At 70.9% G+C, this 55,773-nt stretch carries 54 protein-coding genes and 1 tRNA gene (2 of these 55 only partly in view); 27 read left to right on the top strand and 28 right to left on the bottom strand.

What is annotated here, in order from left to right; genetic code table 11:
• On the top strand, positions 1-638 hold the 3' portion of the coding sequence (locus tag K3N28_RS13610) for a peptidylprolyl isomerase (protein ID WP_228093080.1). The gene continues 307 nt to the left of window position 1, outside the view; 638 of the gene's 945 nt are visible here — the last part of the coding sequence; the start codon falls outside the window, past its left edge; its stop codon occupies positions 636-638.
• Here K3N28_RS13610 and K3N28_RS13605 read toward each other — a convergent pair.
• The 6 genes from K3N28_RS13605 to K3N28_RS13580 all read right to left on the bottom strand — a co-directional run bounded on the left by K3N28_RS13605 (position 635) and on the right by K3N28_RS13580 (position 4,951).
• A complete protein-coding gene (locus tag K3N28_RS13605) occupies positions 635-1,324 on the bottom strand; it encodes a 1-acyl-sn-glycerol-3-phosphate acyltransferase (RefSeq protein ID WP_228093079.1) in 690 nt (229 codons plus the stop codon). The two genes, K3N28_RS13610 and K3N28_RS13605, sit on opposite strands and share 4 nt — an antisense overlap.
• Before the next feature lie 157 nt (positions 1,325-1,481).
• A complete protein-coding gene (locus K3N28_RS13600; RefSeq protein ID WP_255640275.1) occupies positions 1,482-2,096 on the bottom strand; it encodes a bacterial proteasome activator family protein in 615 nt (204 codons plus the stop codon).
• A 148-nt stretch (positions 2,097-2,244) separates the two neighbouring features.
• Positions 2,245-2,327 (bottom strand) — tRNA-Leu (locus K3N28_RS13595).
• Positions 2,328-2,414: 87 nt separating this feature from the next.
• A complete protein-coding gene (locus K3N28_RS13590) occupies positions 2,415-3,392 on the bottom strand; it encodes an asparaginase (RefSeq protein ID WP_228093078.1) in 978 nt (325 codons plus the stop codon).
• Between the two features lie 21 nt (positions 3,393-3,413).
• Entirely contained in the window at positions 3,414-4,514 is a 1,101-nt protein-coding gene (locus K3N28_RS13585; protein ID WP_228093077.1) for a folate-binding protein YgfZ, read from the bottom strand.
• On the bottom strand, positions 4,511-4,951 hold the full coding sequence (locus tag K3N28_RS13580; RefSeq protein WP_228093076.1) for a Fur family transcriptional regulator: 441 nt from the start codon (positions 4,949-4,951) through the stop codon (positions 4,511-4,513). The genes K3N28_RS13585 and K3N28_RS13580 overlap by 4 nt, the downstream gene beginning before the upstream one ends.
• Positions 4,952-5,080: 129 nt before the next feature.
• Here K3N28_RS13580 and K3N28_RS13575 point away from each other — a divergent pair, with 129 nt between their 5' ends.
• Positions 5,081-5,935, top strand: a complete 855-nt coding sequence (locus tag K3N28_RS13575; protein ID WP_228093075.1) for an aminotransferase class IV — start codon at positions 5,081-5,083, stop codon at positions 5,933-5,935.
• Between the two features lie 353 nt (positions 5,936-6,288).
• Here the strand turns inward: K3N28_RS13575 and K3N28_RS13570 are convergent, their stop codons facing one another.
• Together K3N28_RS13570 and K3N28_RS13565 are read right to left on the bottom strand one after the other, a co-directional pair.
• Entirely contained in the window at positions 6,289-7,650 is a 1,362-nt protein-coding gene (locus K3N28_RS13570; protein WP_228093074.1) for an FAD-binding oxidoreductase, read from the bottom strand.
• Positions 7,651-7,705: 55 nt separating this feature from the next.
• Positions 7,706-8,677, bottom strand: a complete 972-nt coding sequence (locus tag K3N28_RS13565; protein ID WP_228093073.1) for a hypothetical protein — start codon at positions 8,675-8,677, stop codon at positions 7,706-7,708.
• 536 nt (positions 8,678-9,213) lie between these two features.
• Here K3N28_RS13565 and K3N28_RS13560 point away from each other — a divergent pair.
• A complete protein-coding gene (locus K3N28_RS13560; RefSeq protein WP_228093072.1) occupies positions 9,214-9,588 on the top strand; it encodes a hypothetical protein in 375 nt (124 codons plus the stop codon).
• Here the strand turns inward: K3N28_RS13560 and K3N28_RS13555 are convergent.
• Positions 9,566-10,516, bottom strand: a complete 951-nt coding sequence (locus tag K3N28_RS13555; RefSeq protein ID WP_228093071.1) for a hypothetical protein — start codon at positions 10,514-10,516, stop codon at positions 9,566-9,568. The genes K3N28_RS13560 and K3N28_RS13555 overlap by 23 nt on opposite strands.
• 252 nt (positions 10,517-10,768) lie before the next feature.
• On the opposite strand from K3N28_RS13555, the gene K3N28_RS13550 reads away from it, so the two are divergent.
• Positions 10,769-12,685, top strand: coding sequence for a hypothetical protein (locus K3N28_RS13550; protein WP_228093070.1), 1,917 nt, complete (start codon positions 10,769-10,771; stop codon positions 12,683-12,685).
• Positions 12,686-12,710: 25 nt separating this feature from the next.
• Here K3N28_RS13550 and K3N28_RS13545 read toward each other — a convergent pair whose 3' ends face one another.
• A complete protein-coding gene (locus K3N28_RS13545; RefSeq protein ID WP_228093069.1) occupies positions 12,711-13,076 on the bottom strand; it encodes a hypothetical protein in 366 nt (121 codons plus the stop codon).
• Positions 13,077-13,263: 187 nt separating this feature from the next.
• On the opposite strand from K3N28_RS13545, the gene K3N28_RS13540 reads away from it, so the two are divergent.
• Together K3N28_RS13540 and K3N28_RS13535 are read left to right on the top strand one after the other, a co-directional pair.
• Positions 13,264-14,490: an arginine deiminase gene (locus K3N28_RS13540; RefSeq protein WP_228093068.1), complete on the top strand. Its 1,227-nt coding sequence runs from the start codon at positions 13,264-13,266 to the stop codon at positions 14,488-14,490.
• A 41-nt stretch (positions 14,491-14,531) separates the two neighbouring features.
• Positions 14,532-15,065 (top strand): hypothetical protein, encoded by a 534-nt coding sequence (locus tag K3N28_RS13535; protein WP_228093067.1) that lies wholly within the window; start codon positions 14,532-14,534, stop codon positions 15,063-15,065.
• Positions 15,066-15,113: 48 nt separating this feature from the next.
• On the opposite strand, the gene purD is transcribed toward K3N28_RS13535, so the two are convergent.
• Positions 15,114-16,334 (bottom strand): phosphoribosylamine--glycine ligase, encoded by a 1,221-nt coding sequence (gene purD, locus K3N28_RS13530; protein WP_228093066.1) that lies wholly within the window; start codon positions 16,332-16,334, stop codon positions 15,114-15,116.
• Positions 16,335-16,735: 401 nt separating this feature from the next.
• On the opposite strand from purD, the gene purB reads away from it, so the two are divergent.
• From purB to purL, 4 genes are all read left to right on the top strand, one after another.
• On the top strand, positions 16,736-18,154 hold the full coding sequence (purB, locus tag K3N28_RS13525; RefSeq protein ID WP_228093065.1) for an adenylosuccinate lyase: 1,419 nt from the start codon (positions 16,736-16,738) through the stop codon (positions 18,152-18,154).
• 104 nt (positions 18,155-18,258) lie between these two features.
• On the top strand, positions 18,259-18,516 hold the full coding sequence (gene purS, locus K3N28_RS13520) for a phosphoribosylformylglycinamidine synthase subunit PurS (RefSeq protein ID WP_228093064.1): 258 nt from the start codon (positions 18,259-18,261) through the stop codon (positions 18,514-18,516).
• Positions 18,513-19,196: a phosphoribosylformylglycinamidine synthase subunit PurQ gene (gene purQ / locus K3N28_RS13515; RefSeq protein ID WP_228093063.1), complete on the top strand. Its 684-nt coding sequence runs from the start codon at positions 18,513-18,515 to the stop codon at positions 19,194-19,196. Before purS ends, purQ begins: the two co-directional genes overlap by 4 nt.
• Entirely contained in the window at positions 19,193-21,469 is a 2,277-nt protein-coding gene (gene purL, locus K3N28_RS13510; RefSeq protein WP_228093062.1) for a phosphoribosylformylglycinamidine synthase subunit PurL, read from the top strand. The genes purQ and purL overlap by 4 nt, the downstream gene beginning before the upstream one ends.
• A gap of 110 nt (positions 21,470-21,579) precedes the next feature.
• Here purL and K3N28_RS13505 read toward each other — a convergent pair whose 3' ends face one another.
• A complete protein-coding gene (locus K3N28_RS13505; protein ID WP_374209778.1) occupies positions 21,580-21,936 on the bottom strand; it encodes a sterol carrier family protein in 357 nt (118 codons plus the stop codon).
• A gap of 279 nt (positions 21,937-22,215) precedes the next feature.
• Here K3N28_RS13505 and K3N28_RS13500 point away from each other — a divergent pair, with 279 nt between their 5' ends.
• The 3 genes from K3N28_RS13500 to purM all read left to right on the top strand — a co-directional run bounded on the left by K3N28_RS13500 (position 22,216) and on the right by purM (position 27,337).
• Positions 22,216-24,375, top strand: coding sequence for a carboxypeptidase-like regulatory domain-containing protein (locus K3N28_RS13500; protein WP_228093060.1), 2,160 nt, complete (start codon positions 22,216-22,218; stop codon positions 24,373-24,375).
• 347 nt (positions 24,376-24,722) lie between these two features.
• Complete coding sequence (purF, locus tag K3N28_RS13495; RefSeq protein WP_228093059.1) at positions 24,723-26,249, top strand: amidophosphoribosyltransferase; 1,527 nt, start codon at positions 24,723-24,725, stop codon at positions 26,247-26,249.
• On the top strand, positions 26,201-27,337 hold the full coding sequence (gene purM, locus K3N28_RS13490; RefSeq protein ID WP_374209777.1) for a phosphoribosylformylglycinamidine cyclo-ligase: 1,137 nt from the start codon (positions 26,201-26,203) through the stop codon (positions 27,335-27,337). The genes purF and purM overlap by 49 nt, the downstream gene beginning before the upstream one ends.
• Here purM and K3N28_RS13485 read toward each other — a convergent pair.
• Positions 27,303-28,325 (bottom strand): phosphatase PAP2 family protein, encoded by a 1,023-nt coding sequence (locus K3N28_RS13485; RefSeq protein ID WP_228093057.1) that lies wholly within the window; start codon positions 28,323-28,325, stop codon positions 27,303-27,305. The two genes, purM and K3N28_RS13485, sit on opposite strands and share 35 nt — an antisense overlap.
• Before the next feature lie 338 nt (positions 28,326-28,663).
• Between K3N28_RS13485 and K3N28_RS13480 the strand changes: the two genes are divergently transcribed.
• Together K3N28_RS13480 and K3N28_RS13475 are read left to right on the top strand one after the other, a co-directional pair.
• Positions 28,664-29,248, top strand: coding sequence for a TIGR03086 family metal-binding protein (locus tag K3N28_RS13480; RefSeq protein WP_228093056.1), 585 nt, complete (start codon positions 28,664-28,666; stop codon positions 29,246-29,248).
• 228 nt (positions 29,249-29,476) lie between these two features.
• Positions 29,477-30,379 carry an aminoglycoside phosphotransferase family protein gene (locus K3N28_RS13475; protein WP_228093055.1) on the top strand — a complete coding sequence of 301 codons (903 nt, stop codon included), beginning with the start codon at positions 29,477-29,479 and terminating at the stop codon, positions 30,377-30,379.
• A 460-nt stretch (positions 30,380-30,839) separates the two neighbouring features.
• Here the strand turns inward: K3N28_RS13475 and K3N28_RS13470 are convergent, their stop codons facing one another.
• The 3 genes from K3N28_RS13470 to K3N28_RS13460 all read right to left on the bottom strand — a co-directional run bounded on the left by K3N28_RS13470 (position 30,840) and on the right by K3N28_RS13460 (position 34,199).
• Positions 30,840-32,477, bottom strand: coding sequence for an alpha/beta hydrolase (locus K3N28_RS13470; protein ID WP_228093054.1), 1,638 nt, complete (start codon positions 32,475-32,477; stop codon positions 30,840-30,842).
• 9 nt (positions 32,478-32,486) lie between these two features.
• Positions 32,487-32,876: a hypothetical protein gene (locus K3N28_RS13465; RefSeq protein ID WP_228093053.1), complete on the bottom strand. Its 390-nt coding sequence runs from the start codon at positions 32,874-32,876 to the stop codon at positions 32,487-32,489.
• 198 nt (positions 32,877-33,074) lie between these two features.
• Positions 33,075-34,199 carry an alkene reductase gene (locus K3N28_RS13460; protein ID WP_228093052.1) on the bottom strand — a complete coding sequence of 375 codons (1,125 nt, stop codon included), beginning with the start codon at positions 34,197-34,199 and terminating at the stop codon, positions 33,075-33,077.
• Between the two features lie 56 nt (positions 34,200-34,255).
• On the opposite strand from K3N28_RS13460, the gene K3N28_RS13455 reads away from it, so the two are divergent.
• The 3 genes from K3N28_RS13455 (at position 34,256) to K3N28_RS13445 (ending at position 36,977) form a co-directional block, all read left to right on the top strand.
• Positions 34,256-34,651 carry a MerR family transcriptional regulator gene (locus K3N28_RS13455; protein WP_228093051.1) on the top strand — a complete coding sequence of 132 codons (396 nt, stop codon included), beginning with the start codon at positions 34,256-34,258 and terminating at the stop codon, positions 34,649-34,651.
• Positions 34,652-34,948: 297 nt separating this feature from the next.
• A complete protein-coding gene (locus K3N28_RS13450) occupies positions 34,949-35,551 on the top strand; it encodes a TetR/AcrR family transcriptional regulator (RefSeq protein WP_228093050.1) in 603 nt (200 codons plus the stop codon).
• Between the two features lie 199 nt (positions 35,552-35,750).
• Positions 35,751-36,977: an MFS transporter gene (locus tag K3N28_RS13445; protein WP_255640276.1), complete on the top strand. Its 1,227-nt coding sequence runs from the start codon at positions 35,751-35,753 to the stop codon at positions 36,975-36,977.
• A gap of 180 nt (positions 36,978-37,157) precedes the next feature.
• On the opposite strand, the gene K3N28_RS13440 is transcribed toward K3N28_RS13445, so the two are convergent.
• Both K3N28_RS13440 and K3N28_RS13435 read right to left on the bottom strand, forming a co-directional pair.
• Positions 37,158-37,868, bottom strand: a complete 711-nt coding sequence (locus K3N28_RS13440) for a maleylpyruvate isomerase family mycothiol-dependent enzyme (RefSeq protein ID WP_228093048.1) — start codon at positions 37,866-37,868, stop codon at positions 37,158-37,160.
• Positions 37,869-38,132: 264 nt separating this feature from the next.
• Positions 38,133-38,519: a hypothetical protein gene (locus K3N28_RS13435; protein WP_228093047.1), complete on the bottom strand. Its 387-nt coding sequence runs from the start codon at positions 38,517-38,519 to the stop codon at positions 38,133-38,135.
• Positions 38,520-38,758: 239 nt separating this feature from the next.
• Here K3N28_RS13435 and K3N28_RS13430 point away from each other — a divergent pair, with 239 nt between their 5' ends.
• On the top strand, positions 38,759-39,595 hold the full coding sequence (locus tag K3N28_RS13430; protein ID WP_228093046.1) for an MBL fold metallo-hydrolase: 837 nt from the start codon (positions 38,759-38,761) through the stop codon (positions 39,593-39,595).
• Positions 39,596-39,745: 150 nt separating this feature from the next.
• Here the strand turns inward: K3N28_RS13430 and K3N28_RS13425 are convergent, their stop codons facing one another.
• The 3 genes from K3N28_RS13425 to K3N28_RS13415 form a co-directional block, all read right to left on the bottom strand.
• Entirely contained in the window at positions 39,746-41,026 is a 1,281-nt protein-coding gene (locus K3N28_RS13425) for a PQQ-like beta-propeller repeat protein (protein WP_228093045.1), read from the bottom strand.
• A gap of 182 nt (positions 41,027-41,208) precedes the next feature.
• On the bottom strand, positions 41,209-41,454 hold the full coding sequence (locus K3N28_RS13420) for a DUF397 domain-containing protein (RefSeq protein ID WP_228093044.1): 246 nt from the start codon (positions 41,452-41,454) through the stop codon (positions 41,209-41,211).
• Positions 41,429-42,262, bottom strand: coding sequence for a Scr1 family TA system antitoxin-like transcriptional regulator (locus K3N28_RS13415; RefSeq protein ID WP_228093043.1), 834 nt, complete (start codon positions 42,260-42,262; stop codon positions 41,429-41,431). The genes K3N28_RS13420 and K3N28_RS13415 overlap by 26 nt, the downstream gene beginning before the upstream one ends.
• 357 nt (positions 42,263-42,619) lie before the next feature.
• Here K3N28_RS13415 and K3N28_RS13410 point away from each other — a divergent pair, with 357 nt between their 5' ends.
• Positions 42,620-42,952, top strand: coding sequence for a hypothetical protein (locus K3N28_RS13410; RefSeq protein WP_228093042.1), 333 nt, complete (start codon positions 42,620-42,622; stop codon positions 42,950-42,952).
• 77 nt (positions 42,953-43,029) lie between these two features.
• Entirely contained in the window at positions 43,030-44,199 is a 1,170-nt protein-coding gene (locus tag K3N28_RS13405) for a serine hydrolase (RefSeq protein ID WP_228093041.1), read from the top strand.
• 177 nt (positions 44,200-44,376) lie between these two features.
• Here the strand turns inward: K3N28_RS13405 and K3N28_RS13400 are convergent, their stop codons facing one another.
• Positions 44,377-44,778: an STAS domain-containing protein gene (locus K3N28_RS13400; RefSeq protein WP_228093040.1), complete on the bottom strand. Its 402-nt coding sequence runs from the start codon at positions 44,776-44,778 to the stop codon at positions 44,377-44,379.
• 741 nt (positions 44,779-45,519) lie between these two features.
• Here K3N28_RS13400 and K3N28_RS13395 point away from each other — a divergent pair.
• Positions 45,520-46,311 carry a SigB/SigF/SigG family RNA polymerase sigma factor gene (locus K3N28_RS13395; protein WP_228093039.1) on the top strand — a complete coding sequence of 264 codons (792 nt, stop codon included), beginning with the start codon at positions 45,520-45,522 and terminating at the stop codon, positions 46,309-46,311.
• Positions 46,312-46,394: 83 nt separating this feature from the next.
• Positions 46,395-47,381 carry a sensor histidine kinase gene (locus K3N28_RS13390; protein ID WP_228093038.1) on the top strand — a complete coding sequence of 329 codons (987 nt, stop codon included), beginning with the start codon at positions 46,395-46,397 and terminating at the stop codon, positions 47,379-47,381.
• 251 nt (positions 47,382-47,632) lie between these two features.
• On the opposite strand, the gene K3N28_RS13385 is transcribed toward K3N28_RS13390, so the two are convergent.
• Positions 47,633-48,001, bottom strand: coding sequence for a MerR family transcriptional regulator (locus tag K3N28_RS13385; RefSeq protein ID WP_228093037.1), 369 nt, complete (start codon positions 47,999-48,001; stop codon positions 47,633-47,635).
• Positions 48,002-48,123: 122 nt separating this feature from the next.
• Here K3N28_RS13385 and K3N28_RS13380 point away from each other — a divergent pair, with 122 nt between their 5' ends.
• Positions 48,124-48,834 carry an SDR family oxidoreductase gene (locus tag K3N28_RS13380; RefSeq protein ID WP_228093036.1) on the top strand — a complete coding sequence of 237 codons (711 nt, stop codon included), beginning with the start codon at positions 48,124-48,126 and terminating at the stop codon, positions 48,832-48,834.
• Positions 48,835-48,858: 24 nt separating this feature from the next.
• On the opposite strand, the gene K3N28_RS13375 is transcribed toward K3N28_RS13380, so the two are convergent.
• The 5 genes from K3N28_RS13375 to K3N28_RS13355 all read right to left on the bottom strand — a co-directional run bounded on the left by K3N28_RS13375 (position 48,859) and on the right by K3N28_RS13355 (position 53,608).
• On the bottom strand, positions 48,859-49,599 hold the full coding sequence (locus tag K3N28_RS13375) for an SDR family NAD(P)-dependent oxidoreductase (protein WP_228093035.1): 741 nt from the start codon (positions 49,597-49,599) through the stop codon (positions 48,859-48,861).
• On the bottom strand, positions 49,599-50,873 hold the full coding sequence (locus K3N28_RS13370; RefSeq protein ID WP_228093034.1) for an enolase C-terminal domain-like protein: 1,275 nt from the start codon (positions 50,871-50,873) through the stop codon (positions 49,599-49,601). Before K3N28_RS13370 ends, K3N28_RS13375 begins: the two co-directional genes overlap by 1 nt.
• A 70-nt stretch (positions 50,874-50,943) precedes the next feature.
• A complete protein-coding gene (locus K3N28_RS13365; protein WP_228093033.1) occupies positions 50,944-51,774 on the bottom strand; it encodes a fumarylacetoacetate hydrolase family protein in 831 nt (276 codons plus the stop codon).
• Positions 51,771-52,622, bottom strand: a complete 852-nt coding sequence (locus K3N28_RS13360) for an amidohydrolase (protein ID WP_228093032.1) — start codon at positions 52,620-52,622, stop codon at positions 51,771-51,773. The genes K3N28_RS13365 and K3N28_RS13360 overlap by 4 nt, the downstream gene beginning before the upstream one ends.
• Positions 52,619-53,608 carry an aldo/keto reductase gene (locus K3N28_RS13355; protein WP_228093031.1) on the bottom strand — a complete coding sequence of 330 codons (990 nt, stop codon included), beginning with the start codon at positions 53,606-53,608 and terminating at the stop codon, positions 52,619-52,621. Before K3N28_RS13355 ends, K3N28_RS13360 begins: the two co-directional genes overlap by 4 nt.
• Before the next feature lie 82 nt (positions 53,609-53,690).
• Here K3N28_RS13355 and K3N28_RS13350 point away from each other — a divergent pair, with 82 nt between their 5' ends.
• The 3 genes from K3N28_RS13350 to K3N28_RS13340 all read left to right on the top strand — a co-directional run.
• On the top strand, positions 53,691-54,563 hold the full coding sequence (locus K3N28_RS13350) for a GntR family transcriptional regulator (protein WP_228093030.1): 873 nt from the start codon (positions 53,691-53,693) through the stop codon (positions 54,561-54,563).
• Positions 54,564-54,888: 325 nt separating this feature from the next.
• The gene (locus tag K3N28_RS13345; RefSeq protein ID WP_374209762.1) at positions 54,889-55,653 is read left to right on the top strand and encodes a (Fe-S)-binding protein; all 765 of its coding nucleotides are present in this window, start codon (positions 54,889-54,891) and stop codon (positions 55,651-55,653) included.
• Positions 55,650-55,773, top strand: partial view of a lactate utilization protein B gene (locus tag K3N28_RS13340; RefSeq protein WP_228093028.1) — the start only. The gene runs 1,319 nt beyond the window's last position; 124 of the gene's 1,443 nt are visible here — the first part of the coding sequence; it begins with the start codon at positions 55,650-55,652; its stop codon lies beyond the right edge, outside the window. Before K3N28_RS13345 ends, K3N28_RS13340 begins: the two co-directional genes overlap by 4 nt.

Raw genomic sequence — 55,773 nt, 5'->3', positions numbered from 1 at the left:
CCTCGATCGCGACCAACTACGGCGAGATCGCCGTGATGCTGTGGGGCGACCTGGCCCCGTGCGGCGTCGAGGCCTTCACGTACCTGGCGCAGGCGGGCTTCTACACCTCGCACGAATGCGACCGGCTCACCACGCAGGCGATCGACCCGACCGCGATCCTGCGCTGCGGCAGCCCCGGCTTCGAACCGGAGTCGGACGACACCTACGGGCCCGGCTGGCGCTTCCAGACCGAGACCGGCATGGCCGGGAACGACGTCGCGGACGTGCTCGCCCTCGTCACCGACGAGCAGGGCCGGGCCGGGAGCGCCTTCGTGCTCGTCCGCGGCGCGGCCGTTCCCACCGTGGGCGTCAGCGTCATCGGCGGCATCGTCGACGGCTACGAGGTCCTCGACCAGATCGCGGCGTTGACCGAGACCGTCGAATACGACGGCGAACCGCCGGTGCCCGTCGAGATCTGGGGGATCACCGTCACCGACCTGAACGACCTGCCGACCGGACCCGACACGGCCGCCGGCACCGCCGCGACCGAGGGGACGAGCCCCTCGCCCGGGGCGACCGCGACCGACACGCCGACGACCCCTGCGGGCACGCCGACCGGGACCGCGACCCCCGCGGAGACCGCGACCGCCGGCGGTTAGTCGTCGCCCTCGGACGCGTCGGACTTGGCGTGGCGCTTGGCGTACTTGTCGACGTACTCCTGACCGGTGAGGCGCCGGATCGCGTCCATCACCTCGTCGGTGACCGCCCGGATCACCACCCGGTCGTTCTCCATGCCCTTGTACCGCGAGAAGTCCAGCGGCTTGCCCACGCGCACGCCCACCGGCGCGACCCGCGGCCGCGACTCGCCGATCGGCAGCACCTTCTCCGTCCCGATGAGGCCGATCGGGACGACCGGCGCGCCCGAGGTCAGCGCCAGCCGCGCCACCCCCGGCTTGCCCCGGTACAGCCGCCCGTCGGGGGAGCGCGTCCCCTCGGGGAAGATCGCGAACACCCGGCCCTCGGCGAGCACTTCCAGCGACGGCTCCAGCGACGCGGCGCTCTTGCGCCCGCCCGAGCGGTCCACGGCCACCTGGCCGAGCGCCTTCACGGTCGAGGAGATGAGCTTGCCCTTGACGCCCGCGCCCGTGAAGTACTCGATCTTCGCCATCGTCGCGATGTGCCGCTTGGTCGTCAGGCCGAGGAAGTAGTGGTCGGCCACGGAGAGGTGATTGGACGCCAGGATGACCGGCCCGGTCTCGGGGATGTTCTCCCTGCCGTCGATCCACGGTCGCCAGATGAGCTTGATGGTCGGCGCGGCCGTCCATTGCAACGTCTTGTAAAGCACCGTGTTCAACTCTCCAGTGGTCTCGCCCAGGGAAGGGTGGCCCAATTATGGCTCGCGAACCGCCCCAGGCGACACCCGCGAGGCCCCGCGGCCCTTGACCGCGGGCGCGGCCGGCCCCGCCGGGAAGGCAGGGCCGAGTCTAAGCCATGACCGGGGCCTACAGGTATTGACCGGGATGGTGGTCGCGGTCGTCACCGCGCGCCGCCCGCTCGGCCATCATGGCCTTCAGCTGCGGCGGGAGGTCGTCGCTCCCGGCCGGGAGGGCCTTCAGCTCGCCCGAGCGCATCTGGTCCAGCTGCAGGCGCGCCGCCATCTGCTGCGCCACCAGCGCGGCCTGGATGCCGTGGAACAGGCCCTCCAGCCAGCCGACCAGCTGCGCCTGCGCGATCCGCAGCTCCGCCTCGCTCGGGATCTCGTCGGCGCCGAACGGCAGCGACAGGCGCTCCAGCTCGTCGCGCAGCTCCGGCGCCAGCCCCGATTCGAGCTCGGCGATGGACCGCGCGTGGATGTCGCGGAGGCGCTGGCGGCCCTTGTCGTCGAGCTCGGCGGCGCGGACCTCCTCCAGGAGCTGCTTGATCATCGAACCGACGCGCATGACCTTCGCCGGTTCGGGGACGAGCTTGGTCGGGTCGGACTCGTAGCGGTCCTGCCCCTCCGCGGCGGCCTCGTCGGCCCTGACCGGGTTGCCGTCGGCGTCGACGATGACCGGCTGGTCCTCGCCATCGCGCCCGTCGTAGCCGCCCTGCTCCTGGTTGCTGTTCGCTTCACTCATGGTCGGCGTGACCCCACTGTCGTCTCGTTGGTCGTTCCGGTTCCTCTTCCCGAGCCTAACGCGAGGCGGTCGAGGGGTGTTCCCGCTCGCGGAGGCCTGGTGAGGTATGCGAAAAGGCCCGGTGGTCGAAACCTCCGGGCCTTGTCGGTGCGCGAGGGGGGACTTGAACCCCCACGTCCTTTCGGACACTGGCACCTGAAGCCAGCGCGTCTGCCATTCCGCCACTCGCGCGAGTGTCAGTACTTGCGACGCGACGATCTTACCGTGCCGGCTCGATGCGGTGCCACGGGGTATTGCCCCGCTTGAGTCGCAGGCCACTCACAGGAGGGTGCGCAGGCGCCCGACCGGCTCGCCGCCGCCGAGGACCTCGGGCCCCAGCAGGGCGTCGATCTCGGGTTTGGCGTCCTCGGGGACGGCGAGGCCGCCGATCTGCGTGATCGCCCGCAGCGCGACGGGCGTGGAGGCCCGGCCCGCGCCGTCGTCGATCTTCACCGCGACCGCGCCGACGCCGGGCGCGGCGATGACGTGGACGCCTTCGGCGCCGCCCTTGGCGAGCAGCCCGGGCACGGCGGTCATCATGCGGTGGTCGGGGCCCTTGGTCCCGTCGATGAGCTTCGCATTGGCGCGCATGGCGTCGGCGACGCGCCGCTCGGGAGTGCCTTCGGGGGCCTCGACCAGGCGCGAGAACGCCCGCGCGATCCCGGTGAGGGAGACCGCCAGGACCGGCGCGCCGCAGCCGTCGACGCCCACGGCCCGCACGGTCTCACCGGTGAGCTCCTCGACGGTGGCGACGATGAGCCGCTGCAGCGGGTGCTCGGGGTCGCGGTAGGTCGCGAGGTCCCAGCCGGCGGCGGCGCAGGCGGCGAGCATCCCGGCGTGCTTGCCGGAGCAGTTCATGTACACGCGGCGCGGTTCGCCGCCCTCGGCGACGATCGCGTTGCGGGCGGCCGGGTCGCTCGGCAGGTCCGGCGGGCACTGGAGGCGGTCGTCGCCGATCCCGGCGCCGCCGAGCACCGAGGCCACCTGGGCGAGGTGGAACGGCTCGCCGCGGTGGCTCGCCGAGGCGATCGCGAGGTCGGCCGCGCTGCCGGGCTCCCAGCCGGCGCGGAGCATCGCGAGGGCCTGCATCGGCTTGTTGGAGGAGCGGGGGAAGACCGCGGAACCGGTGTCGCCGATGGAGGCGGTCACGTTCCCGGACGGGTCGGTCACGGCCACGCTGCCCCGGTGGAGGCTCTCGGCGAATCCGGACCGGACGATCTCGGCGACGGGTTCGCCGCCGCGGTAGGAATCACTCATACGGCGAGGCTAATAGGGCCCTCAGAGACTCGCGGCCTGATCGCCCGCGATGAGACGCACGTCAGGGTCGGCGGCGACCGAGCGCTTCACCATCGCGAGCGCGATCTGCCCCAGCTCGTAGTGCTGGACGGCGGTGCCGATGAACCCGACCTCCTTGCCGTCCGCGGTGACCGGGGTGCCGCTCGCGGGCGGGTGCTCGTCCGTGCCGTCGAGGTGGAGCATGACGAGGCGCCGGGGCGGCTGCCCGAGGTGGTGGACCTTCGCGACGGTCTCCTGCCCGCGGTAGCAGCCCTTGTCGAGGTGCACGGCGGCGGCGAGCCAGTGCGGGACCTCGTGCGGGACCGTGCGCTCGTCGGTGTCGATGCCGAAGCGCGGCAGCTTGGCGGCGACGCGGAGCGCGTCGAACGCCCAGGTGCCGGCGACGTTGAGCCGCTCGCCCTGCGCTTCCAGCGCGGACTCGAGTTCGTCGCGGCGCACCAGCTGGTCGTAGGTGGCCTCGCGCAGCGCGTCGGTCCGCCGGACCCATCCGCCGGCCAGCGCCGCGCCCGGGTACTGGGCGGTGGCCACGGCCGGGAGGTCCTTGGCGGCGAACTTCGCGACCGGCACGGGCTGCACGACCGGGCCCGCGGCGAACGCGTCCTCGGCCGCCTGCCCGCTCGCGCCGCCGGCCCGGCCGGTGTAGGTGAGCAGCGCCCACTCCTCGGAGGCGTCGACGATGTCGACCTCGGTGCGGAACTTCATGAGCTCCAGGTACTTCCGGAGCGCTTCGCCGCGGCCGGGCTCGGTGTCGAGCCAGGTGGTCTCGCCGTCGTCGTAGACCTCGGCGTGGTGCTCGATCCGGCCCGTCGGGGAGAGGATGAGCATCTCGGTGCCGTGGTGCGGCTGGAGGCTGGTCAGGTGCTGGGTGGCGAGCGAGTGCAGCCATTCCAGGCGCTGCGGGCCGGTGACGGTGATGATGTCGCGGTCGGAGCGGTCGAAGAGCGCGCCGGACTCGATCGCCGTCCGCTGCTCGGTGAGCGGCCCGCCGTAGTGCCAGGCGGTGCGGCCGGACTGGGCCGTGTCGGGGCCGGCGGCGACGGCTCCGGGCAGCGACAGGAGCGGGGACGGGGCGATGTCGGTCATGCGTGCTTCTCCATGCATTCGGCGCAGGTCCCGAACACGGCGACGTGGCCGATGTCCATGACGAACCCGCTGGCGTCGGCGACTTCCTCGCGCGCGTTCGCGAACAGGGCAGGGTCGACTTCGGTGATCCGGCCGCAGCGGTGGCACACCAGGTGGGCGTGGCCGCGGTCGCCGGACAGATGGTAGGTGGGGGCGCCGTGGGAGAGGTGGGTGTGCGAGACGAGCTGGAGTTCCTCGAGCAGGTCGAGGGTGCGGTAGACGGTGGTGATGTTCACGCCTTCGACCTGGCCGCGGATGCGCTCGTGGATCTGCTCGGGGGTCGCGTGCCCGAGCGCGCGGACCGCTTCCAGGACGAGCTGGCGCTGCGCGGTCATGCGCAGGCCCTTGGAGCGCAGCACCGCCGCCAGTTCGGTCTCGGCCTCGGCTTCGGTGGGCATGTGTGCATCGTACTTCGCGCCCGCGGGAACGGTCGTCTCCTCTGCCGCAGAGGGAGCCGGTCGACCCTCACCCGGGCCCGAAACCGCTCGCCGGTCCGCGCCCCGCTCGGGGAGGGGCAGAATGAGCGCATGGCACTTGTAACCGCAGTACTGCACCGCGGCGTCGTCGACTCCGACGAGCCGCTCCTGTGCGCCGACGACCTCGGAGTCCTCCGGGGCGACGGCGTCTTCGAGACCGTCAACGTCCGCGCCGGGCAGGCGTTCCTGCTCTCGGAGCACCTCGACCGCATGGCGAACTCCGCGCGTCGCCTGGAGTTCGAACTGCCCGCGAAGGCGGACATGGCCGAGCTCGCCGAGCAGGCCCTGGCGGCCTGGCGCGAGCGGGCCGAGGGCGAGGGCGCGCTGCGCCTCATCGCCACCCGCGGCCGCGAGCACGGCGGGCCGCCCACGGTCTACGCCACCGTCGACCCCGTGCCGCGCGAGCGCATCCTGCCGCGCCGGGACGGCCTGAAGATCGCCACGGCGACCCTGGGGGTGAATGCCGATGCGCGGGGCGATGCCCCGTGGCTTCTAGGCGGTGTCAAAGCCCTGTCGTACGCCTCGATGATGGCGGTGACGCGCTGGGCGAAGACGCAGGGAGCGGACGACGCCCTGTGGGTCTCGGCCGACGGCTTCGCGCTGGAGGGCCCGACCTCGTCGCTGCTGTGGCTCGACGGCGACACCCTCTGCACCACGCCGGCCTCGACCGGGATCCTCCCCGGCACCACCAGCGCGTACCTGCTGGAACAGGCCCCGAAGGCCGGGCTGCAGACGGCGGAGCGGCTGATCTCGGTGGGGGACTTGAGGAACGCCGAAGCGGCGTGGCTCAGCTCCTCGGTTCGAGGTGTGGCCTTCATCACTCAGATTGACGGGGAGGCGGTCGCTCAGCGGCCTGACATCACGGCTGAGCTGGACAAACTCGCGGGATTCGAGGTGCCTTCGTAACGGTTCGGCATCGTTTCCCAGGTTCTTCTCAGGCTCAGCACAGGCCACGCCCAGAGACGGTCCTCATAGTAATGAGTGTTCCGGTCACGCCGACAAGCCGAACGGACGGACATGGGCAGTCTTCCGGGAGGCACGGAACAATCCGGGGGCACGAAACCAGTAAGGGCAATCGGGCACAGCCCTACTGGTGCCAATGAAAAGTGGAGCTCCTCCACTTTATCGGGGCCGCAGCGAATGGGCAAGCGCTGCGGCCCCATTACTGTGTCACAGGATCGACACGAAACCGTATCGCCGTTGTCGAGCGCCCTGTGCGCCAATCGCTCTCATGCTCCCCGCGCCGGTCTTTCCCGTGTTCAGCGGGCCAGGACTTTCCCCGGGTTGAGGATGCCGAGCGGATCGAGCGCGTCTTTGACCCGCCGCTGCACCGAGAGATTCACCGGGTCGAGTTCCTTTGCGAGCCAATCGCGTTTGAGCATACCGACGCCGTGCTCGCCGGTGATGGTGCCGCCCATGGCGAGGGCCATGTCCAGGATCTCGTCGAACGCGGCGCGCCCCGCGGCGAGCGAGGCGGGGTCCTCGGGGTGCACGACGATGTTGGGGTGCAGATTCCCGTCGCCCGCGTGGGCGATGACGCCGATGACCACGCCGTGCCGTTCGGCCGCGGCCTGCACGCCGTCGAGCGCCTCGGCCAGCCGCGAGCGCGGCACGGCCACGTCGTCCACCAGGACGGTGCCCAGGCGTTCCATGGCGTGGTACGCGTTGCGCCGCGATTCGAGCAGGGCGTCGGCCTCTTCGGCGTCGGTGGCGCGGAAGACCTCGGCGGCCCCGGCCTCCTCGCAGAGCCGCTCGATCGCGGTCAGCTCCGCGACGGGGTTCGCGTCGGAGGCCGCCAGCAGGAGCGCGGCCGCTTCGGTCGGCAGTCCCATGGGGCGCAGGGCTTCGAGCGCCCGCAGGTGCACGTTGTCGATGAGCTCCAGCAGGCTCGGCTGGGCCCCGGAGGCCATGATCGCGGTGACGGCGCGTCCGGCGTCGGCGGTCGTGTCGAACACGGCGGCGAGGCTGAGCCGCTCGGCCGGCACCGGCGAGAGCTTCACCGTGGCCTCGGTGATGACGCCGAGCGTCCCTTCGGAACCGCAGAACAGCCGCACCAGGTCGTACCCGGCGACGCCTTTGGCGGTCCGCCGCCCGCAGCGCATGACCTCGCCGGAGGCGAGCACGACTTCGAGGCCGAGGACGTATTCCGGGGTGGTGCCGTATTTGACGCAGCACATGCCGCCCGCGGCGGTGGCGATGTTCCCGCCGATGGTGGAGATCTGCCAGGAGCCGGGGTCGGGGCTGTAGCGCAGGCCGTACTCGGCGGCGGCGTGGGTGATCGCGGCGTTGAGGACGCCGGGCTGGCAGACCGCGAAGCGGTTCACCGGGTCGATCGAGAGGATGCGGTCCATCGGGGAGAGGTCGAGGAGGATCGCCCCGTCGACCGCGGTCGCCGCTCCGGCGAGACCGGTGCGGGCGCCCTGCGGGACCACGGGAGTGCCGGACGCGGAGGCGATCCGCAGGGTCGCGCTGACCGCCTCGGTCGAGCGCGCGCGCACGAGCGCGACGGCCCGGCCGGGAGGGACCAGCCCGGCGTGGTCCCACGAGTGCGCGGCCAGGATGTCCGGGTCGGTGACGGGGTCGAGCCCGGCCTCGCCCAAGGCGGAGATCAGATCGCTCATCCCGCGAGGGTAAGGCCCTCCCGGCCGGAGGCCCACCCTGGGGACCGCCCGGGGTTCAGGCGTAGGGGTCGGTGTCGACGATCCCGCGGATGATCTCGGCGAGCGCCTCGACCCGTTCGATGCCTTCGTCGTGCGAGGCCGAACCGCCGGTGAGGATCGCGATCTTGACCGGCTGCTCGGTGTCCCCGGCGATGACGCCGATCGAGTTGACCACCCACTCGCCGCCCATGGCGTCGCGCGTGTCCCAGCCGTTCTTCATCCAGACCGTCTCGCCCTCGTGGGCCGCCGCCAGCACGCCCCACTGCTGCGACTCGGCCAGGTCCCCCATGAGCGACCGCGCGAACTCGACCTGCTCGGCGTCGAGGAGGCCCTCGAACAGCGCGTGCTCGAGCACGGTGAGCTGGTCGACGGCCGTGGTCTGGGTCTTGCCCCACTGCTCGGTCTCGTTCGGGTTCGTGTTCTCGAGCCCGAAGTCGATGTGCGCCTGCGCGATCGCCTCGTGCCCGTCGTCGAAGGTCCCGCCGTAGAGGATGTCGTTCGTGGCGTCGTTGCTGGACTTCTTGATCATCGACTCGGCCCGGTCGAGGAGCCAGTCCGGCACCGCGTCGAGCGTCCCGTACTCCCGGAGCATCATCGTGAGGATCTCGACCTTCACGATCGAGGCCGTCTCGTACTGGGTGTCGCCTTCGTAGGCGAGCTGGAACTCGGCGTCGTCCACCGCGACCGAGGCGTAGAAGGTCTCGTCCTCCAGGCCGGCGAGGTAGTCGCCGACGGCCGTGTCGAGGGCGCTCTGCAACTGGTGCTCGGCCGCCGCCCGCACCTGCTCCTCCGAGGGCTGCAGCGGCGAGTCGCCCAACTCCGATGAGTCGGCCTGCGAGCCGGGCAGGGTCGCGTCTGCGGCGCCGCCTGAGCCGCCGTCGTCTCCGGAGAGGTCGACGAGGTAGATCGTCGCGGCCACGAGGACGGCGAGCCCCGGGACGGCGAGGTAGGGCCAGAGCCGCCGCGAGGTGGTGGGGTTCAAGGTCACGGAGGTGAACCCTTCGGTGCGGGGACGCGGGGGGAAGTACTCCGGCCCCACGCTAAAGCAGACGTGGAAGTGACCACAAGCTGGGTCGATGGAGAGTTCGGTAACGGTTGCACAACGCAGCCTGGGATGGCGTCGTGATGCTGCTCTCGCTCCGTGTCCGCTGCGGACGAACGGGCCGCCGCAGGCGGCGCGTCCGTGCGGAAACGCGGCGGGGGGCCCCTATGGCAGGCGGCGAGGGGCGTGTTCGCGAGGGCGACGCGGCGACCGGTTCCGGTCGGCGGTTCGCGGCCCGGCGAGCGGCGCGCCGGTGAGGCAGGCCGGCGACGCCGGCGACAGGTGGCGGGGGCGCACCTGAGGAGGATCGAGGGGCGGGGCGCCCGAAGGACGCCGAAGGCGAACGTGCCCGCTCGGGTCGGGCCGTGCGCGTTCGCTCGGGCGGGGCCGTGAGGCACTGGTTCGGGCGTTCGGAGTGGGACCTGGGGAGGAAATGACCATCAACGAGTGCCCGAGCCGCAGTGCCTCACGGAGACTCCACCGTGTCGCGCCTCGACGGGATCACCGGGGACGAGAGCGCCTCGGCCCGCGTCGCTGCGGGCAGCGACCACGGTTCCGAGCGCCTGGTCTCCGACGGCCTCGCGCCGATCGACGACACCTCCAGCACCTCGCCGTCCAAGGTCGAGGCCTTGAAGGGCCCCGGACGCCGCGTCCGCGCGGCACGCGCGGTACGGGCCGGTTCGGTGCCGGGTTCCGCGGTGTGGACCGCGGACCGGGCCGCCCGCAGCCGCTCGCGCCGGTTCCGCACGCGCCCCGCCGGCCAGGCCGGGGAGCTGTGCGCGGAACCGGGCGCGGCGGCCGACTGCGGCGCCGGAGTCGGGGCGGGGATCGGCGTCATGCCGTCGCCCGCTGCTTGAGGAGCGTGCGCGCCACCGCGGCGGCCACGCCGACCAGGCAGATGATCGCCATGAGCGCGAGCAGCCCGTTCGCGCCGTCGGCCACGGCCTTCGGGTCGACCGCGACGACTTCCTGGTCGGAGGCCGGCAGTTCGTCGAACGCGCCGGCGTCGTCGGACGACGGCGGCGGACCGAACTCGTTCACCTCGTCCTCCGCGGCCGCGTCGTCCTCGGCCTCGGCCTCGCCTTCGACGGTGCCGGCGTCAGCGGCGGCGCCGGGGCCCTGCTGGGCGTCGCCGCCGGCGCTCACGTCGGCGCCGTCGTCCTGCGAGTCCTCCTGGGGCGCCGCCGCGTCGTCGTCGTCGGGCGCGGGCAGCTCGTTCGCGTCGTCCTGGCCGGACTCGCTCGCACCGGACTCCGAGCCGTCGGCCTGCGGCTCGACGACTTTCACCTGGGCCGAGCCGTACTCGGCGAACAGGCCGTGGCAGTCGGGCACCATCGCCACCTCGGCGGAACGGTTCATCACGAACACCTGGGTCGAGCCCGAGCCGATGTCGTAGACCTCGTCGCCGACGTGCAGCTCGGCGTCCGTGCCGAGCTCGTTGCGGTAACTGACCTGCGAGCCGCGGTCGACCGTCAGCTCCGAGGCGTCGGGGACCGACTTCGCCGAGACCACACCCAGCGTGCCGCAGTCGCCGCTGAAGACGATCTCGCCGCCGGTCCCGGCCTCCGGCTCCTCGGCCGTCGCGATGCTCACGCCGGCCGCACCGCCGACCGCGAGCATCGACGCGGCCGAGATCGCCGCGAGCCGCGATCGTCGCCGCTGCGCCCGCCGGTCCATGGCCTCTTGGATCATCGGCGGGATCCGGCCGTCGTTCACCGGGTAGGGCAGTGGGGGACGCGTCTGGGCCCGGGACTGCTGACCGAGCTTCGTCTTGTGTCTTCCCATGCCTATCTCTCCAACTGCGTCTTGATCCGGATGCCGCCCGGATCCTTAGCGGTGATCAGGTCTCAACCCCATTCAACGAGCCGGTACGGGAAAGGTGACGGCCCGATCGGCGCGGAATCCCCGAAGCGCTGCTCAGCAGCCCCTGGCGGGCCTGCCCCGCCGGCCGCGCCGCCGTCCTCATGCGCCCGTGCCGAGCGGGGCGCCCGTCCGTAGGATGTGCCTGACAGCACCGAGCGAGACCGCGGGAACCCCATGGCGATCACCAAGCCCGAATCCGACGAAGGGCGCGAGCCCGAGGCCGCGACCACGGCCGAGCCCGCGGACGACGAGGCCCCCGAGTCCGACGACGCCTCCCGGCCGCAGGCCGACGACCACGAGCGCTGGCAGCGCTTCGCCGCGAGCGACCCCGACGCGCCCGGGCCCGACACCGCGCCGCAGGGACGCCTGCGCGCCGTCGGCCGCGGCCTGCGCCGCGCCGCCCGCAGCGAATGGACCCTCGCCGGCCTGTTCAGCATGCTGCTCGCCGTCGCCATGACCTGGCCGCTCGTCAGGAACCTCGACGAGGTCATCCCCCACGACCTCGGCGACCCGCTCCTCCAGGCCTACACGCTCGCCTGGCTCGGCGAGTCGCTGCGCACCGACCCCGGCGGGATCTGGGGGACCAACAGCTTCTGGCCGGCCCCCGACTCCTTCCTCTTCACCGACACGCTCCTCGGCTACGCGCCCCTGGCCCTGCTCGCCACCGACGCCGCCAGCACGCTCCTGGTCTACAACGTGCTCTACATCGCCACGTTCGCGCTGGCCTTCCTCGGCGCGTACGCGCTGCTGCGCCAGCTCGGCGCGCGCGTCGCGGGATCCGCGGTCGGCGCAGCGGCCTTCGCCTACGCCCCGTGGAAGCTCGCCCACCTCGGCCACCTGAACGTGCTCTCCTCGGGCGCCATCGTCCTGGCACTGGCCATGCTCGCCCGAGGCCACGGCTGGTCCCTGCGGCACGGCTTCAAACCCGAGCGGCAGCGTCCCGGATGGATCCTGGCCGGATGGCTGTGCGCCCTGTGGCAGTTCGCCATCGGCGTCGCCCTCGGCCTCTCGTTCGTCTACCTCATGCTCGCGATCGGCGTGGTCGTCGGCTGCTTCTGGCTGTTCAAGCGGCCGCCGCTGACCTGGAGGACCGTGGCGGCCGACGGCCTGGGCGGCGTCGTGTTCAGCCTCGGGGTGCTGTGGATCGCCGACAAGCACGCCGCGGTCGCCCGCGCCTTCCCGGAGACGGCGCGCGACTACGAGTACGTCAGATGGTTCAGCCCCGCCTGGCAGAGCTTCGTCATCGCCCCCGCCGAGTCGCGGACGTGGGGTGCGGCGCACGAGGCCGCCCGCGTCGACCTCACCTGGCCCCCCGAGCAGACGCTGCTCGTCGGCTTCACGCTGCTGGCCCTGGCGGCGGCGGGTCTGTTCGTATCGGTGTGGAGCCGCCGGCAGCGCTTCTGGATGGTGCTCGGGGTCGCGGCCTTCACCGCGCTGGCCATGGGCCCCAACTTCCTCGACGACGGCGCGTGGGCGTGGGGGCTGCTGTACGAGTACGCGCCGGGGTTCGACGCGGTGCGCACCCCCGGCAGGCTGGTCCTCTACATCACGGTCCTGCTGGCGATCCTCGCCGCCGGGGTCTTGACGCGGCTCGCCGACGCCGCCGACGAGGTCGCGCACGAGAGCCGTGTCGACCGGCGCTTGACGGTGCGCGCGCCCCGGCGCGTCCAGGCGCTGTTCTTCGCCCCGCTGGTCCTGGTCCTCCTGGAGGGCCTGTCGGTCGCCCCGTTCCACGAGCCGCCCGAGGCGCCGCTCGACATGGCCGCCTTGGAGGGGCCGGTGCTGTTCCTGCCCTCGGACGGGCGCGACACCCGCGTGCAGTTCTGGACGATCGACGGCTTCGTCGACACGGCCAACGGCAGCGCGGCCTTCACCCCCGACGAGCTGACGGGCCTGCGCTCGATGTCGCAGGGCTTCCCGCTCGACGACTCGGTCGAGTCGCTGCGCGAGGCCGGTATCGAGACGGTCGTGGTGATCCCGTCCTGGCTGCCCGGCAGCGACTGGTCCGGGATGGACACCGACTACGAGCCGTTCGGCGTCGAAGTCGAACGCACCGAGGAAGCGATCGTCTACGACTTGGACGGTTCCTAGCCGTCCGCGCGCCGCCGACGCCGGCTCACGTCGGCCCGATCGGGTTGAGGAACACCAGCGACCCGACGGCGTCGAGACGGGGCGGGGAGTGGAGCGGTGAGGCCGTCACGTCGAAGGTCCGGTGCACGCCGCGGTGTTCGATCCGCATCAGGCTGCGCTCCAGCCCGTCGGTCTGGAGCGCCTGGACCGGCGCGAGCCGCGCCAGCTCGGAGTCCACCAGCGGATGCGCCCCGGCCGTGAAGTCGAGGAACCGGATGCCCGCGTCGAGGAAGCGCGGCATCGCGAACGCCACCTCGGGCCCGAAACCGAGCACTTGCCTCGCGGCGCGCGAGACGGCGACGATGCGCGTGTCGGCCGCGAGCAGCAGGCACGCGTCGGCACTGGCCGTCACGGCGGCGCGCCAAGTGGACAACGCCGGGTCGAGTCTCGTGCCATCCGGTCCGGGATCAGTGCCGCGAAGCGGGATGACCAGTTCGAGTTGTGTCAATTGGGCGTCCCGGGGGTAGACGTAACGCTCAGTCTGTCCACGTTAACAGAGAAAAGTTGATCTTCGTCCCCCGCGCGTCTACCCTCAGATCATGATTGCCAACGACGCGCCCGCGTACGGAGTCGATTCCGAGGTGGGGCGCCTGCGCAGCGTCATGCTCCATCGGCCGGGCGGCGAACTGCGCCGCCTGACCCCGCGCAACAACGGCGCGTTGCTGTTCGACGGCATCCCGTGGGTCGAGCGCGCCCAGGCCGAGCACGACAAGTTCGCCGGCACGCTCCTCGAACACGGCGTCGAAGTCCTCTACGTCGGCGCGCTCCTCACCGAGTGCTTCGCCCGGCCCGAGGCCCGGGAGGCGGTCACCGTCTCGATGAGCGCGGACCCGCGCCTGGGCCAGACGCTCGGGCGCGAACTCGCGGCCTACCTCGCCGACCTCGAACCCGAACGCCTCACCGCGGTCCTCATCGAAGGGCTCACCAAAGAGGAGTTCGGCGAGTCCAAGAGCCTGCGGCACAAGATGTCCCGGCCCACGGATTTCGTGATCGACCCGCTGCCGAACATGATGTTCACGCGGGACTCCTCGGTCTGGATCGGCGACGCGGTGGCCGTGACCAGCCTCGCGATGCCCGCCCGCCGCCGCGAGACCACGCTGACGGGGATCATCTACCACCACCATCCGCGTTTCACCGACGTCCCGAAGATCTACGAGCCGTCCCTCGAACACCTCGAAGGCGGCGACGTGCTCGCCCTCGCCCCCGGGGTCCTGGCCGTCGGCGTCGGCGAGCGCACCACCCCGGCGGGGGCGGAGCGCCTGGCGCGCAGGGCGTTCGAACGCGGCACCGTGCACACCGTCCTCGTCGTGCCGATCGCGCAGCGCCGGGCCACGATGCACCTGGACACGGTCTGCACGATGGTCGACCGCGACCGGATGGTCATGTACGCCCCGGCCGAGCAGCGCCTGGAGGCGTACACGCTGACCAGCGCCGACGGCGGTGCGAACCTGGACATCAAGGGCCCCAGGCGCTTCCTGGACGCCGCGGCCGAGGCGATCGGCGTCGAGCGGATCGAGATCATCCACACCGGCGAGCGCGACGTCGTCACCGCCGAACGGGAGCAGTGGGACGACGGGAACAACACCCTCGCCCTGGCGCCGGGCGTCGCAGTCGCCTACGAGCGCAACACGGTCACCAACGCCCGACTGGAACGGGCCGGGATCAAGGTCCTCACGATCCCCGGCTCCGAACTCGGCTCGGGCCGAGGCGGCCCGCGGTGCATGTCCTGCCCGTCGGCCCGCGACCACCTGCCGAACGGCGCCTGAGGCGACGAACCGCGATCCTGCGACCCCGAGGTGGCGCCCGCGTGCCCGAACCGCCGTTCACCCTCGCCTACCGCAAGCGGCGCGATTGGGACGATTCGTGGAATCCGGACTGGATCCCCGTGCCGACGGTCCCCGGCCAGAACGCGTTCGAGGGCTGGGAGGACATGCCCGAGTCCGAGTTCGTCTACTACCGGTTCCGGGTGGACGTCGACTTGGTCATCGGCGGCCGCGATTTCTCGGCGCCCCTGAACCCGGTGCTGGACTTCGCGCTCGCCTGGCAGTACCTGCCCCGAGCGCTCGACGCGGAGCGGGTCGTGGAGACGTCCATGAGCGTTCAGGGTCTCACCTACCGCGTGGAGAGGGACGGCGACCGCGTCGTCGTGTCCTCCAACGACCATCCTCGGCGGACTTCGAAGGAGGACTTCCGTCCCTATCGGGTGTCGCTCGCCGAGTCCGAGTTCGGGGAACTGGTCGAGCACATCGTCGGGGGCGCGTTCGCGTTGCTGTACGAGGCGCATCCGCGGCTCCGCGGCAATCACTACTTGAACGGCCTCCGCGAGCGGATCGGGCGCTGAGACGCCGAAGGCCGCGCCCGAACGGGCGCGGCCTCGCGGTCGTTCGAGTCAGATGTTCGCGGCGATGTCGCGGCGGTAGTAGCCGCCTTCGAGCTTGACGCCTTCGGCCAGGGCGTACGCCCCCTGGCGCGCTTGCGCGACGGAGCCGCCCGTGCCGACGCAGTTGAGGACGCGTCCGCCGGTGGCGATGAGCTGCCCCGAGGAGTCGAGCGCGGTGCCGGCGTGGAAGACGCCGGCCTCGTCGGCGCCGTACAGCGGGCGTCCGGTCACCGTGTCGCCCGGGTAGCCCTCGTTCGCGATCACGACGCACACGGCCGCGCCTTCGCGCCACCACAGGGAGCCGAAGTCGGCGAGGCGGCCGGTCGCGGCCGCGTGCAGCAGCCCGCCGAGCGGGGTCTCCAGGAGTGCGAGCACCGCCTGGATCTCCGGGTCGCCGAAGCGCGCGTTGAACTCGACCACCTTGAGGCCCTTGGCGGTCAGGGCGAGCCCGCAGTACAGGGTCCCGACGAACGGGATGCCGCGTCCGGCCATCTCGGCCAGGGTCGGCTCGGCGACGCGTTCCATGATCTCGGCGACGAGGTCGTCCGGGGCCCACGGCAGCGGCGTGTACGCGCCCATGCCGCCGGTGTTCGGGCCGGTCCCGTTCTCGCCGATGCGCTTGAAGTCCTGGGCCGGGAGCAGCGGCTTCGCGGTGGTGCCGTCGCTGACGACGAACAGCGAGACCTCGGGGCCGTCGAGGTACTCCTCGATGACGACCCGCTCGCATTCGAGGGCGTGCGCGAGGGCCAGCTCGCGGTCCTCGGTGACGACGACGCCCTTGCCGGCGGCGAGGCCGTCGTCCTTGACCACGTAAGGGGCGCCGAACTCGTCGAGCGCGGCCTCGGCCTCCTCGCGGGTGCTGCAGGCGCGCGCGGCGGCGGTCGGGACGCCCGCGGTGGCCATGACCTCCTTCGCGAAGGCCTTCGAGCCCTCGATCCGGGCGGCCTCGGCGCTCGGCCCGTAGACCGGGACGCCTTTGGCGCGGACCGCGTCGGCGACGCCCGCGACGAGCGGGGCCTCGGGGCCCACGATGACGAGGTCGGCCGCGGAGGTCACCGCCAGGGAGGCCACGGCGGCGGGGTCGGTCTGGTTCACCGGCACGCATTCGCCGAGCGCGGCCATGCCGGGGTTGCCCGGGGCGCAGATGAGCTTGGTGACGGATTCGTCCGCGGCCAGCGACGCCGCAAGGGCGTGCTCGCGGCCGCCGGAGCCGATCAGGAGTACTCGCACACCGATGAGTTTACGGGTCGGATACGTGCTGGTTAACCGCCACGCCGAATGGTTCCCGCAACTCGGGACCCCCGCGCGCCGCCGCGACCGGACGACGCTTCCCGGACGACCCGTTCGGGTGACGAACGGCCCGCGGAGTGCTGTTCTTGTCGTACCCGCGCGAAACGATGGGACTACCTTTCCCCGGGCGGGTGGGGGTTGGGGACGGCAGACGCGTTGAGGCGCGAAGCAGGGTGGCCGGGGCCGCGTCCCCGCTGAGGGCGGATGCGTGGATCCGCGAGCACCGCCGTCCCTGGGCCGCTTTCTCGCGGGAGGGGAATCCACGGTCCGCACTGTGAACGAGGCCCTGGCCAGGAGCACTCGGAGTCGCTTGCGAGCAGGCGGGCTGTCATGATTGCCGCGTGACTGCGAATGTGCTCGCCGAGCGTTACGCCTCCGCTCAGATCCGCGACATCTGGGACCCCGTCGGCAAGATCAAGGCCGAGCGGCGCCTGTGGCTCGCCGTGCTCAAGGCCCAGCACGACCTGGGCGTGACCGTCCCCGAGGGCGTGATCGAGGCCTACGAGCGCGTGATCGACCAGGTCGACCTCGCCTCCATCACCGAGCGCGAGCGCGTCACCAAGCACGACGTCAAGGCCAGGATCGAGGAGTTCTCCGACCTCGCCGGCCACCAGCACATCCACAAGGGCATGACCAGCCGCGACCTGACCGAGAACGTCGAGCAGATGCAGGTCCGCCAATCGCTCGAACTCGTCCGCGACCGGCTCGTGGCCGCCCTCGTGCGCCTCGCCGCCCGCGCCGAGCAACACCGCGACCTCGTCATGGCCGGGCGCAGCCACAACGTCCCCGCCCAGGCCACCACCCTCGGGAAGCGCTTCGCGAGCTGGGCCGAAGAGCTCCTCGCCGCCTACGAGCGGCTCGAAGACCTCCTCAAGCGCTACCCGCTGCGCGGGATCAAGGGCCCGGTCGGCACCGCCCAGGACATGCTCGACCTCTTCGGCGGCGACACCGCCAAGCTCGCCGACCTGGAGACCCGCGTCGCCGCCCACCTCGGGTTCGAGCGCGTCATGGACTCGGTCGGCCAGGTCTACCCGCGCTCGCTCGACTACGAGGTCGGCTCCGCACTCGTCCAGGCCGTCGCCGCCCCGGCCTCGGCCGCGCTCACCATCCGGCTCATGGCCGGCGCCGAACTCGCCACCGAGGGCTTCGTCGAGGGACAGGTCGGCTCGTCGGCCATGCCGCACAAGATGAACACGCGTTCCTCCGAGCGGGTGAACGGCCTCGCCGTGGTCGTGCGCGGGTACGCCGCGATGCTCGGCGAGCTCGCGGGCGACCAGTGGAACGAGGGGGACGTCTCGTGCTCGGTGGTCCGCCGCGTCGCGCTCCCCGACCTGTTCTACGCCGTCGACGGTCTCTATGAGACATTCCTCACCATCCTCGACAACTTCGGGGCCTACCCGGCCGTCATCGGGGCCGAACTCGACCGCTACCTCCCCTTCCTGACGTCCACAAAGGTCCTCATGGAGGCCGTCAAGCAGGGCGCCGGCCGCGAGGACGCGCACGAGGCCATCAAGGAGCACGCCGTCGCCGTCGCCCGCGCCATGCGCGAGGCCGGCCAGCGCGAGAACGACCTGTTCGACCGGCTCGCCGCCGACCCGCGGCTGCCGCTCGACCGGGACGGCCTGGACGCCCTCGTGGCGAACACGGGTGAATTCATCGGCGCCGCAGGCGATCAGGTGGACCGCGTCGCCGAACGGGTGGCGCTCGCGGCGAAGGCCCGCCCCGAGGCCGCGGCCTACCGGCCCGGGAGCATCCTCTGACCGGCTGTGACTTGGCACTGTTCATATAGCTCAGCGCTGGCCCTGGTCAGGGCCGGTGAATATGCTTGCCCTGTTCCGCCCATGTGACCGACAGGAGTGCGACCGTGGCCCGTGTAGTGGTCGACGTGATGCTGAAGTCCGAAATCCTCGACCCCCAGGGTGAAGCCGTCCTCGGGGCGCTGCCCCGCCTCGGCGTCACCGACGTGGCGTCCGTGCGGATCGGCAAGCGCGTCGAGATCGAATTCGACGACAGCGCCCGCAGCGTCGAGGAGCAGTCGCGCGTCATCGCCGACCAGCTCCTGGCCAACCCCGTCATCGAGAACTTCACGATCTCGATCGACTCCCCGAACGGGGCGGCATGACCGCGCGCATCGGGATCGTGACCTTCCCCGGTTCCCTCGACGACCGGGACGCCGCCCGCGCGGTGCACCTGGCCGGCGGCGAGCCCGTGGCGCTGTGGCACGACGACGCCCAGATCTACGGGGTCGACGCCGTGTACCTGCCCGGCGGGTTCTCCTACGGCGACGCCCTCCGCAGCGGCGCCATCGCCCGCTTCTCGCAGGTCATGGACACCATCAAGGCCGCCGCGGCCCAGGGCATGCCCGTTCTCGGCGTCTGCAACGGCTTCCAGGTGCTGTGCGAGTCGCACATGCTGCCCGGGGCGCTGACGCGCAACGCGCACCTGCGCTACCGGAGCCGTCCGCAGCGGCTGCGCGTCGAGACCGGCCGCACCGCCTGGACCAACGCCTTCCCCGACGGCGCCGAAGTCCTCATCCCCGTCAAGCACGGCGAGGGCCGCTACGTCGCCGACGAGGCGACCCTCGACGAGCTCGAGGCCGCCGGCCGCGTCGTCTTCCGGTACCTCGACAACCCGAACGGCTCGATGCGCGACATCGCCGGGGTGAGCAACGAGGCCGGGAACGTCGTCGGCCTCATGCCCCACCCCGAGCACGCCGTCGAGGCGCTGATCGGGCCCTCCACCGACGGCCTCGGCGTCGTCGCCTCCGTCCTCGCCCATCTCAGTGAGGGAGCCGCACGATGAGTCCGCTCAAGGTAGCCGTGGACACCGTCGGGGTCGCCGAGGCGACCCCCGACGAGAAGCAGCCGTGGGCCGAACTGGGCCTCAAGGAGGACGAGTACCAGCGGATCCGTGAGATCCTCGGGCGCCGTCCCACGCAGTCCGAGCTCGCGATGTACTCGATCATGTGGTCCGAGCACTGCTCGTACAAGTCCTCGAAGGTGCACCTGCGCCAGTTCGGCCAGAAGAACCCGAAGACCCCGCGCCTGCTCGCCGGGATCGGCGAGAACGCCGGCGTGATCGCCATCGACGACCACGTCGCCGTCACCTTCAAGGTCGAGTCCCACAACCACCCGTCCTATGTGGAACCGAAGCAGGGCGCGGCCACCGGCGTCGGCGGCATCATCCGCGACATCATCGCCATGGGCGCCCGCCCGATCGCCGTCATGGACTCGCTTCGCTTCGGCGCCATCGACCACCCCGACACCGCCCGGGTCCTCCCGGGCGTCGTCGACGGCATCGGCCACTACGGCAACTGCGTCGGCCTCCCCAACATCGGCGGCGAGACCTACTTCGACCCCTGCTACCAGGGCAACCCGCTGGTGAACGCGCTCAGCGTCGGCGTCCTGCCCCGCGAGCGCCTCCAGTCGATGCAGGCCAGCGGCGTGGGCAACACCGTGATCCTGCTCGGCGCGAAGACCGGCCGCGACGGCATCGGCGGCGTCTCCGTCCTCGCCAGCGCCACCTTCTCCGAGTCCGGCGAGGACGACGCGCGCCCGAGCGTGCAGGTCGGCGACCCGTTCACCGAGAAGCTGCTCATCGAGGTCTGCCTGGAGCTGTTCGACGCCGGCCTCGTCGTCGGCGTCCAGGACCTCGGCGGCGCGGGCCTCACCTGCGCCCTGAGCGAGACCGCGGCCGCCGGCGACGGCGGCATGCACGTCGACCTCGAACTGGTCCCGCTGCGCGCCAAGGGCATGGAGCCCCACGACATCCTCGCCTCGGAGTCGCAGGAGCGGATGCTCCTCATCGTCGACCCCGCCAAGGCCGAAGAGGTCCTGGAGCGCTCGCGCCGCTGGGGCCTGCTCGCCACCGAGATCGGCACCGTCACCGACTCCGGCCGCCTGGTGGTCGACTTCCACGGCCAGACCGTCGTGGACGTCCCGCCGAAGTCGCTCGCCGACGAGGGCCCGGTGTACAACCGGCCGATCGCCGAGCCGAACGACCTGGGCCTCATCGCCGTCGACCGCGCCGAGACGCTGCCGCGCCCGACCACCGACGCGGAGATCCGCCAGACCGTCCTCGACATGGCCGCGAGCCCGAACCTGTGCGACAAGTCCTGGATCACCGAGCAGTACGACCCCTCGGTCTTCGGGAACACCGTCCTCGGCGCCCCGCACGACGCGGGCGTCGTCCGCCTGGACGAGCGCACCGGCGTGGGCATCGCGATCTCCCTGGACGGCAACGGCCGCTTCGCGCGGCTCGACCCGTACACGGGCGCGCAGCTGGCGCTCGCCGAGGCGTACCGGAACGTCGCCGTCACCGGCGCGACCCCGATCGCCGTCAGCGACTGCCTGAACTTCGGCTCGCCGGAGGACCCGCACGTCATGTGGCAGTTCGAGCGGGCCGTCACCGGCATCGCCGACGGCTGCCAGCAGCTGGGCATCCCGGTCACCGGCGGCAACGTCTCGTTCTACAACCAGACCGGCCGCGACGCGATCCACCCGACGCCGGTGATCGGCGTCCTCGGCGTGATCGACGACGTGCGTCAGCGGATCCCGCTGGGCCTGGGCAGGACCGGCGACACGATCGCGCTCATCGGCACCACCGCCGAGGAGCTCTCGGGCTCGGAGTGGGCCTCGGTCACGCACGGCCACCTCGGCGGCGTCCCGCCGAAGGTCGACCTCGACCACGAGATGCGGCTCGCCGAGCTGCTCTCGCGGCTCGCGAAGACCGAGCAGCTCGCCGCCGCGCACGACCTCTCCGACGGCGGCCTGGCGCAGACGCTCGTCGAGGCGATCTGCCACTCGGGGCTGGGCGCGCAGATCCTCCTGCCGGAGGGCGCGGACCCGTTCGTGTATCTGTTCTCGGAGTCGTCCGGGCGGGTGCTCGTGGTGATCCCGCGCGGCCAGGAGCTGGCCGTGCGCTCCGCGTGCGAGCAGCGGGGCCTGCCGATCACGCCGCTGGGCGTCACCGACGCGAACACCGACGGCCTGCACCTGCGCGACCACTTCGACATCACCCGCGCCGAGCTCGAAGCGTCCTGGAAGGGCCGCATCGGCGCCCGATTGGGTGAATGAGGCCGACGAGTCGGGTCATTGCGACGACGCCGCCCCGGTGCTTCGGCACCGGGGCGGTTCGCATGGGCAAGAGGGAGCGGGCGGCCGGCTCGGGCCTGCTCGCCTTCGGCCTAGCCGGCTTCGGAGTCGTCGTCCGTGAGCTCGCCGGTCGGGGCGGTGAGGGGCAGGAGGGCGCTGAGGTCGGCGCGCTGGCCGGAAGCGGCGACCTTCCCGGCGGCGACCGCTTCGTGCCAGCTCGTCCGGCCGGTGGCGAGGGCGAGGAACACGAGCGGCTGGCATTCGACCACGTTGGGGGGTGTGCCGCGGCGGTGCCGCGGGCCTTCGACGCACTGCACCGCACCGTACGGCGGCACCCGCACTTCCACCGTATGACCTGGGGCTTTCTCCGCCAGGACCTGCAGCAGCCCCCGGACGGCGCCCTTGAGCGTCTCCCGGTCGGGTGCTTCGTCGTTGTCGATCGCGGCCATGGCATCGACCACAGCGTCCACGGGTAGACCTCCGAACCACGTTAGACTGCCCGTTACGGCACGTTGCCGAACGGACGTGCTTTTACCACCGAGGACTCGACCGAGCACTCGGACGACCGAGCGCTTCGCGCATGCCGCAGTGCCTGCACCCCGGTCCCGTGACCGAAATGAGACCAGGCATAGTGGCGACGACGGCCCGCTTCCGTGGGTTCGTCGTGCCTGCCCGTGGCAGATCGCCGCGAGTGGCGCTTGATGGCACATGCCCAGGAGGGGATGTAGATGACCGGAGCGGCCGAACCGAGCGGGACCCAGACTAACGTCCCGCGGTCCCGGCGCGGGCGACGGGGTGCGCTGCGCGCACGCCTGGCCGGCCTCGCCGCGGCGGCCGGCGTCCTCATCGGCATCCTCGCGTTCCCGCAGGCCGCGTTCGCGCAAGAGGTCGGCGGCTGGTTCAACGGGTCGTTCAATCCGAACCCGGTGAGCATCGGCGGCCAGGCCACCGTCATCTCGTTCACGGTACAGAACAACAGTCCCGTGCAGCCCAAGGACATCACCATCAAGGCGAAGGTCGACGGGCTCAACGACTACATCAGCGCCGTCGACAACGACGCGGGCGGCGGCCTCTGCACCCGCGAGGACGGCGGCAAGGCCAAGTGCACCCAGGTCGAGCCCGGCGGGCAGCGGACCGTCTCGTTCACCGTCGTCACCGCCACCGAATCGGAGCTCCCCGACGGCGAACAGGTCTCGGGGAACTTCACGGTCGAGTTCGAGGGCCAGAGCCAGTCGAGCGGGCTCAACGTCGTCGGCGTCGCCACCGTCGCCACGGTCTCCACGATCAGCGGCACGGTCACGTCGAACGCCGAGCCCGTCTCCGGCGCCAAGGTCGAGCTCACCGACGGCGAGGGCAACAAGCACGAGGCCACCACCGGCGACGACGGCTCCTACAGCATCAACGGCGACGCCTCCAACCCGATCGCGCCCGGCGACATGACCATGGTCATCACGGCCGAGGGCTTCGAGGACAAAGAGGAGACCTTCGCGGTCGCCGAAGGCAGCGGCAGCTTCACGCGGAACGTGACGCTGGCGCAGGTCCAGACCGAGGAGACGACGAGCGCGGCGCCCACCACCGCGGCGGCCCCGACCGAGGCCTCGGCCGACCCGGAGCCGCCCGAGGACGAGGGCATGTCGGGCACCCTGATCTTCCTCATCATCATCGGCGCGCTCCTGGTGATCGGCGGCATCGTCGGCATCGTGTTCCTGCTGCGCGGCGGCAAGGACGACAAGGACGACGACGACGCCGAGAGCTTCGCCCCCGACGGCCCGCCCGAGCACCAGCCGACCGCGGCCCAGGTCGGTACGCCCGGCGTCTACCAGGCCGCACCCGGTCCCGAAGCGGACGCCCCGACGATGATCCACCCCGGCGGCCTCGTCGACGGGGCGGGGAACCCGTCCGCGGCGACCCAGTTCGGGCCCGCCTACGGCGGCGCGGACGCGACGCAGGTCATGCCGCAGAGCGGCTTCGGCGCCGGACCCGGCGGACCGAGCCTCGGCCCGGACGGGACCACGATCCTGCCGGTCGTCAAGCAGCCCGGCGGCCCCGGCGCGTCGGACGCCACCCAGATCATGCCGCAGGCGAACCTCGGTTCGAAGCCGCCGGCCGCGGCCCCGCCGAGCCCGTACGGCGACCCGGCCGCGACCCGCCCGCACCCGGGACCGACCGCCGCGCCGACCCCGTACTCGGACCCGACCGCCGCGCCGACCCCGTACTCGGACCCGAACGCCACGAGGCCGCACCCCGGTGCGTCCCCGTCCCCCAACCCGAGCCCCTACGGCGACCTGGGCTCGACGCGCCCGCACCCGGCGCCGACCCCGCCGCCCGCGACCGGTTCGATGTTCGAGCCGCAGCAGCCGGGCGGCGCCCCCGGATCGCAGCCCGACCAGGGCTACCGCCCGCAGGGCGCCCCGAGCGCGCCCCAGTACGGGCCGGGCTCGCCGAGCTTCGGCGCGCAGGAGTCCGCGCCGGGTCCCCGTGGCTACGGCTCGCAGGAGGCCGCGCCGGGCTCGCAGGCCTACGGCGCGCAAGCGCCCGGATCCGGCCCGCAGGGCTACGGCGGGCAGGAGCCCGGTGGACAGGGCTACGGCTCGCACGCGCCGCCCGGCGGGCAGCCGCCGGCGAGCGCGCCGCGGAGTGCGCCGCCGAGCGGCGACCCGTACCCGAGCCAGTCGATGCGTCGCGACCCGTACGCGCCGCCGGAGCAGCCCCCGCCGCCCGCAGGCGACTACGGGGCGACCCGCGCGATGCCGCAGTACGGCGACCAGTCCCAGCCGCCGGCCGCGCCGTACGGCGGCGAGTCCAACCGCGAGGACGAGGACCCGGACTCCAAGCGCACCGATCGCCGCAGCTGGGGAGAATGGGACGACCGCCCCCGCTCCTGGTAGCGGCGGCAGGACCGAACGAAACGCCGCGACGGGCAGCGCCCGTCGCGGCGTTTCGCGCCGCCGGCCCCCGAGCCCTACGGTCGACGGCTCGCCCCGCCCCTGCCGGCGTTCCGCTCGCCCGTTCCGGTGAATCGGGCCCCGCTGGGCGGAAATGCGGCGAGTCTCACCTCGTGGTTGAGGGAGGCGGCACACACCCGCCCTCGTTGGAGGGTGGCGTCTTCCCGCAGGTCCGATAGACTGAACATCGGCGGTTCCGCCAGATGGCGAAGCTTGCGAGCCATCCATGAACACAGTTCGACGGCGAAGCTCGCGAGCAGTCGATCAGCCCAGCAAACCGAGGAGTTGCAGTGGCCCGAGGTGACGGTCTACTCACCACGGAACTCGATCCCGACAATCCCGGCCCACGCGACGCCTGCGGCGTCGTCGGCATCTGGGCCCCCGGGGAAGAGGTCTCGAAACTCACCTACTTCGGGCTCTACGCGCTCCAGCACCGCGGCCAGGAGGCCGCGGGCATCGCCGTCTCCGACGGCGCGCGCACCGTCGTCTACAAGGACCTCGGCCTCGTCGCCCAGGTCTTCGACGAGTCCACGCTCGGCCCGCTCCAGGGCCACCTGGCCATCGGCCACGCCCGCTACTCCACCACCGGCGCCCCCACCTGGGAGAACTCCCAGCCGACGATCCGCTCCACCTCCACTGGAACCGCGATCGCCTTGGCGCACAACGGGAACCTGGTGAACACGGCCGACCTCATGAAGGAGGTCGACCGCCTCGGCATCGACATGGGCACCACCACCTCCGACACGCACCTCATCACCGCGCTCCTCGCGGCCCACCCCGACGAGTCGGTCGCGGCCGCCGCCGAGCGCGTCCTCCCGCAGCTGCGCGGCGCGTTCTGCCTGGTGTTCATGGACGAGAACACCCTCTACGCCGCCCGCGACCCGCAGGGCGTGCACCCGCTCGTCCTCGGCCGCCTCGCCTCCGGCTGGGCCGTCGCCAGCGAGACCGCGGGCCTCGACACCATCGGCGCGACCTTCGTCCGCGAGGTCGAGCCCGGCGAGCTGCTCACCATCGACGAGCACGGCCTGCGCTCCACCCGCTTCGCGAACCCCGAGCCCAAGGGCTGCCTGTTCGAGTACGTGTACCTCGCCCGCCCCGACACGAAGCTGGCCGGGCGCAACGTCTACGCCACCCGCGTCGAGGTCGGCCGCACCCTCGCCCGCGAGCACCCGGTCGAGGCGGACCTGGTCATCGGGGTCCCCGAGTCGGGCATCCCGGCCGCGATCGGGTTCGCCGAGCAGTCGGGCATCCCCTACGGCCAGGGCTTCACCAAGAACCAGTACGTGGGCCGCACCTTCATCCAGCCCTCGCAGTCCCTGCGCCAGCTGGGCATCCGCCTCAAGCTCAACCCGCTGGTCGACCAGATCAAGGGCAAGCGCCTGGTCGTCGTGGACGACACGATCGTCCGCGGCAACACGCAGCGGGCGCTCGTGCGGATGCTCCGCGAGGCCGGAGCGGTCGAGGTCCACATCCGCATCTCCGCCCCGCCGGTCGAGTGGCCGTGCTTCTACGGCATCGACTTCGCCACCCGGGCCGAGCTCATCGCCAGCTCCCTCGACGTCGACGGCATCCGCTCCCAGATCGGCGCCGACACGCTCGGCTACGTCTCCATGGACGGGCTCGTGCGCGCCACCGAGCAGCCCGCGTCCCGTCTCTGCACGGCCTGCTTCGACGGCCGGTACCCCATCGAACTCCCCGCTGCCGATCTCATCGGCAAGCACCTCATGGAAGCCCAAGCGCCGGAAGCACCGTCGTTGACTGCGCAGGGATCGACCACCCAAGCGAGCACGTCAGTGCGGGAAGGGACCACAGCGTGAGCAGCGGCTCCACCACCAAGAAGACCATCTCCTATCAGTCCGCGGGCGTCGACATCGACGCCGGGGACCGGGCCGTCGAGGCGCTCAAGCCCTCGATCAAGAAGACCATCCGGCCCGAGGTCGTCGGCGGCATCGGCGGCTTCGCCGGGCTGTTCGCCCTCGACACCGAGAAGTACAAGAAGCCGCTGCTGGCGTCCTCCACCGACGGCGTGGGCACGAAGCTCGTCATCGCGCAGAAGCTCGGCATCCACGACACGGTCGGCATCGACCTCGTCGCGATGGTCGTGGACGACCTCGTCGTCTGCGGCGCCGAGCCGCTGTTCCTCCTCGACTACATCGCCACCGGCCAGGTCGTGCCCGAGAAGATCGCCGACATCGGCGCGGGCATCGCCGACGGCTGCCGGTACGCGGGCTGCTCCCTCATCGGCGGCGAGATCGCCGAGCACCCGGGCGTCATGAAGCCCGACGACTACGACATCTCCGCCACCGGCGTCGGCGTCGTCGAGGCCGACCAGCTGCTCGGCCCCGACCGGGTCAAGCCCGGCGACGTCGCGATCGCCATGCGCGCCTCCGGTCTGCACTCCAACGGCTTCTCGCTCGTGCGCGAGGCCCTGTTCGGGGTCGGCAAGATGGACCTCGGCACGGTCGTGCCCGAGTTCGCCACCGCCGAGCGCAGCCAGCGGACCCTCGGCGAGGAGCTGCTCACGCCGACGCACATCTACGCCAAGGACTGCCTCGAGCTCGCCAAGGAGTGCGACGTGCACGCCTTCGCGCACATCACCGGCGGCGGCATCGCCGGGAACCTCGTCCGCTCGCTCCCCGAGGACCTCCAGATCGAGGTCGACCGCGGCGCCTGGACCCCGAACCCCGTGTTCGACGTCGTCCGGCAGGCCGGCGGCATCGGCGAGGAGGAGATGGAGCGGACCTTCAACATGGGCGTCGGCATGGTCGCCATCGTCGCGCCCGACCAGGTGGACCGCTCGCTGGCCGTGCTCACCGCGCGCCACGTCGAGGCCTGGACCATCGGCGAGGTCGCCGAAGGCGGCGCCGGCGTCAGGCTCTCCGGCTCGTATCGGACGGCTGGCTAGGGATCTCCGGGTCCCCCTCGGGACCCGGCTCCTCGGCCTCCAGCGCCTCCCGGTGCTGCTTGGCCTTGATGCTCGCCCACAGCCAGATCAGGCCCAGCGTCGGCAGCACCGCGGCCGCGATGAGGCCGGGGATCAGGTGCAGCGTCGGCGTGATCATGACGCCGACGATGAGCAGCACCGAGATCAGGATCGTCCGCCGCGTCGCGGGGTCGAACACCGACAGCGGCCCGAGCGGGATCGTGTGCCACGGCACGCGCTTGGCGCTGCGGATGATGATGAGGCCCAGCAGGAACCCGGCCGGCTCGTCCGAGAACCAGTGCTGGCCGAGGAAGAGCTGCGAGCAGAACACGATCACCGGCGGGGCGATGAGCAGCGTCCACCGCGCCCACGCGGGGATGATGTGGCCGATGAGCATGACGATCAGCCCGAACAGCAGGATCGAGTTCACGGCGTGCCCGGAGGGGAACGCCGTCGCGTCCGGGATGCCGCCGCCGCCTTCGGAGAAGTACGTGAACAGCAGCGGCCCCTCGGGCGAGACCTTCTCCAGCGCGAACGGGTGGTGCGAGAGCGGGCGGCCCAGCAGGTGCTTCAGGCCCAGGATGCTGGCGAGGGTGATGAACGAGATGACGTACATCAGCAGGGGACGGATCGACCGCGACCGCAGCGCGCACCAGATCGCGATGAGCAGCGTGACCGTCGCGACCGTGCGGGCCTGGCCGAATTCGGCTCCGGCCTTGGCGAGGTCGGCGAGCCATTCCACGTCGTTCGCGTCGGCGGCCCAGACCCGGATCGCCCAGTCGAGCTCCACGAGCCACGACCGGTACGTCACGAGGTACGCGAGCGCGAGGAAGCCCAGGAACATGAAGAGGTCGGGCCACCAGCTCTTCGGGCGCTTCCCGTAGGGTTCCCAATCGAACCAGCCCACGGGGATGTATCGCCGCAGCGGCGTGATGATCTGCCGGACCACGGCGTCGTCGTGGACGGTCACCCCTCGGTCCGTGATGCTGGCGCTCCTGCGCGCGGTCGTTGACCGGTTCGATTCAGAAGGCATAGATGGATGTTCGCCTGCGAAAGTGAATTTTGATGCCGCCACACCCGAACTGGACCGAATTTGTTATCAGGTCGGTATATATGGTGTGGTTTGGGACGCACCCTGAATGAGCTGCATCGATACTCAGCGATAGCGGTCACGTTCCAACGCGGTCCGGGCCGCCGCGCATGGAGCGGATGAGGCTCGGCGAAATCCGCGGCCCGCGGACCGATGAATCCGGGCCGCGGGCGGCGTCTGGACTGGTGAGGACCTCGAACCCCGACGAAGGGACACCCATGAGCCCCGCGATGATCGACTTCAAGCCCGTCACCGACCGGGTGGCGGGCCTGCTCGGCGCCGTCAAGGACGAGCATCTCGGCGATCCGACCCCGTGCGAGGAGTTCAGCGTCGCGATGCTGCTGAACCACCTCCTCGGACTGACGTTCGCGTTCACGAGCACGGCGAAGAAGGAACACGGCCCCCACACCGACGACCCGCCCGTCGCTCCGTCGCCCGAGGTCGACCCGGAGTGGCGGACGCTGCTCCCGGCCCGGCTGGACGCGCTCGCCGCGGCGTGGAGCGAGCCCGCCGCGTGGGAGGGCGAGGGCACCGCGGGCGGCGTGACCCTGCCGGGCGAGGTCATGGCTCTGGTGGCGCTCAACGAGGTGGCGATCCACGGCTGGGACCTGGCCCGCGCCACCGGCCAGGACTACGAGCTGCCGTCCGAGATCGTCGCGGTGCTGCTGGAGTTCGACGGCCAGGACGCCGACGACGAGGCCGCCCGGGCGGGCATCTACGGCCCGGTGGTCGAGGTCGCCGGCGCGTCCCCGCAGGACCGGCTCATCGGGATCACCGGCCGTGACCCGAACTGGCGTCCCTGAACGGGGCTCGGCGCACCGGGCCCGCCCCTCCATCGCGACGAGACCGGTGAGGCCGCCTGCCGTGGCCTCGCTCACTCCTTCTCCCACGCCGAGCGGGCGGAACCCCAGGCGGAACGGGCTTCGCGCTTCGCGGTCGGGTGCCGGCCCCACGGCCCCTGGGTAGGCTGGCCGCGTTGCAGACCGGTGCGGACCGGCCTCCGGCGAACGGAGGCTTTGAGGAGCGTTCCCTTGCGTGACTTGGTGATCGATGAGGCGCTCGTGCGGTCCCTGCTGACCGACCAGCACCCGGACCTGGCCGATCGGGACCTGCGCCGCATGGAAGGCGGCTGGGACAACCAGATGTGGCGCCTGGGCGACGACCTGGCGGTCCGCCTGCCGCGCACCGATCGCGCGCCCGAGCTGCTGACGAAGGAGCACCGGTGGATGCCGGAACTCGCTTCCCGCCTGCCGCTGCCCGTGCCGGTTCCGGTCCGCCTCGGCGAGCCCTCGGACCGGTTCCCGGCGACCTGGATCGTGACCGGTTGGGTCGACGGCACGCCCGCCGACCTGGCTCCGATCGACCGCGGCCCGCATGCCGCCGAAGCCCTCGCGGGCTTCCTCGCGGCCCTGCATCGGCCGGCACCGGCCGACGCCCCGTCGAACCCGGACCGCGGCGGCCCCTTGACGTCGTTCACGGACGAGGTCGAGCGCTCCGTGCAGGGCGTGGACGACCCCCGGAAGGCCGTCGGGATGCGGGCGGTCTGGGACGACGCGCTCGCCGCGCCCGAGTGGGACCGGCCCCCGGTGTGGCTGCACGGCGACCTGCACCCGGCGAACGTCGTCGTCGCCGACGGGACCCTGGCGGGCGTGGTCGACTTCGGGGAACTGTGCGCGGGCGACCCGGCCACGGACCTCAGCGCGGCCTGGCTGCTGCTGCCCGAGGGCGCGGACGCGCCGTTCTTCAAGGCCTACAACGAGGCCGACGAGGCCACGGTCCGCCGAGCCCGAGGATGGGCGCTGCGGCGGTCGCTGCACCTGATCGCCATCGGCCACGCGGGCGAACTGGGCCGGCCCGGCGGCAAACCGACCTGGAAGCCCGCAGGAGAAGCCGCCCTGAACCGCGTCCTCGCCTCGCACGAGGCATCGCGGTGAGCACCGCCGAACCGGGAGCCGCCCGCATCCCCATGGCAGGGCGGCGTGGCCGGACGCCCGGACGGTGCACGGTCCGCCCGGGTCCCTGACAGCGAGCTCGCCGGCCGCAAGAGCTCCCGGAGGCCCGACGGCGCGGCGAACCGCCCGGTCGCAGTGCTCGGGCTGCACCGTCGGACGCTCGGCCCGAAGCGGCAGCTCCGCGCGCAGGGTCCACTCCGGCGCGCCCTCCGGCGCTGAGCCCGGTCCGGGCGAGCGAGTCGGGACACCGCCGGCGAGGTGTCGGAGGGACGCGCCGGAATGTCGGCGCCGATCCGACACGTCGACTGAGGGGGAACCTCGGGCGCCCGTGAAGCGGCCCGTCGATGGGCCAGACCTGGTCCGTCGCCTGGACGGGCAAGGACGCCGACGCCATCGCCGCCTCGCAGGCCGCCGAAGGGGCTCTCCGCGCAGGCCGGCCGCGTCAGTCGTCGGTCATGATCTCGCCGAGCGTGTCCACGCCGGCACTCCCGGAGTGGAAGTAGCTCATGTGGTTGCCCTCGCCGCCCTCGGCCTCGTTCCCGCCGAACGCCTCGGAGAGGGGCGCCGGACCGTGCGTAGCGGTGGCGAACCTGATCTCGTCGTTCGGGCTCTGCATGACGTGGACGTTGTCGCCTCCGACGTTGAAGGCCCCGGCACTGGGGTTGTCCGTTCCCGGGCCCGGCGCGCCCACGAGCACGACGCCGTCGGCCGCGTTCCGCCCGCCGTGGGCGTCGGCGTATGCGGTCATGGTGCCGCCGTAGCTGTGCCCGATCTGGGTGATGTTCACGTCCGAGCCGTTGCCGTTGGTGGCGTTCACTCCGGTGGTGAACGAGTCGAGCAGTGCCGCGCCTCGTTGCGCGTAGTTGCTCGAAGCGGCGTCCGGCAGCGTGTCGGGCATGTCGGCGCCCAGCCACATGACGGTGACGTTCTCGGCGCCGCCGGAGGCGTCGTCGGCCGCCGCCTGGATGTTCTCGGCGAAGGTGATGTAGGTGCCGGTTCCGTCCTTGAAGTTCGCGACGTCCCAGGCGGTGTCGCTTCCGGTGCCGGGAACGTAGACGCCGACGTTGTCGGCCCGGTCGGGATCGCCGGTGGCCACGATGACGCCCCAGTCGTCGCCCGTCCGCGGAGCGGCGCCGTACGAGGGGCCGTCGGGATGGGGCGCGTGGAGGCCGAGGAGCATCAGGTCGTCGTGAGCGGTGGCGGGATTGCCGCGGACGCGGTCCAGCAGCGACTGCGCGTACTCGTCGTGCGGGTTGGCCTCGACGTACTCGACGAGGTAGTCCATGTTGGCGTCGTGTCGGACGGCGGAGGGGATGCCGTCGAGGTTGCGGATCGCGTCGCGCTCGTCGCTGATGAGGGCTTCGCGTTCGCTCTCGGAGAGGCTCGCCCACCACCCGGCCACCGCATGGGGGTCGGCACCGCCGCCGAGCATCTCCTCTCGCTGCGCGGCCTCGTGCTCGGCGAGCGCTGTTTCATAGGCTTCGACGGCGTCGCTGTACCCCGAGCCGAGGAACGGCGGCAGGTCGACCGCTTCGGAGCCGAGCGATCCGAGGACCGAGGCGGCGTCCTCGTCGGCCGTGCGGGCCCGCTCCATGATCTCGCGAAGCCGCGACTGGAGCAGGCGGGCCCCGGTCCGCGCGTCGGCGACCGCGCTGATCGGGTCGGCTTCGGCGTTGAGCTCGTCCTCGAGGCGTTGCGTGAGCTCTACGTACTCGCTGCCGGCGCTCCCTTGGATGACGAACTTCCCGGCGACGACCTCGTCGATGAGATCCTTGAGGTTCTCCTGCTGCGCGCTGAGCGTCTGGTACAGCTCGTCGATCGTCGCTCCGATGCGGACCGAGGCGTAGTCGTGCAGGTCGTCGACGAACTGATCGGCGAGGCGGCCCAGCTGCGCGCGGCACTCGTCGGCGGTGTCGCTGTCGAAGTGGTCGGCGCTGAGCGTGTCGCCGACGATGTCGCCGGTCACCCGCTCGGCCGCCTCGAGCATGGCCGAGGTGTGCGACGCCCAGGAGGCGGCGAGTCGGGACAGCGGCTCCAGGTCGGCGAGTGAGAGGTCTTCCCAGGTCAGAGAGGTTCCCATGGTGTTCGCCTACAGGCCGCCGCGGGGATTCGAGGGGTAGGCCTCGACCTGGGCGTTCGGTCGGTCCGCATAGCGGACGAGGTCGGCGTGCCGGCGGAAGTCGTCCGCGTTGTACTCGTCGATCTCGACGGCTGTTTCGGCGCAGGTGGCGAGATACTCGCCCATGTTGCCCAAACGGCGGCCGAAACCGCCTGCTCGCATGCCGTGCCACCAGGTCCCGGCCGAGGTGAGCGCTTCGCCGACGGCGAAGTTGCTTCCGGTCAGCGCCGAGCCGACGGTCGAGGTCTCGTCCTTGATCTCCGCCGCGGCCGTGTCCACCTCGCTTTCGATATCGAACAGGTCTTCCACGGCATCGTGGACCTGCTCGGGTTCCATCGCGAATACTCCGGCACCGCTCATAGACGTTCCATTCCTCTCGGTGGCGTAGTGGCCGTGGCCGCCGCAACGGATCAGAACCTACCGGCCGACGCTTGCCAACGAGTTGCCGTCGAGTACACGGCGTGCGGGGCGGCCACCGCATGGCGGCCGCCCCGCATCCGGTACGGGGCATCCCCTTTCACTGTGAGGAGCGGCAGATGCGCTTCGCCGCTGCGAGCTCTACGCGTCGGCGGGCGTGAGCGATGCCAGGGTCGGGTAGTCGGTGTACCCTTCGGCCCCGCCGCCGTACAGCGGGACGTCCTTGCGGATCGGGTTGACCGGCGCGCCCGTCCGCAGCCGCTCGGGCAGGTCGGGGTTGGCCAGGAACGGGCGGCCGATCGCGATCAGGTCCGCTCCCGCGTCCAGCATGGCCGTCGCGGCGGCGAGGCCCCCGTCGGCGGGGATCGGCTCCGACTCGGGCGCCGCCGGGTCGGACGGGTTGGCGATCAGGACGCTCTGCCAGCGCCGCCGCAGCTCCGCGAACAGCGGTGTCGGCGAGGCGTAGGCGAGGTGGAGGTACGCGAGGCCGACCGGCGCGATCGCGTCGAGCAGCGCCGGGAAGAGCCGGTCGGCGTCGTCCATCTCGATGCCGTTGTGCGGGTTGCCGGGCGAGATCCGCAGCCCGGTGCGTTCGGGCCCGATCGCGGCGGCGACGGCCTCGACGACTTCGACGACGAACCGGATGCGGTTCGCGATCGTGCCGCCGTAGGCGTCGGTGCGCTGGTTGGTGCTGGTGGCGAGGAACTGGTTGAGCAGGTAGCCGTTCGCCGAGTGGACCTCGACGCCGTCGGCTCCGGCGCGGATCGCGTTGCGGGCCGCGGCCACGAAGTCATCCACTGTAGACCGGATGTCGGCCGTGGTCATCTCGCGCGGCACGACGGGCTCGCCGTGGCCGCTCGGGACGTGGATGTAGCCGGGCAGCGCGATCGGGGAGGGGGCCATCGGGACCAGGCCGCTGGTCTCGGGGTGGCCGATCCGGCCGCCGTGCTCCACCTGGAGGAAGACGCGGCCGCCCGCGCCGTGGATCGCACTGATCACCTGCCTCCATCCGTCTACCTGGGGTTCGGTGAAGACGCCGGGGATGCCCGGGTAGGTGTAGCCGACCTGGCTCGGCGTGCTCGCTTCCGCGACGATGAGGCCGGCGGAGGCGCGCTGCGCGTAGTACTCGGCCATGAGCGGCGTCGGCACGCCGCCCTCGGCGGCGCGGTTGCGGCTCATCGGGGGCATGACCAGGCGGTTCGGCAGTCGAAGGGTGCCGAGTCGGGCGGGTTCGAAGAGGCGCTGGGCCTTGCTGTCGTTCGTCATGCGGGTACCGTAGAACCTGACACCGATGTCAGGTTCAAGGGATTGTGAGGCACGCCATGCGAATCGGGGAACTCGCCCGCCGGACCGGGGTCAGCGTCCGCTCGCTGCGCTACTACGAGCAGCAGGGCCTGCTCGTCTCCGACCGTACCCCGGGCGGGCACCGCGAGTACGGCGAGCGCGCGGTCGACCGGGTCATCCGCATCCAGGTCCTCTACGCCGCCGGGCTCAACAGCCGCGCCATCGACAGCATCCTGCCCTGCATGCGCGACGAGGACGGCGGCCCGAACGAGCACGCCACGGCCCGGCTCGCCCAGGACCTCCGCGCCGAACGCGAGCGCATCGACCGCCAGATCGCGGATCTCATGCGCTCCAGGGAGATCCTGGACGAGGTCATCGCGGCGGCCGACGTCGACGAGGCGCTGGAAATGAGCGGGGCGAACGCCGCACGCTGACCTCGGCGGATGCGTGCCGGGTCGGACGCCGTCGCCTCCCCCGCCCTCGCGGCCATCGCCTGTGGAGCATCGACCCGGCCGACACTGAGGAACGCCCCGGACGAGCGGCCGAGGGATCGCCGTACCGGGGCTCGCCACTGGAGGCGTCGAATTCGGCGGTGGCGCAGCGCAATGCCATCCCGGAATCATCGAGCCGCGGGTCCTGAACGCGGCGGTGCGCGACGGTCCTCGAAGACGCCGCCGACTCGCCCCGGCCAGTTATGGACATGTCGTTACAGAACCTGTTACGGTATGCCCATGGCGAGACCACTGAGCTTCGAGCGCGACCACGTCGTCGAGGCGGCGACGAGGACGTTCCTGCGCCACGGGCTGCACGCCACCAGCGCCGAAGACCTGTGCCAGGCCACCGGCCTGGGGCGCAGCAGCCTCTACAACAGCTTCGGCAGCAAGGACGCGCTGTTCGCCGAGTGCCTCGGCGCCTACTTGACCCGGACGCGGGAGCGCGGCGAGGCGATCCTCGGCGACACCGCTCGTCCGGTGCGCGACCGCATCGCGACCCTGCTGCGGCTCATCGCCTCCGAGGAGGCCGAACGCGTGTCAGCCGGCGAACCGCGAGGCTGCCTGGCGGTGAACACGGTCGCCGAACTGGCCGACGACGCGGAGCACGTCGAGAGTATGCGGCGCGTCGACGAGGACACCGCCGCGCGCCTGCATCTGCTCGCCGACGTGCTGCGGGTAGGCCAGGCCGCAGGTGAGATCACCGACCAGGTGAGCGCCGAGGGCCTCGCCGCGTTCGTCAACGCCTCGATCGCGGGCCTGCGCATCACCTCGCAGGGCGGCACGGCTTCGGACCGTCTGGAGGACATCGTCGCGACCACGTTGCGGGCCTTGGACCCGTAGCCCCCGATCGCAGGCGACCTGCGCCGCGCGCCGATCGGGCACTGATCGTCACCGACCCCCGTAGGGCGGTGGCTTCATGCCGTCCTACCGGACGACCGCCCAGCGACCGTCGCTCGGGAAAATTTTGTAATGAACATTCCATAATGATTGAGGGGAGTCTCCTTTGACCGCAACGACTCCGGCCGGGCCCGCTCGCGCGGTGCCGTCGGCCGTCTATGTATTGGGAGTCGGTGTCTTCGCCATGGTGACCAGCGAATTCGCCGTCGCCGGACTCATGCCCCAACTCGCCGAGGGCCTGGACACCGACATCCAGCAGATCGGCTACCTCGTCACCGTCTTCGCCGTCTCCATGACCGTCGGCGGGCCCGTCCTGGCCCTGGCGCTCCTGCGCCTGCGACCCAAGACCGCATTGATGATCATCTTCGCGATCTTCTTCGCCGGCAACCTGCTCGCCGCGGTCGCCACCTCGTACGCCGCGATGGTGGCCGCTCGGGTGGTGAGCGGTGTGGCCTCGCAGGCGTTCTTCGGCATCGCGATCTCACTGTGTTCGCAGCTCGTCCACGAGCGCGTGCGCGGTCGGGCCGTCGGCGTGGTGATGAACGGCCTCATGCTCGGCACCCTCCTGGGCCTGCCGCTGGCGACGTACATCGGCGGCCGCCTCGGCTGGCAGGCGGCCTTCTGGACCATCGCCGTCCTCACCGCGCTCGCCGCCGCGCTCACCGCCGTCCTCGTGCGCAACCCGCCCCGACCCGTCGCGGACGAATCCGGCGGCGCCTCCCTCGCCGCCGAGTTCAGGGTGTTCCGCCGCCCGCAGCTGCTGCTCGCGCTGGTCTCCAGCACGCTCATCATCGGCGCCACCTTCGCGGTGTTCAGCTTCTCCGCGCCGATCCTGACCGAAGTCAGCGGGTTCGGCGACGACACCGTGCCGTTCCTGCTGCTCGCCTACGGGGCCGCCACCGTCGTGGGCAACATGGTGGTCGGCCGGCTCGCCGACCGCCACACCGTCTCCACGCTCCTGACGGGCACGCTGCTGAACGCCGCATGCCTCACCGGACTCGCGCTCTTCACCGACACGCCGCCGCTCGCCCTCGCCTTCCTGCTCGGCGTCGGACTCGTCGGCGTCACCATGAATCCCGCCATGGCCATCCGCGTCCAACGCGCCGGGAGCACTCGGCCGCTCGTCAACACTGTGCACTCCTCGTTCATCACCCTCGGCGTGATCCTCGGTTCGGCCATCGGGTCCCTCCTCATCCCCGACTACGGTCTGCGCGCGCCGATCGTGCTGGGCCTCGTCTTGGCCCTCCTGGCGATCTCGGCCATCCTGCCGGCGCTGCGCCACCCCCGGCTGCGCGGCGGCGACCTGCCTCCGGACACCGCATCGAGCGCGCCCGAGGAGCACCTGGAACCGGTGGGACAGCGCCGCTGAGCAACGCCCGCTCGGTATCGGCCGGGCCTCCGGACTCGGACACGGCGTTCGGAGGCCCGCCCGCGCGTCGGCGCCGCTCGCGACGGCTCCAGCCGGTCTCGGAGGAGCGGTCCTCCGGCGCTTTCAGAGCGCTGTCCACCGCTCCCGAAGCACGCGGCTGGTTCGAGGGCCGCAGGACCGTTAAGCCAAGGGGCCCTTCAGGACCGACAGCGCCGCCTCGCGGTCGCCGTTCCAGGTGAAGACCGGGTCGTCCACGGTTCGCCTGGCGCGCAGCAACAGCAGCAGGTCACCGGCCGTGCCGATGAGGTCCGCGACCGGCTCCCCGGGGCCGAAGACCCACCAGTCGCCGGTGTCGCTGGCCTGGAGGCGGATGCACGCGTCCGGCGGCCACGCCTTGCCCCGGCCGATCTGGCGCGGCGCCAGGACGTCGAAGACCTCGGAGATGCCCTCGCCCGCCAACTCGGGATCGAGCGGCCCCGCCTCGCCCACGGTCCGCTCGGCGTCCCAGCGGTGCAGCATCATCGCGACGGCGCGCGAACGCTGCCAGAAGCCCGCGTTCGGCGGCGTGTAATAACCCCACGCGGGGGCCTCCGGGTCGGTGTCGAGCGCCATCAGCAGCACCTCGCCGGTGCCGTCGACCCAGCGCATCAGCTCGTACGGGTCCTCGGGCACCTTGGGCGGGCTGGCGTCCGGCGGGTCGGAGCTGCCGTCCCAGTCGGTGACGGCCGCGGCGGCGAACAGGTTCGAGGAGCCGACGAGTGCCGCAAGCTCACCCAGGTTCAGCTCTTCCTCTCCGTGCTCGATGGGCGCGGCGAGGTCGCCGTCCACGAGGCAGGCGCCGAACGCATCGAGCTCGCGTCGGAAGTGGCGTAGGAACGACGCAGCATCCATGCCTCCCAGCCTATCCGCGTCCGCGCCCGAACGCCGATTCCAGGTGGCCGCCTCGGGGGCGAACGGTCCGCACGCAGGTTCCTTACCGCAGGTCAGAGGCCCTTCGTGTCCAGGCGTCCACCGGCCTGCCGAGTCGATCGGGCTCGTGGACGTCGGCCACGCGCCGGCGGCCGATCCGCCGCCGAGGGCCGACGCGGGTGAACCCGGTGCGCTCCCGGCTCGTGACCGGCGCCTTCCACGCCGTCGCCGGCGCGGCCCTCATCGTCACAGCGCTGGGACGCGGGTCAGGAACGTCAAGGCGGCGTGCACTGCCCGGCGAAGGACCGCTTTCACTCCGCGCCGACGCGGGTCGGTCGTGAGGCTGAGCCGGTGCGCGCGCAGCCGGTTGGCGCGGGCGAGCGGTTCGGAGACGTCGAGGAACCTGGTCCAGGCGTCCTCGCGGAGCTTGACGTACGGGTCCGGCGCTTCACCGCGGCGGTGGCGGCCCGTGCGGGTGTCGCGGCGGTAGTCGGCGGGGGCGTTCCACAGCCACGGACCGGGGTCGTACTCGTCGTACGGGCCGGTGCGGAGGACGTACCCGGACGGGTGAGCGCGGAGGCGTGTCGGCCGGTTTTCGAGCGCGCTGGACTGGCGTATCGTCGTAGACGACATACGGAAGTTCCTTTTCTATGTCGAGCCGCCTGGTGGTACAAGTTGGTAGCTAGTGGCCACCGGGCGGCGTTACATGATTGCCTTATGCAGTTGCGCGACACGGTCACGGAACGTGTCGGCTCCAGAATGAGCGGCGACTGTCCGGTTTGTCAACCCCCGCTGTCGGTGTGTCGCGAATTCTCATGTGGAACTTTCGATTCCCGTGAACCGCAAGAGGTCGGACGCACAGAAGGAGCCCCATGCTGAGCCAGGTCGCCGAGGGCGTGCTGACCCACCAGAGCCAGTTGCTCGAGAACAACACCGTTGTGGTGCAAGGGCGCTCCGGCGTGCTGCTCATCGACCCGGGGATAACGGGCTCCGAAATGGTCTGCCTCGCGAACGACCTGCGCGAGCTGGGCCAGCCGGTCGCGGCGGGCTTCGCGACGCACCCCGACTGGGACCACGTGCTCTGGCACCCCGAACTCGGCGAAGCGCCCCGATACGGCACCGCCCGCTGCGCCGCGTTCGTAGGGATAGTGCGGTCGCACGCGGACTGGAAGGCGCGCGCCGCCGAGGGACTGCCGCCGGAGATCGCCGAGGACACGCCGCTGGACCTGTACGGGCTCATCACCGGCCTGCCCGAGGGAGCAACGCAGATCCCATGGGACGGACCTGAAGTCCGGATCATCGAGCACCCGGGGCACGCCCCGGGCCACGCGGCGCTGTTCATCGAGGAACGCGGAGTGCTCGTCGCCGGCGACATGCTCTCCGATGTCCTGGCTCCGGTGCTCGACGACTTGACCGACGCCAACGACCCGATCGAGGAGTACCTCGTCGGGCTGCGACTGCTCGAAGCCGTGGCGGACGGCGTCGACGTCGTCGTCCCCGGCCACGGGTCGGCCTGCGGCGCTGACGAGTTCCGCGCGCGAATCGAGCTGGACCGGGCGTATGTGCTCGCCTTGCGTGAGGGCCGGGTGCCCAGTGACCCGCGGGTCGGCCCGACGGCGAAGTCCGGCTGGGAGTGGGTCGACCCCATATCCGAAGAGCGGGTGCGGCGCCTCGCGGAAAGAAGCGAGCGCGGCGGCACGCCCGGCTAGCGATCGGCCGACGACGCCTTCGAGTCGAAGGAGGCCGTCCTGACACCCCCGACTCCGAGACCGCCGCGATCACGATGCATCCACTCAGGACGTTCTATCCCGAGGGGCCGCATCCGGGGCCCGGCGGTGAGCCCGGCCCCGGACCGGGCGTTAGGCGATGGCCGGGTAGCCGGAGACGCCGCTGTTCGGGTCTGCTGCGATGCCGACGTATTCGTTGACCACCCAGGGGGCGATGCCGGGCGCGGTCTCGGCGTCGGCGCCGGTGAGGGCGTCGAGGACGACCGGACCGTTGTCGGTGTTGCCGTAGACGGCGCCGTGCCAGACGGCGGTGATCCCGACGCTGGAGCGCTCGGCGGAGGGTTCGAGCTCCCATAGCCATTCGCCGGTCTCGGTGTTCACGGCCCCGAGCCAACCCCAGGTGTCGTTGCAGATCAAGGTCGTCTGCCCGTCGAACCTGCACATGCCGGAGTCGCGTTCCTCGGCCTGCAGGCTCGTGACCGTCCCGGTGGCGGCCTCGACCAGGAAGAGGCCGCCCTCGATCGTGTCGTAACCGCCGAAACCGAACACGTACTTCGATCCGGCCGGGCGCAGGTCCAGGTAGCCGAACTCCTCGTCCTCCCACTTGACCGCGCCGTCCGCGATGGCGAGCCCGCTGCGGTGCCTGTTGAATTCGTCGTCGCCGGGGACGCCGACCACGGTGTCACCGGCGACCGCCTGGGTCGCGAAGGCGCTCTCCCATGCCACGGCCTGCGCGGCCAGGTCCACTGCGACGGTGTACGACCCGTAGATGTCGAGGTCGACCACGACCACGCCGCCGGACTCGCCCTTGACCACGGCGTTCTCGTACGAGGCCGATTGGACGAGCGGCAGTTCGGTCACCACGCTGAACGCCTGCTCGCCGGTGGCCGCGTCCACTGCGATCACTTCGAGGTTCTGGTGCGCCACCGCGGTGCCCTCGGCTTCGCCGGTGGTCAGGAACGGCACCACCACGAGGTCCTTGCCGTCCAGGCTCACCACGATCGGGGCCTGGATCGGGTTCTCGCCCGCGAACACCGATATCGCCGGGTCCATGGGCGTGCCGGACTGCGGCGTGATCGCGGGCAGGATCTCGGCGATGCGGGTGTCGACGATCTGGAGCTGGTTCGCGGAGGCGATGAACGCCTTCGTTCCGGAGAGGGCCACGGGAAGCGGCTGGACGGCGTTGCCGGCCAGGTTGATGTTCCCGGCGCCGGCCTCTTGGGGAAGCGGGACGCCCGCTCCGGTGTCGAACTGCATGGGCGGGTCGAACGCTGCGGCGTCGATCTCCGGTTCGGTCTCTTCGGCGCTGGCGGACTCTTCGGCGGGTTCGTCGATGGTGCCGCTGTCCTCGCTGCACGCGCCCAGGAGCAGTCCCGAGGCGGCGAGGCAGCACAGCGTTGCTCTGATCTTCATGGTCGCGCCAGTCGCTTTCTTGCCGGGCAATGTTGAGGGAACCTGCTCAGTGTAGGGACCGAGCGCCACCGACTCGGTCGTCTCGACACCGAAATGCGGGGCAGGATCGAACCTCGCATGAATTGCGCGGACCGGCCGCACCGCAGACACGGTCTGGAGACCGCTGAGGGACGAATGTGAACCTAGCGGGTGGCTCCCAGCAGGGCCTGGAAGTCGTTGGCCCCCAGTGCGAAGACCGGCGAATCATGGCCGAGCTTGCTGTCGCGCACCTGGAACATCCCTGCGGAGGTACGGGCCTCGACGCAGTTGTTGGAGTTGGTCCCGGAGCTGCGGGAGCTCTTCCGCCAGGTCTGGCGGCACTCAACGCAGTTAGTCGAATCGGTGCCGCTGCTCCGGGTGCTCTTACGCCAAGCGGTCGCGATGTGCATCGAGATACTCCTCCAGTGGTATGCCACGACGCCAATTCGGCTCGATCGGCTCATGGTACAACTTCACACGCTCCGGCTCTTCGATGCACCATGTGCGGTCGCGGATCTGCGTGAATACGAAGGCAGGTCCTGCAGTCGGGCTGTTGGCCGGCTGAAACAGGTGGAAGTTGCTGTGGAAGGTATGCGGCCCGGCCATGATGCGGATCTCGAAGTTGGACAGGGAGTTCCACTCCCGCATGTAATCAAGTTGGTCGCGACGATCGTTCGCTTCCAGTTCTCGCAGCCAGCCCAGCGCCGCCTCTCCGAGGAAGAACTGGGCCGTGAACGGATCGGTACGGTTCCTGAGGGTCTTGGCGCGGCGAACCTTGAAGTCACGGCCGAAATCAGCTACTTCATCACTAGTTCCTTCCAATGGCTTAAGGACCTTGGTGTGGAAGGCGTCGGTTTGCAGAGGGCCGTGGACTCGTTCGGGCTCCCAGTTGAAGATGCGGTTGTAGTGGCGCTCGCCCTTCGCCAGGAGGATCGCGTTGAACCGCGAATCGAACTCCAAGCCTTTCGCGGCGGCCTTCTTCGCCCGCACGACCTGCTGGGCGTACAGGATCTCCTCCTCATCCGCACCGCCGAAGCGGGTGATGAACTCGCGGATGTCGCCGACTGAGGGCTGACCCAAGCCCTTCTTCCAGTTGGCGATGGTCTGAGGCACGACCCCCAGCGCCTCGGCGACTTGGGCGTCATTGGCTCCGCTCGCCTCCATCCCGTCGAGGATGGAGGCGATCACGTACCAGTTCGAGAGCGACAGTCGCGCCATGAGATGTACCCCGCATTCGGTGGGAAAGCAGCCGGTAGCGAATCATGATGACATATGAGGTCCATTTGCGAAACCAGCACTGGACCGCTTTGGTCAAGCGACCCAAGAAATTAGACGACTCAAGCACTCCAAAATTTTTGGCGAAAAATTTTGAAGGGCCTCTCCCGCCAAGGAACTACCACTCCGTGTCTACTTGCTACCTGCGGAAACGTCGCATAGCTTGGAGGCATCGAGATCGCATCGGTCTGATTCTCGATTGGTGGGGATGCCAGGAGGCCGCGTTTCGGGGTGGGCCGAAGCGGCCTTCTGGCGCAACTCCGTCAGATATCCGACATTGTCTGGAGTGGAGGGATCTCGATGGGAAGAGCGAATCTGAGCGTCGCCGATCTGGAGGCGCTGGAGCGGGGCCGATTCAGCGACGGCCGTCGCAGTTTCACGGTCCGGGCCTCCAGTGCCCAGGCGCCCGACTCGTTCCAGGTCTTCGTGACCGGGAACGCCGCCGACATCGTGCTGATCGTCTCCGGCCTGACCTCCGGCAACCTGCACGCGACCTGGGGCGAGGAATGGCGTGCCGCGTCGGAGGCCGAGCGCGAGTGGTTCCAGGCCTGGGCCTTTCACGTGTTCTACAACGGCAGCGTGTCCGAGCGCCGCCGCCCGCAGCCCGGGACGGTCCGGCACTGCGACGGTTGAGTCGGTAGTGCAGGCGGTACCGCGATACGGCAGTTCGCGGTATCGCGCGGAACCGTTCCGGTGCATACCGTTCGGGTATGAGTAGAACCGTATTCACCGCCGCGGCCCTGACGCTCGGCCTCGTCGCCGCTCCCGCCGCCGCGTACGCCGGGAGTCCCGGCCACGACGGCCTGGACACCGACCTCCTCGAAGCCAGGCTCGACGACTTCGCCGAACTGGCCGACCACAGCGTCGTCGTCGAAGTCCGCGACGGCGACGACACCTGGTCCGAGGCGGTCGGGGACCGGAGCCTCGAAACGGATGCGCGCGAGGCGAAACCGGGCGACCGCGTCCGCGTCGGCAGCGTCACCAAGTCGATGACCGCCACGGTCCTCGTACAGCTCCAAGGCGAAGGCCTCCTCGACCTGGACGACACGATCGGGCAGCACCTCCCCGGTCTCCTGCCGTACGAGCAGGATCCGACGATCCGCGAGGTGCTGACGCATCAGAGCGGCTTGTTCGACTTCCTGCCGTACCTCTACCCCTCGCTGCTCGAAGGCGACATCAGCGACGTCCGCGAGGGCTACCGGAACCATTACGAGCCTGAGGAACTGATCGCGATCGGCACGCAGGGGGAGCTGCTGTTCGAGCCGGGCGAGGGCTGGTTCTACTCGAACGTCGGCTACATGACCCTCGGCCTCCTCATCGAGGAGGTCACCGGCGAGACCTACCGCGACGTGCTCGAAGAGCAGATCTTCGAGCCCGCCGACCTCGACCGCACCTACGTCCCGCGCGACGAGACTTCCGGCATCCGCGGCGCGCACCTCGTCCCGTACGTGACGACCGGCGACCCGAGCGATCCGTACTTCGACACCACGGCGCTGTCGAACACGCAGATGTGGTCGGGTGGCGGTGTCATCTCCACCGTGGGCGACCTCAACGACTTCTACGCCGCCCTCACCGACGGCACGCTGCTGACCGCCGAGGAGCTCGCCGAGGCGACGCGGTACGTCGACACCGGCAAGAGCTTCGATTACGGACTCGGCCTCATGAACCGCGAGATCGAATGCCCCGATGGGGCGACGGTCGAGGTCTTCGGACACGACGGTGACGGCCTGGGCCACGAGACCATCTCGTTCCACTCCGTCGACGGCGAACGCCGGATCTCGGTCGCGTGGAACATCGGCGACAAGCACGGCTACACCGACTCCGACGAGTTCGACGACGCGCTCGACGCCCTCATGGCCGCCGGACTCTGCGGGAGCTGACTCGGGCGGCCCTGCACTCGGGGCCGTCATCGGATCCCGCGAGCGCAGGGCTCGGCGGTGCCCCGGTTCTTGGGCGGCTCCTCGTCGGAGCCGCCTTTTCCCGCTTGCGCTTCGGCTTTCGGGGAACGGCTGTTGACAGCGGTGACCGCCTCCGGGGCTACCTCATCGCGGCGGCTCTCATATGGCTTGTTCGATCATGATGGCAGGTACTCCCTCGGGCCACAGGACCTCCATGACTCGCTGAAAGCAGGATGGCGCGTGGTGCACCACGATGCGGCGTCCGCCGGTCAGGTGGCTCGCGGCTTCAACGAGCACGGCGGCGCCCCGGGAGTCGATGAACTCCAGGTCGCTCAGATCCAGGTGGACCTCCTCGCCATGGCCGGCCACCAGCCGCAGTGCGTGGTCCCAGTGCATATGGCTGCGCAGGTCGATGCCTCCGGTGGCGCGCAGGCCCACGATCTGGGGGCGACCGTATTCGCTGATCTCCAGCGAACGGTCGAGTTGGTCCTTCTCGGCCGGCTGCGGGGAGGGAACGAGCCGAGATGGGGTGCCGGCTCTGGTGCTGGTGTGCTTTGGCATGGATCCGCCTTTATATTGCCACGAAGCCCCGGTGATAATTCTGGGATCTGCTTCATGTGACGCCTGCACGGCTGATCTCATAAACGATACTCGCTACTGCGCCTAAAAGCGAATGGGAAGATCGCTGAGCGGCGGAATGTGGGGTGTTTCGACCTGTATATCCGCGGCGTGTACGGGACCCAGATCGATTATCTGGAGTTTTAACCGCACTTCATGCAGAGGTTTACAAATTTTTCAACAATGACGAAACCTCATCGACCTTGCCAATAAATGCCGTCCTACCTGCGAGTTCATATCTATAATTCGGGTGCTATGAAAACACTGCAGATCGCCTTGGATCAAATGTCTCCATGGTTTCAAAAAACTGTGAAAATATGCACTTGATTTTTTGGAGCGCATTTTTTGGGATTGGCACTGTTTTGACGTTTAGCAGTATACTCTGCCTCCTGGAATGGCATCGTCACCAAATCGTGATAGTGTCGGTTTAATGATGGGAGCCGATGCGACAATTTTCGAAGAGTCAGCTCCCGCACTTGAATTCGCTTGCAGGGGAAATGGCGGCGCAAGGACGTTGCCTGCTCGTGCGAATATCCACACCGACACCGCCCGGTGCCGACGCCCTCTCCACCGGAGGGGGTGTCCTGGTCCCCGGACATTCCCGGCCGCGAAGGCGGTCGGCACCCCCCGAGCCGGTGATGCCGCCGGCGGTCAGCAGTCAATCCGGCAGGACGGTAGTCCATCATGGACAAGCAAGCACTGACCCGCTCGAATTCCGACGAGTACGGCCATCTCGCGCCGCTCTTCGAAGAGCTCCAGAGACTCGACTCCGACGACCCGCGACGCACCCGGCTCCGGGATCGACTGGTCACCGGATACCTGCCGCTGGCCCAGCACATCGCCCAGCGGTACTCAGGCAAGGGCATCGCCAAGGACGACCTGATCCAAGTCGCCTCGATCGGAGTCATCCACGCGGTCGACCGGTTCGACCCCGGTCGGGGCGCCGACTTCCTGTCCTTCGCCGTCCCCACGGTCATGGGAGAGGTCCGCCGCCACTTTCGCGACACCAGTTGGCCGATGCGCGTCCCCCGCCGGCTCCAAGAGCTGCGGGCGTCGATCAATCAGGCCGATGCCGAACTGTCCCAGCACCTCGACAGGCCCGCCACCGGCGCCGAGGTCGCCGACCACCTCGGCATCACCGAGAGCGAAGTGCACGAGGGCTATAAGGCCGCCCGGGCATACCGAGCGGTGTCGCTCGACGAGTCGCCGTTCTCGGACGACGAGCGGACGCCCCTGGCCGAGACTCTCGGAGCAGAAGACGTCGCCCTCGAACTGGTCGACGACCACGAATCACTGATGCCGCTCCTGCAAGAGCTCCCTGAGCGCGAGCGCACGATCCTCGGGCTGCGCTACTTCGGCGACATGTCCCAAACCCGGATAGCCCAGGAGGTCGGCCTCTCGCAGATGCACGTCTCCAGACTGCTCAACCGCACACTCACCGAGCTTCGGGAGGGCCTGAACAGCGCCGCCTCCTGAACACCGTGCCGCAGTAGGCGCGCGACCACCGGCGGTCGCGCGACCGGCGGCGCGGCCACGATCATGATCCAAGGAGCCGCGCCATGACCGGAGCACACCTTCCCGAGACGGAGGCCTTGTTCGAACACCCCGCGCTGTTCTACTCCGGCCTCGACGCCTACCTGGAAGGCACCATCCCGTACATCGACGCGGGCCTCGACGCCGGCGAGCCGGTCGCGGTCGCCGTGCCCACACTCAACCTGGCATCCGTGCGGGACGCGCTCGGCACCTGCGCCGAACAGGTCCTGCTGATCGACATGGCCGAGGCCGGCGCCAATCCGGGGCGGATCATCCCCGGTGTGGTGCATGCTTTCGCCGAAGCCCACCTCGAGCATCGGGTGCGGCTCATCACCGAGTCGACCTGGCCCGGCCGCACCGGGACCGAATACCCCGCCTGCGCCCAGCACGAAGCACTGGTCAACCTGGCGTTCACCGACCACGCCGCCACCATTCTGTGCCCCTACGACACCGCAGGACTCGACCGGCACATGATCGCCGACGCCCGTGCCACGCACCCGGTGCTCATCGACCGCACCGGGTGCCACCCCAGCGACCAATACGACCCCGACCGCGTCTTCGCCGACCACAACCAGCAGCTCCCGACCCCGCCCTGGACGGCGATCGAACGCGCCGCCGACCAGGCCACCCTCGACAACGCCCGCTGGTTCCTCACCTCGTACGGCAGGAAGGCCGGCCTCTCAGACACCAAGCTCATCGACCTTGAAATCGCCGTCACCGAACTGCTCACCAACAGCATCGAGCACGGCGGCGGCATCGGCACGCTCCGCATCTGGACCGACGACCGGCACCTGATCTGCGATGTCAGCGACGCCGGGCATCTCACCGATCCGCTCGCCGGACGCCGCCCGGCTCATGGCGGTGAACGCCACGGCCGCGGACTGCTCCTGGCCAACCACATCGTCGACCTCGTGCGCACCCACACCTGCGACACCGGCACCACCGTGCGGATCCACCTCCGCCTGCCCACCTCGCCCCACCAAAGCTCGCCCGGCGGGTGGCCGGCGACGTGACGCGGCCTGCGCGCGGCGTGCTGGCGGAGGACAGACCCATGTCGAGGCGCTCCGGCAGGGCCGGTTCCGGCAGGTGCTGCTCGACGGCGGTGGGAACCCGATGAACCATGGATTCCGATGGTGCGGGATCTGAGCGGACCCGTGGCGGACAGCGGCCTGCGGGTCGAAGCGGTCGTTCTCGAACAAGGCCACCGCCCCGGCGGCCGTTCGCCTCCGCCCGCGTCGAAGCCGCTTCGAAGGCCCGGCGGTCGTCAGGCTCTCGGCCCGTCGCCGTCCGCGGCGTCGGGAGCGGAGGCGGCCACCATGGAGTCGAGGCGGTCCCTGGTGGCGGTCAGGCGCGTGACCAGCTCGTCGATGCGGTCGCGTTCGGCCGTCATGATCGCCACGTCCTCGGCGGTGGCCTTCCCGTCCTTGTCGCACTTGCGCAGTTTCACGATCGCGCGGCTCGGCAGTCCCGCCGCGAGCAGCTGCCGGATCCACTGCACCTGTTCCACCGCCTCCGGCCCGTACCGCCGCTGCCCGCTCGCGCTCCGCTCGGACTCGAGCAGCCCCTGCTCCTCGTAGTACCGCAGCGCCCGCACACTGGCGCCCGTGGCCGCGGCCAGCTCGCCGATTCGCATCCGCGCCCCTTCCTCCCACCGCTATGGGCTGCAACACATCGCTTGCCTCTGACGCTGACGTCAGGTTTTAGCGTAGATCGCGAACCCACCGTTCGACACCACGCAGGCAACTTGGAGTCCACATGCAGATCCACGGCTCGACCGCCCTCGTCACCGGCGCCAACCGCGGCATCGGCCGCCACTTCGCGCAGCAGCTCCTCGAACGCGGCGCGACCAAGGTCTACGCCGCGGCCCGCAACCCCGAGAGCGTCGACCTCCCCGGCGTCGAAGCCCTCCGGCTCGACATCACCGACCCCGCCTCGGTCGCGGCCGCCGCCGCGACCGCATCGGACGTCACCGTCCTCGTCAACAACGCGGGGATCTCGACCCTCGCCAACCTCGTCAACGGGGACGAGGCGCTGATCCGGCAGGACATGGAGACCAACTACTTCGGCACGCTCAACATGGTCCGCGCCTTTGCTCCGGTCCTCGCCGCGGGCGGCGGGGGAGCGATCCTGAACATCCTGTCCGGCGCGGCATGGCGCTCGCCCGGGATGCTCGCGGACTCGTACGCCGCATCGAAGGCCGCCTCCTGGAGCCTCACCAACGGCGTCCGGCTCGAACTGGCCGCGCAGGGCACGCAGGTGAGCGGCCTGTTCGTCGGCATGGTCGACACCGACATGACCGCCGGGTTCGACGTCCCGAAGGCCGACCCGGCCGCGGTCGCCCGAGCCGGTCTCGACGGCATCGAATCCGGTTCGCTGGAAGTGCTCGCCGACCAGGCCACGGTCGACCTCAAAGCCGCCATGAGCGCCGACCCGGCCCTGCTGTACCCCGAACTCGCCGGGGAGTAGTCCGGATCGGGGTCTCGGCGGCTCCTAGCGGACCAGGCGCAGGCCCGACATGCCGCCGTCGACCGCGAGGCTCGTGCCGGTGATCGCCTTGTTGGCCGGGTCGGCCAGGTAGACGATCGCCGCCGCGACCTCCTCGGCGCTCACCAGGCGGCCGGTCGGCTGGCGGGCTTCGAGCCGGGCGCGCTCGGCCTCGGGGTCCTCGGCCTGGTCGAGCAGGCGCTGGACCCACGGGGTGTCGGCGGTGCCGGGGGCGACGCAGTTGACGCGGATGCCTTCGGCCACATGGTCGGCGGCCATCGCCATGGTCAGCGAGTGGACCGCGCCCTTCGAGGCCGAGTACAGGGCCCGCTTGACCAGGCCGGCGGTCGCGGCGATCGAGGAGGTGTTCACGATCGCCGGAGCGGACGACTCGCGCAGGTGCGGCAGGCAGGCGCGTGCGAGGCGGACCATGCCGAGCAGGTTCACGTCGAGGACGCGGAACCACTGCTTGTCGGAGTTCTCCTCCACGCTGCCGACCGCGCCGATCCCGGCGTTGTTGACCACGATGTCGATGCCGCCGAAGTGCTCCTTGGTCGCGGCCACGGCCAGGCGGACCTGGTTGTCGTCGGCGACGTCGCACCGGTGCGACCAGTGCGTCTCGCTCGCGTTGAGGTCGAGCACGGCGACGTTCGCGCCGCGCGCGGCGAAGGCGTCGGCCGCGGCCGCCCCGATCCCGGAGGCGCCCCCGGAGATCACGACGGTGAGACCGTGGAAGGCGTCGCTCATCAGCTTTCGCTCCATTCAGGACCGTTAGGATAGGAGTAGCGGATCAGGCTCTCGCGCTTCATCTCCGCCGAGAAACCCGGTTCGACGGGCGCCTTGTAGCGCCCGTGCTCGATGACCGTGGGGGCGGTGAAGTGCTCGTGCAGGTGGTCGACGTACTCGATGACGCGGTCCTCCATGGAGGCGCTCACCGAGGTGTAGTCGAACATGGACAGATGGCAGACCAGTTCGCACAGGCCCACCCCGCCCGCGTGCGGGCAGACCGGCACGCCGAACTTCGCCGCCAGCAGGAGGATCGCGAGGTTCTCGTTGACCCCGGCGACGCGGGCGGCGTCCATCTGGAGGAAGTCGATCGAGCCGGCCTGCAGGAGCTGCTTGAACATGACCCGGTTGTGCACGTGCTCCCCGGTGGCGACCTTGACGGGCGCCAGGCGCTCGCGGATGGCGGCGTGGCCGAGCACGTCGTCCGGGCTGGTCGGCTCCTCGATCCACCACGGGTCGAACTCGGCGAGCGCCTTCGTCCACGCCACGGCCTGGTCGACGTCCCAGCGCTGGTTCGCGTCGATCGCGATGCGGACGTCCGGCCCGACGGCCGCGCGGGCGGCGGCGAAGCGGCGGCGGTCGTCCTCCAGGTCCGCGCCGACCTTCAGTTTGATCTGGGTGTAGCCCTCGGCGACGGCCTCGCGGGCGAGGCGCACGACCTTCTCGTCCGAGTAGCCGAGCCAGCCGGGCGAGGTGGTGTAGGCCGGGTAGCCGTCGCGCTCGATCTCGGCGACGCGCTCGGCCTTGCCGTCCTCCGCTTTGCGCAGGATGGCCAGGGCCTCTTCGGGAGTGAGGGCATCGCTGAGGTAGCGCCAGTCGACGCACTCGACGATCTGCTCGGGGGTGAGGGCGCTGAGGTACTTCCACAGCGGCAGCCCGGCGCGGCGGGCGGCGAGGTCCCAGGCGGCGTTCACGAGGGCGGCGGCCGCGAGGTGCATGACGCCCTTCTCCGGTCCGAGCCAGCGGATCTGGGAGTCGTGGGTGAGCCGCTTGTAGAGGGCGGCGAGGTCTGCCGGGCCCTCCACATCGGTCCCTACGACGTACTCGCCGAGCGTCTCGATCGCCGCGCAGCAGAGGTCGTTGCCGCGGCCGATGGTGAAGGTGAACCCGTGGCCCTCGTGCCCGCTGTCGGTGTGGAGCACGACGTAGGCGGCCGAGTAGTCGGGGTCGGGGTTCATCGCGTCGGAGCCGTCGAGGCTGCGCGAGGTGGGGAATCGGACGTCGAGGACGTCCACTGCCGTGATAGTCAGCGTGCACTCCGGTTCGGGAAGCGGCGGGCGAGGCGGGCCGGTCGGGTGCGGGGCGTCATGCCTGCACCGTCGGATTCGCGGTCGAGCCGAGCCCGTCGATGCCGACCTCGACGACGTCCCCGGCCTTGAGGTACGGGAAGCGCCCGGAGAGCGCGACGCCCTCGGGGGTGCCCGTGAGCAGCAGGTCGCCCGGGTCGAAGGCCATGAACTGGGACATGTGGTGGATGATGCGGGCGACCGAGAAGATCATGTCGCCGGTGTTCGAGTCCTGGCGGCCCTCGCCGTTCACCTTGGACCACAGACGCAGGTCCTGGACGTCCGCGACCTCGTCGGGCGTCACGAGCCAGGGGCCGAGCGGCGTGAAGGTCGGGCAGGCCTTGCCCTTGGAGAACTGGCCGCCGGAGCGCTCGATCTGGAACTCGCGCTCGGACAGGTCGTTGGCGACGACGAACCCGGCGATGCAGTCGAGCGCCGCCTCCTCGGATTCCAGATAGGACGCTCGCTTGGCGAAGACCACGCCGAGCTCGACCTCCCAGTCGGTCTTCGTGGACCGCCGCGGGATCTCGACGTCGTCGTTCGGGCCGACGATCGTGTTGGGATGCTTGTAGAACACCACCGGCTCGGCGGGCGGTTCGGCGCCGGACTCGGCGCAGTGGGCGGCGTAGTTGAGTCCGATGCAGACGATCGCGCCGGGCTTGGCGATCGGCGGGGCGATGCGCTGCCCGGCGATGTCGATCTCGGGGAAGCCCGCGGTGGTGGTGACGCCGCCGCGGCCCAGGAACTCGCCGTCGATGTCGCCGATGGGACCGGAGAGGTCGTAGTACTTGCCGCCGGCGAGCGCGACGGGGGTCTCGTAGCCGGGGCGGCCGATGCGCAGGTACTTCATGAGTCTCCCAATTGATAGGTGCGGGCGGCGGTGCCGCCGAAGACATCCGCGTCGACGCGGCCGAGGACCTCCGTGAGGGCCTCCTTGACGCGGGTGTAAGTGGCGGCCAGTTCGCAGACGGGCCAGTCGGATCCGAACATGAGGCGGTCGGGTCCGAACAGTTCGAGGGCATCCTGCACGAACGGGCGCAGGTCGGCGGGGGTCCAGCGCTGCCAGTCGGCCTCGGTGACGAGGCCGGAGAGTTTGGCCGTGACATTGGGGCGCTTGGCGAGCGGCGTCACGGCCTCGCGCCAGGCGCGCAGGCCGGCCTGGCCGTCGCGGATCGAGGGCTTGCCGAGGTGGTCGAGCACGAACCGGAGCTCGGGCACGGCCGCGGCGGCCTTGGCGGCGGCCGGGAGCTGGTCGACGCGCACGACGAGGTCGAACGTCGGCACGGTCGCGGCGACGGTCTTCAGGGCGGCGATGACGTCCGCCCTGGCGAGGAAGTCGGGTTCGGGCCGGGCCTGGACCTGGTCGCGGAGGCCGACGAGGAACCGGACCCGCGGGTGGTTCGCGTACCGGGCCAGGGTGTGGCCGAGGTGCGGGGAGAGGAGGTCGATGTGGCCGACGACCCCGGCGATCTCGTCGACGGCCCCGGCGAGGTGCAGGAACTCCACGGTCTCGGACGGGTGGCCCCAGTCGGCCTCGACCAGGACGGTGCGGTCGACGCCGGCGGCCTTCAGGTTGGCGCGCAGGTCCTCGACGCCGTAGTCGCGGCGGATGGGGGCGAATTCGGGTCGGCTCGCGAGCCAGGCGTAGTCGGCGGTCCAGAGATGGTGGTGCGCGTCGATGACAACGGGTGCGTTCATGACGGTACGGGTGCCTCTTCTGCGAGGAGCCCGGCTCGCTTGAGGTCGTGCCACAGCGCGCCGGGGATCGGGTGGGCGTACATCGCGAGGGCGTCCTCGACCTCGGCCGGGGTGCGCGCGCCGACGAGGATCGACGCGACGGCGGGGTGGGCGGCGGGGAACTGGAGCGCGGCGGCGCGCAGCGGCACGTCGTGCCGGTCGCAGATCGCGGCCATGGCCTGGGCCCGGGCGAGCAGGCGCTGGTCGGCCGCCGCGTAGTTGAAGCGGGCTCCGGGCCTGGGGTCGGCGAGGATCCCGGAGTTGAAGACGCCCGCGGCGATGACGGAGACGCCGCGCGAGAGGCAGAGGGGGTAGAGCCGCTCCAGGGCGGACTGGTCGAGGAGGGTGTAGCGCCCGGCGATGAGGGCGACGTCGAAATGGGCGCGCGAGACCAGGTCGGCGGCGGCTTCGGTGGAGTTCATGCCGATGCCGATCGCGCCGATGCGTCCGGCGGCCTTGAGCTCGGTGAGGGCCCGGTGCGTGCCGGCGAGGGCTTCGGCCCGGTGGTCGTCGGCGTCGTGGATGAGGCCGACCTCGACGCGGTCGGTCCCGAGCCGTTCGAGGCTGCCGAGGTGGGCGTCGAAGGCGGCGCGGTAGGAGAAGTCGAAGGCGGCGGCCTTGCCGTTGGGCTCGCCCCAGATATCCCAGGGGCCTTCGTGGTCGACCAGGACGCGGCCCATCTTGGTGGACAGGGTGAACGCCTCGCGCGGGCGTTCGGCGAGCGCGCCGCCGAGCCGCTGCTCGGAGAGCCCGGCGCCGTACTGGGGCGCGGTGTCGAAGTGCCGCACGCCCCCGTTCCAGGCGGCGTCGACCGTGGCGGCGGCGACGGCCGGGTCCACGGGCGTGTAGAGCCCGGCGAGCGGCGCGCACCCGAGCCCGACGGCGGTCACGGGGACGGCGGTGTCGCCGAGCGTGCGCGTGGGAAGCGGAGGTCGAGCTGCGGCCATTGGGTGCTCCAATGCGGGCATATGGGAAGTCGGCTCGGCGGACAGCCTCGCTGTCGCGACACTATCCTATAGGATTGCGGGCATGACTGCGACATCACCGAGCACGGGGAAGCGCACGCTCGCGGACGAGGCGTATACGGAGCTGAAGTCCCGGATCATGCGCTCCGAGCTCGCCCCGGGCGCGAAGCTGAGCATCGACGGGCTCGCCAAGGAGCTCGCGTTCTCGCACACGCCGATCCGGGAATCGTTGGCGCGCTTGGAGTCCGAGGGGCTGCTGGCGAGGCGTCCGCTGAGCGGCTACACCGTGGAGCCGCTGCTGTCGGAGCGCGAGTTCGCGGACCTCTTCGAGATCCGGATGCTGCTGGAGCCGCTGGCGGCGCGAAGGGCGGCGGAGCGGGCGGTGCTGCCGGCGGCGGGAGGCGGCGAGTCGGCGAGGGTCGCCGAATCGGCGCCGGGACGCGCCAAGGCGAGGGGCGGTGCCGCGTTGCGGAGGTCCGCGGGGAGGACCGGTCCTGATGCGGCTCTCGGCGGCGGCTCGAATGAAGCCCGCCTGCTGCTCGGCGTCGACGGATTCGGGGACGAGGCCGCCGCGCTCCTCGACCGGGCCCGCACGCCGCCGCCCGAGGCGGACAAGCTCGACTTCACCGAGGCGGACGCCCGGTTCCACAACGCCGTCGCCGAGCTGAGCGGCAGCGTCCAGCTGGCGAAGGCGATCCGCCGCCTGGACGCCCACCTGCACCTCCACCGCGCGTACATCGAGCCCGAGTCGATCGGCGAGACCGAGGTGGAGCACCTGGAGGTCGCGGAGGCTATCATTGCGAAGAAACCGCTTGCCGCCGAGGAGGCGATGCGTCGCCACCTCGAACGCTCGCGGACGCGTCACAGGAGGGCCTTCGAGGCGGCCGCCAGTGCGGAGCCCGCCCCGAAGCCGAAGCGAGCCAAGGCGTCACGATGACCGAAGCGAACGACCGTCGTCGGCGTGCGACCGCTGCCCTCCGCGAGCGTGCAGCGCCGATCGCGTTCCGCGCGACCGGATCGGGCCCGTCCCGCGAGGGGCTCGTCTCCGAACCGGCTGCTTCGAACGACCGTCGTCGGCGTGCGACCGCTGCGGTCGGCGAGCGTGCAGCGCCGATCGCGTTCCACGCGACCGGTGCGGGCTCGTCGCGCGAGGGGCGCGCCCCCGGACCCGCCGCGCGCTCCGCGCAGGCGGCGCGGTCCGCTGACCGCCCCGGCCTCCGGCCGCACCGCGCCAAGCGGCCCCGCGGCGCTGGGCGGCCGTCATGTCGCCGCATGAAACGCCTGACCCGAGAAGAGGTGCCGCCGCTGTGCCGCGCGTAGGACTGTTCATCACCTGCGTCAACGACGCCCTCTACCCCGAGACGCCCAAAGCCGTCGTCCGGATCCTCGAACGACTCGGGTACGACGTCGAGTTCCCCGCCGCCCAGACCTGCTGCGGCCAGATGCACGCCAACTCCGGCTACAAGAACGACGCGGCGGCGCTCGCCCGCTCCTTCGAGGCCGTCTTCGGCGACTACGACGCCGTCGTCACCCCCTCCGGCTCCTGCGCCGCCATGGCCCGCGACCAGTACCCGCACCTCACCGGCGGCGACATCGGACGGCGCGTCCACGAACTCTCCGAGTTCCTCCTCGACGTCGCCGGCGTCGAAGACGTCGGCGCGCGCTTCCCGCACACCGTCACCTACCACCCGACCTGCCACGGCACCCGCGCCCTCGGCCTGGGCGACAAGCCCCTGCGGCTCCTGCGCGCCGTCGACGGGATCGAACTCGTCGACCTCCCCGCCGCCGACCAGTGCTGCGGCTTCGGCGGCACCTTCGCCCTGAAGAACACCGAGGTCTCCTCCGCGATGCTCGCCGACAAATGCCGCCACGCCGCGGCCACCGGCGCCGAATACCTCGCCGCCGCCGACAACTCCTGCCTCACCCACATCGGCGGCGGCATCTCCCGCCTGAACCGGGACGTCCCCGCCGCCACCGCCCGCCCGCGGCCCGTCCACTACGCCGAGATCCTCGCGAGCACCGCATGAGCACCGACGCCGAAACGCCCCGCGCGCCGATCGTCCCGGCCGCCTCCCTCCTCCCCGCCGACGCGCCGTTCCCCAAGGCCGCCAAGGTCGCCCTCGGCATGCCGCAGCTCCGCGCCAACC

The sequence above is a fragment of the Glycomyces sp. TRM65418 genome (assembly GCF_019710475.1).
GTDB lineage: Bacteria > Actinomycetota > Actinomycetes > Mycobacteriales > Micromonosporaceae > Glycomyces.
The sequence above is the reverse complement of the archived record's forward strand: the minus strand, read 5'-3'. Positions and strand labels throughout refer to the sequence as shown.

Coding starts and splice junctions, on each gene's coding strand:
- K3N28_RS13600 (WP_255640275.1), bottom strand. CDS start 2,096: ATGAGTGAAGCGAACAGCAACCAGGAGCAGGGCGGCTACGACGGGCGC.
- K3N28_RS13590 (WP_228093078.1), bottom strand. CDS start 3,392: ATGAGTGATTCCTACCGCGGCGGCGAACCCGTCGCCGAGATCGTCCGG.
- K3N28_RS13585 (WP_228093077.1), bottom strand. CDS start 4,514: ATGACCGACATCGCCCCGTCCCCGCTCCTGTCGCTGCCCGGAGCCGTC.
- K3N28_RS13580 (WP_228093076.1), bottom strand. CDS start 4,951: ATGCCCACCGAAGCCGAGGCCGAGACCGAACTGGCGGCGGTGCTGCGC.
- K3N28_RS13575 (WP_228093075.1), top strand. CDS start 5,081: ATGGCACTTGTAACCGCAGTACTGCACCGCGGCGTCGTCGACTCCGAC.
- K3N28_RS13570 (WP_228093074.1), bottom strand. CDS start 7,650: ATGAGCGATCTGATCTCCGCCTTGGGCGAGGCCGGGCTCGACCCCGTC.
- K3N28_RS13555 (WP_228093071.1), bottom strand. CDS start 10,516: ATGGGAAGACACAAGACGAAGCTCGGTCAGCAGTCCCGGGCCCAGACG.
- K3N28_RS13550 (WP_228093070.1), top strand. CDS start 10,769: ATGGCGATCACCAAGCCCGAATCCGACGAAGGGCGCGAGCCCGAGGCC.
- K3N28_RS13540 (WP_228093068.1), top strand. CDS start 13,264: ATGATTGCCAACGACGCGCCCGCGTACGGAGTCGATTCCGAGGTGGGG.
- purQ (WP_228093063.1), top strand. CDS start 18,513: ATGACCGCGCGCATCGGGATCGTGACCTTCCCCGGTTCCCTCGACGAC.
- purL (WP_228093062.1), top strand. CDS start 19,193: ATGAGTCCGCTCAAGGTAGCCGTGGACACCGTCGGGGTCGCCGAGGCG.
- K3N28_RS13505 (WP_374209778.1), bottom strand. CDS start 21,936: ATGGCCGCGATCGACAACGACGAAGCACCCGACCGGGAGACGCTCAAG.
- K3N28_RS13500 (WP_228093060.1), top strand. CDS start 22,216: ATGACCGGAGCGGCCGAACCGAGCGGGACCCAGACTAACGTCCCGCGG.
- K3N28_RS13480 (WP_228093056.1), top strand. CDS start 28,664: ATGAGCCCCGCGATGATCGACTTCAAGCCCGTCACCGACCGGGTGGCG.
- K3N28_RS13470 (WP_228093054.1), bottom strand. CDS start 32,477: ATGGGAACCTCTCTGACCTGGGAAGACCTCTCACTCGCCGACCTGGAG.
- K3N28_RS13465 (WP_228093053.1), bottom strand. CDS start 32,876: ATGAGCGGTGCCGGAGTATTCGCGATGGAACCCGAGCAGGTCCACGAT.
- K3N28_RS13460 (WP_228093052.1), bottom strand. CDS start 34,199: ATGACGAACGACAGCAAGGCCCAGCGCCTCTTCGAACCCGCCCGACTC.
- K3N28_RS13455 (WP_228093051.1), top strand. CDS start 34,256: ATGCGAATCGGGGAACTCGCCCGCCGGACCGGGGTCAGCGTCCGCTCG.
- K3N28_RS13450 (WP_228093050.1), top strand. CDS start 34,949: ATGGCGAGACCACTGAGCTTCGAGCGCGACCACGTCGTCGAGGCGGCG.
- K3N28_RS13440 (WP_228093048.1), bottom strand. CDS start 37,868: ATGGATGCTGCGTCGTTCCTACGCCACTTCCGACGCGAGCTCGATGCG.
- K3N28_RS13435 (WP_228093047.1), bottom strand. CDS start 38,519: ATGTCGTCTACGACGATACGCCAGTCCAGCGCGCTCGAAAACCGGCCG.
- K3N28_RS13430 (WP_228093046.1), top strand. CDS start 38,759: ATGCTGAGCCAGGTCGCCGAGGGCGTGCTGACCCACCAGAGCCAGTTG.
- K3N28_RS13425 (WP_228093045.1), bottom strand. CDS start 41,026: ATGAAGATCAGAGCAACGCTGTGCTGCCTCGCCGCCTCGGGACTGCTC.
- K3N28_RS13420 (WP_228093044.1), bottom strand. CDS start 41,454: ATGCACATCGCGACCGCTTGGCGTAAGAGCACCCGGAGCAGCGGCACC.
- K3N28_RS13415 (WP_228093043.1), bottom strand. CDS start 42,262: ATGGCGCGACTGTCGCTCTCGAACTGGTACGTGATCGCCTCCATCCTC.
- K3N28_RS13410 (WP_228093042.1), top strand. CDS start 42,620: ATGGGAAGAGCGAATCTGAGCGTCGCCGATCTGGAGGCGCTGGAGCGG.
- K3N28_RS13405 (WP_228093041.1), top strand. CDS start 43,030: ATGAGTAGAACCGTATTCACCGCCGCGGCCCTGACGCTCGGCCTCGTC.
- K3N28_RS13400 (WP_228093040.1), bottom strand. CDS start 44,778: ATGCCAAAGCACACCAGCACCAGAGCCGGCACCCCATCTCGGCTCGTT.
- K3N28_RS13395 (WP_228093039.1), top strand. CDS start 45,520: ATGGACAAGCAAGCACTGACCCGCTCGAATTCCGACGAGTACGGCCAT.
- K3N28_RS13390 (WP_228093038.1), top strand. CDS start 46,395: ATGACCGGAGCACACCTTCCCGAGACGGAGGCCTTGTTCGAACACCCC.
- K3N28_RS13385 (WP_228093037.1), bottom strand. CDS start 48,001: ATGCGAATCGGCGAGCTGGCCGCGGCCACGGGCGCCAGTGTGCGGGCG.
- K3N28_RS13380 (WP_228093036.1), top strand. CDS start 48,124: ATGCAGATCCACGGCTCGACCGCCCTCGTCACCGGCGCCAACCGCGGC.
- K3N28_RS13375 (WP_228093035.1), bottom strand. CDS start 49,599: ATGAGCGACGCCTTCCACGGTCTCACCGTCGTGATCTCCGGGGGCGCC.
- K3N28_RS13365 (WP_228093033.1), bottom strand. CDS start 51,774: ATGAAGTACCTGCGCATCGGCCGCCCCGGCTACGAGACCCCCGTCGCG.
- K3N28_RS13360 (WP_228093032.1), bottom strand. CDS start 52,622: ATGAACGCACCCGTTGTCATCGACGCGCACCACCATCTCTGGACCGCC.
- K3N28_RS13355 (WP_228093031.1), bottom strand. CDS start 53,608: ATGGCCGCAGCTCGACCTCCGCTTCCCACGCGCACGCTCGGCGACACC.
- K3N28_RS13350 (WP_228093030.1), top strand. CDS start 53,691: ATGACTGCGACATCACCGAGCACGGGGAAGCGCACGCTCGCGGACGAG.
- K3N28_RS13345 (WP_374209762.1), top strand. CDS start 54,889: ATGTCGCCGCATGAAACGCCTGACCCGAGAAGAGGTGCCGCCGCTGTG.